This is a genomic window from Asticcacaulis sp. P2_C5 (assembly GCF_056404555.1).
In genome coordinates, this window is sequence record NZ_JBFUDU010000020.1 from 1 (window position 1) to 57671 (window position 57671).

The window sequence follows — 57671 nt, forward strand, 5'->3', positions numbered from 1 at the left end:
AAACTTATCGTGCCCGAAAATATCACCCTGATGAAATTGCCACCCTATTCGCCAGAGCTAAATCCTCAGGAAAATGTCTGGCAGTATCTACGACAGAACTATCTCGCCAATCGGGTCTATGAAAATTACGAAGCCATTGTCGAAGCTTGTTGCAACGCATGGAAGGCTCTCATGGAACAGCCAGAACGCATTCGATCAATCGGAACAAGGGAATATGCACAGGTCAGAGTTTAACGCCGTTGGTATTACTTTACTTAGTCCGTGGCAAGCAAAGGAAGCAAGAAACCCCACCACCACATCTCGCGCCGTTCATGCAAACGTACCACCTGTGCTGGCGCTCGTGCGGTCCCCCTCCCCAAATTTCTTCGAAATTCAGGAATGTATAAGATGAGTGGTCGCTCAATAATCCTTCGAATATCGCAAACTGACCGCGGTGCCCTGGTTGCCGACTTGCGACAGCACCGACAGGGCGCGCGACAGGGCGACCTCCAGTTGGGTCGCCGTAAAGCCCTTGGTGTCGGTGACGATCTCGACATAGACATTGCTGGTCAGGTACTTGCCTGCCGCCAGCGACGTGCCGCGTCCGGTCGAGGCGTCGGCGCCGACCAGGCGCAGGCGGTCGATCCCGGTCACCGACCGCAGGGCGCCGAGCGGATTGAGGAAGTCTGTTCCACCGTTCAGCCCGTTGACCGCCGAGGCCAGTTGCAGGGCTTCTGTGGCCGACAGGTTGGTGACGCTTTCACCGAACAGCATGCGCGACAGGACCTCGTCCTGGGGCAGGGCCGGCGTCGAACTGAAGGCGATGTTCGGGCGCTGGGCCGATCCGGTGACCTTGATGATCCCCTTGACGTCCTGCATGTCACCGCTGGCCTGGATGCTGATCTGCGGATCGGCCAGCGGCCCACCGTCGAAGGTGATAGTGCCCTGGTCGATGATGAAGGCCTTGCCGGCAAAGGTGTAGTTGCCGCGGACCACCTTCATGTCGCCGATGACGCGCGGGTCCAGCGTGGTGCCGATGACGTTGAGGTCCATCTCCCATTCCGATTCCAGCCCCATGCCGGAGACGAAGATCTGCCGGTCGGCGCGAGCACGTATGTCAAGCTTCCACGAAGCAGGAATTGAATCGTCAATCACAGCCGGGCGGTCGCTGTCGCCCTTCTTGCGTACGCCATCGAGCACATTGACCTGGGCGGCGCCCTGCTTGACGACCTCGTATTTCAGTTGCGGCAGGCGCAGGTCGCCCTTGATCAGCGCGCCCTGGGTGGTGTCGTTGGTGACGTCGAGCGTGCCCGAGACGGTCGAATTGATCGAGTCACTGCGCGCCAGCCGGGCATTGGCCAAATCGATATGGACGGCCATGGGGAAGTGCTGGGCGGCGGCCAGGCTGAGCCAGCCCGAACCCTTGACCGTGCCGTCGCCGGCCCGGCCTGAAAAGCTCTTGAGCTCCAGCCGATCGTTGGTGAACAGGCCATCGACGGCTAGCGACGAGATGCGCGTGCCGAAGGTTTCATTGTCATAGGTCAGGGACGTTGCCTTGATGACGCCGTTCAACTGTGGCGCCTTTAACTGGCCGGAGAAGTCGGCCGCCAAGGCGACGGCGCCGCTCAGGTTTTGCCGCGCCAGGCCGGTCAGCGAGAAGGGCACAGCGGCCGGGCCGTTGTAGCGTACGCCGCCCGACAGGCCGGCATTCATCAGGCCCGCCATCCAGTCGCTGCCGCCGGTCGGCGTCAGGTCGACCTGGACGCGGCCGATCACAGCGCCGCCTTCGCGGACAATGGCGTGGACATAGTTGCCCGACGCCGACAGGTTGGGGTTCAACTGGCCGTCAACCGTCATGTCGACCGGCGCCGAGACGACCGAAGCCGAAGCGCGTGAGAAGTCGTCGATCTTCAGATTGAGCCGCGCCGTCGGGAATCCGCCATGGTTCTGGGCGAACTCGACCGAACCATCCGCCTTGCCGGTAATGCCCAGATCCTTGCGGAACAGGTTGGCAATCGACAGGTCGAGGTCGCGCAGGTGGGCCTGGACCTTCATCTGCTCACCCAGCCGTCCGGCCAGATCGATCCGGCCCTGGTCCATCACAATGGTCGTCGGTTGCAGCACCCAGTCCTTGCCAGATGCGGTAATGCGCGCCGGATGATCGAGCGTGAAGGGGATACCGTTGGCCTTGCCCTGGGCGGCGACTGTGTAGAGTTGCGGCGCGATATCGGCATTGATGGCCACGGTAAAGGGCACGCCCTTGCTGCCATTGGCCACGGCCTGGATCGTACCGCGCTGCCCCTTGAGCTGAATCTTGGCGCGGCCAGTCGCCAGCGCGAAGTCCTGCCAGGTGACGTCGGCCATCTGGACATCGCCGGTCAGCTCGATCTGGTCACGCAGCACGGCATTGGCGGTCAGGATGGCGCGGCCGATGCGAATCTTCATATCACCGGGAACCGTCACACCGCTGCCCGTGGCATTGATGATCGCGCCCTGGCCGCCGCCGACATTGCTCAGCTGCGCCGTGCCGTTAAGGCCCGAGCCGCCGATCGCTAACGTGCCGGCAAACGGCCCGCCCTGGGTCTGGGTCAGCAGGCCCGACGTGGTGACGCCGGCAAAGGTCGCGGTATGGATATCGACGGTCAGCGGCGTGCCGGTCGTCACCACGGTATCGGCGGAAAATGGGCCGTAGTCGCTGTTGCCGTCGCCGATGATGGCATAGGCATTGTCATTGCCGGTAATGTGGGCCGTGACGTCGCGCATATGGACGCCGAAACCCGGGCTGGCGGCATGAAGAATAGCTTGGGGCTGGTCGATCGTCCCGGACGCCACGAGGTCGAGCGGGCCATAGGTGGTCGAAGTGCCGGCTGCCTTCAGGGCAATGGCGCCCTTGGTGGTGATGCTGCCCTGGGCCGAGGCCAGGGTGAACAGCGGCGCCTTGCCACTGGCCCGGATTATCGAAAAGGTGCCGTTGGGCGCATAGGCATAGGCGCCGGTCACCCTGGCATTGCCGCCCATGGCATCGCGGATAGCGGTATTGGCCCAGGTCAGGGTTTCGGCATTGGCCGTGCCGGTAACGGCAACGCCTTTGGAAGTAATGGCGACCCGTGCCGTGGTGTCGGCGTTGACCGTGCCGACTTCGGCGACCAGATATTTCCGGACGCTGGCCTTGGCGTCGATGGTGTAGGCACCGGTTGCGGTATCGCCGCGCAGCGAGCCGCTGGCTTTTGCGCGGTCGCTGGTCAGGCGGATATTGTCGGAGGCGAGCTTGCCATTGTCGATCTTCAGGTCGCCGTCCAGTCTGACATGGGTCAGCAGAGGGTCGACATGGCTGTCGATTCCCGACAGGGCCACAGCCTGCGCCTTGATCGGGATGGTCATGACCCCGTTGTCGAGGTGGCTGCGGCCATCGGCCTGCAGGCCGGCGACACGAATGGCCCCTAAGCCAAAGCGCGTGGCCTTGAGGTCGTAATCAATGCGCGGCTGGTCGAAAGCGCCGTCGACGCGCAGATCGGCATAAAGATCGTCGCCGGAATAGTCGGCGCCCAAGGCTTCGGGATGGAGCAGGCGGACATGGGCTTCGACACCGTCGAACCGGTTGCCGGCCAGGTCGACGACGCCCTTGGCGGTGGCGGCCAGGGCGTCGGAAGCGAGCTTCAGATCGGCATCATAGCGCCTGTTCTTGCCCTTAGCAGTCAGGTCGAGCATGACCGACGGGCGCAGCAGGGACGCGCTCTCTCCGGTCAGGATTGCCCCTGGATAGGTGGGGCCGTGGACCGTGAAGGTGCCGTTCTGGGCGGTGAGGGCCAGGTCGAACAACGGCTTTTCGGCCAGGGCGGCGGTTGCCTTGCCACGCCACAGTTTCCATTCGCCCTTGCCGCCGACAAAGGCGGTCACCGGACCGTCGAGATGCAGCAGGTCGTCGATGAGACCTTCAGACGGCGCACTGAGCCGGGCTTCGATATCAAGCCTGTTGGCGTCGGGGACGGCGTCGAGGAGGACATTGACCAGGTCGCCGCGGTCGCTGCGTGCATCGGCCTGGATCATGGCGCGACGGTGCAGGATGTGAGCTGCGCCGGACAGGCTTACCGTGCGGGCTTCGCCGGTAACGGGGGCGGCCAGGTTGATCGCGTCGACCTTCAGCCGGCCAAGATCGATGCGCAGGTCGGGCAGAAGGGGACCGTTGTCCTTTTCCGGATTTTCGGAAGGGTTGAGCTCCGGCCGGCGCAGGACGTCGATGCGCGGGCTGGAAAAGTCGCGGATATCGATATGTTTGTTGAGCGCGCCGAACGGTCGCCAGTTGAGATGGAGGATGGGGCTGGTGACGAAAACACCCTTGGGATCGCGGACCTTGACGTCATAGAGGGTCATATTGCCGTACAGCGAGCCTTCGATGCGGCCGATCTCGAACTTCAGGCCGGAATTGAGCTTGATGCCGGTGGCGTATTGGACCAGCAGGCGGCGGCCGGGCGGCGTGTTGAGCGCGGCCAGGGCGATACCGATCAGCACCAGGACGATGGCCAGGATGATGCCGATATTGCGCGCCACCATGGGCCACGAGACTTCGCGCCAGTCGATGCCGCGCCACGCCGTCCGAACGTGGGTGGCGGCAAGCGTGCTGTGCTGTACGGCGCCCTCGCGAAGACGATCCCAGTGCAGCTTGGGCTTCGGCTTTTCAGGATCGAGCCTTTTTTCGTTTTTTGGGGGCGCCGGTTCTTCCACTGTCAGAACGCCTGGCCGATGCCGACATACAGCGCGACGACCGGTTCGTTATCGCGGCGGCTGAGCGGGGTGGCGATGTCGATGCGGATAGGTCCGAAATTGGTGTACAGCCGCGCCCCGACGCCGACACCGACTCTCAGGTCGCTGAACGATGGCGTGGTCGTGCCATAGGCCTGGCCGATATCGATGAACGGCACGATTCCGAAATCACCGAAACGATAGCGCAGTTCGGCTGAGGCTTCGAAGACGCTGAGCCCGCCGGTCGGATCGCCATTGGTGTCCAGAGGCCCCAGACCCTGGAAAGCAAAACCGCGCACCGAGCCGCCGCCGCCGGCATAGAGGCGGCGTGACGGAGCGATATCTTCGAGCTTGGCGCCGATCTGGGTGCCGATGCGCAGGCGCGTGGCGACAACGGTCCTGGCATTGAACGAACGGTAATAGCTGGCGTCGAAGATGGTCTTGATATTGGCGGAACCGGCGCCGCCCAGGCTGAGTTCGGGCACGGTCTGCACGACCAGGCGGAAGCCCTTGGCGGGATTGAGCAGGTCGTCGGTGCGGTCGTAGCCGATGCGGATCGGCGTGTCGGCCAGGTAATAGACGGCGCGGATATTGCTGCCTGTCGTTGTCGTCAGGTCTGTCGATATTTCCTGCGTGGCCAGAATTTCGGCGCCGTAGGACCAGGTCCACACCTTCTGCCACAGCGGCGTCGAGACACGCGAGCGCGACGCCGACAGGCTGACCGTATTGGCGTCATAGGCGTCATAGACATTGTGGCCGGCACTGAGCGCCAGTTGTGTCGTGCGGTCGCGTTTCCTGGCGTTGGAACGACGAAAGGTTGTCGACAGGCTCTGCTCCTGGGTGCCCAGCGCGCCAGTGACGATCAGTGCGCCTTCGGGCGGAAAGCGGTTGCGGTCCTGCCAGCTGGCGCTGGCGGTAAAGCCTTCGCCGGTGCTGTAGCCGATATCGGCAGCCAGGGTATGGCTGGGGCCCTTGGCCTGGTGGACGACCAGATCGACATAGGTGGTGCCGTCGTCAGCTTTTTCTTCGGTGGCGATGGGCTCGACGCCGACGCTGCGGAACAGGCCTGTCGCGACCAGGGCTTCGCGCAGGTCGTCAACCCTGCGGTTGTCGTACAGGTCGCCGCGTTCAAAGCGTGTCAGGACGGCGACGTGGTCGGGTTTGAAGACAATTTCACCGTCGCTGCGGAAGCCGCCGAAGCGCGCCCGCACACCGGGATCGACCTTCAGCGTGTAGTCGCCGCTGTGCATGGCTTCGTCGAGTAGAATGTCGCGCTGACCGACCGTGGCGAAGGGATAGCCGGTCTGCTTCATGACTACGCTGACATTGGCCTCGGCGGACAGCACTGTGTCGGCGACAATCGGATCATTCTGTTGCAGCGGCAGGGCGTTGCGGATCAGATCAGGTGGCTGGGTCGGGTCGGCGGCAATGCTGATCTGCTCGAAATGATATTGCGGGCCGGGATCGACCGTCATCTGGACTGCAGCGCGATCGGGCGCATCGGGCACGGGAGCCACCGTCGTGGTCACTGTTCCGTCGAAATAGCCCTCGGACTTGAGCAGGCGCAGAACCAGGGCTTCATCGTCATTGGCCCGGGCGCGGATCATGGCGGTATTGACCGCGCGGCCCTTGTTGTTCTGGAGCGCGCTCAGGGCCTTGAACCGGTTGGACAGGCCGACCTGGCTGAGCCCATCGACGTCGGTCGTGTAGGCAATCTGCGGCAGGTCCCTGTCCGGTGTGCTGGTGGTTTGGAGGGGCTGGACATCGTAACCCGACAGGGCGGGTAGGGGGGCGTCGAGTTCCTTGTCCTCGACAGTAACGGCAGGCAGGGCGTCGGGCGCGGTCGCCGGGGTTTCGCTGACGACAACGGCGTTGTCGATTGGCGGCGGAGGTGGTTCGGGCACCGGCTCGGTTGGGGCTTCTGTCGTTAGTTTGGGCGGCGGCGCTTCGGTTGCGTCCAGTGGCGGCAAGGCCTTGGTGAAATCATCGTCGGAGATGATATCGGGTGGCGGTGTTGTTGGCGGACTCACGACGGGTGGCGAAGTTTCCTGGGCCGTGGCGGCAAAGGCGGCAAAACAACCTGCGACCAGGGTGCGGGCCAGCGCCTGTCTCTGCCTGTTCGTCACGTATACGCCCGCCTTTGTCCCGCGCAGCGCCAATTGACGCCACAGTTCTGAGAATACCGTCACAAACGCCCTGTCGCGCCGCAAAAAATCCATATGGAACTATGAGCCGATTCGATAGTTGGAGGGTTCTAAAACCCTACTGCGGCGGGCGCCTGCGGCGTCGCGGGTCCTCCTCGAAATGCTCATGTACTTAAGTACACTCCGCTTTCTCGGTATCCGCTCCTGGCACCTGCCTCACCGCAGCGGGTTTTTAGAACCCTCCAGTCGCTGAACCCCGGGAATGGAAAGGCTTGTCATCGGGCGCCAGCTTGCAGATATATCGGATTAGGGTTGAAAGTCCTGCGGCACCCGCCACGGTTCAGGGGAAGAGGGTATGAACGGCATATGACGAATTGCTATCTTGCCAGGACGGATCAGGTGGGCTCCGACGTAACTCGCCTGTATTTCGAAGATCATGGCGGGGACGGGCGGGTTCTGTCCAGAGGCGAGGTATTGGCTCTCTGGGTATCGGACGACTCGTTTTGCGCCTGTTTTTCCAAGACGCTGGCCGATAGTTCGCTAGAGGCGTTTTTCTGGGAGACTCCGTCACTTTCGCCGGAAACGGTCGACCTGCCCTTCGAATGTATCCTTATGCCGGCAGCATCGCTGGCGAGGCAGCACAGCGATCCGCGGCCGTTCTCAGCGCAATTTGAGGCCGCGCCGGATGCGCCCGGTGTTATTGCCTTTGAAAATCTGGGTGGTGACGCGAGCCTGATCGTGCCCTGCGACATGGGGGATGGTGCCAGGCATGGCCATTTGGCGGCATTCCTGCGGACCGCGGCGCCACACCAGATAAGAACGCTCTGGCATCATGTCGGGCAAACCGCAGGTGCGTGGCTGGCGCGCGGGCGAACCTGTTGGATAAGCACATCCGGGCTTGGGGTCTCCTGGCTGCATATCCGCATCGATTCCCGGCCCAAATATTACGGTCATGCGCCATATCGCTGATGGACGATCCATTGCGCTTTGGGTCGAAAAACGCCTGGCCTCTTACAATTGGAATAATAGCTGACATCCTATGACATCTATCCGGATGTACACCGTCGCCATTGTCGATGGGTAGGCGTGCCTGGCATCGATTTATCGCTTCGATGGAGTTGCCTGTGAGCGCCGCCGACGATTTCGATTTCCTGTGCCGTGCCTGGACCGTGCATCACCGCAAGCTGGGAACCCGGCTGGCCGGCGCCGATGATTGGGCCGAGTTCACAGGTACCAGCACGACGACGCCCATCCTCGGCGGCGGGGGCAATATCGAAGACAATGTCCTTCATGATCCACAAGGCACGTACCGCGCCGCCGCCCTGCGATGCTTCGATGCCATGGAAAAGATGTGGCGCATATGGTGGCTGGATCAACGCATGCCGGGCGAAATCGGGCCTCCTGTCGTCGGCCGGTTTGACGGCAATCGCGGAGAATTTGTTGCCGATGATACCTGGCACGGCGTTGCCATCAAGGTGCGCTTCGTGTGGCTCAAGGACGACGGCCAGGGGCCGCGCTGGGAACAGGCTTTCTCGAAGGACGGTGGGACGACGTGGGAAGTTAACTGGGTCATGGCGTTTCGTTCGGCGTGAACACCGCCTGGGCTGAAAAGTTCGAATTCAACAGCAAGGGGCGGAGCGCAAGGCGTCGGCAGGGCGACTATTGTGTGGATATCGTGATGCCCTACATAAGGAATGCCGTTATGCTCAATGCCCTGATGACTCGTACCCCCCAAACCTCGACCGATCCGCGCTGGGATGCCCTGGTCGCCCGTGACGCCGCCGAAGACGGCCGCTTCTGGTACTCCGTCGCGACGACCGGCGTCTATTGCCGCCCGTCCTGTGCTGCCCGCACGCCGCGCCAGGAAAATGTCGCTTTCCATACGACGTGCGACGCCGCCGAAGCCGCCGGCTTCCGGCCGTGCAAGCGCTGCAATCCGCGCGGAGAGTCGCCGAAAGCCAAGATGGCCGGGGTGATCGGCGATATCTGCCGCTGGATCGAAGCCGCCGAGACTGAGCCATCCCTGGCGCAACTGGCGCAGCGCGCCGGCCTCAGTCCCTATCATTTTCATCGCCAGTTCAAGGCCGCCACTGGCGTCACACCCAAAGCCTATGCCAGCGCCCAGCGAGCCCGCAAGGTGCGCGAAGGCCTGGACGCTGGCGAGAGCGTGACGGCGGCTCTGTATGACGCCGGTTACGGCTCGAACGGACGGTTCTACGAAGCCTCCAACGGCATATTGGGCATGACGCCGCGGCAGTTCCAGAAAGGCGGAAGCGACAGCGACATTCGCTTTGCCGTCGGACAATGCCGGCTGGGGGCCATCCTGGTGGCGAAGAGCGACAAGGGCGTGTGCGCCATTTCACTGGGTGAAGACCCCGACGCCCTGGTGCGCGAGCTTCAGGACCGTTTCCCCAAGGCGCGGCTGACTGGGGATGACCCACAGTTCGATGCGCTGGTGGCGCACGTCGTGGGCTTTGTCGAGGCGCCAGGGACAGGCTTCGACCTGCCACTCGATATTCGCGGCACGGCCTTCCAGCAGCGCGTCTGGCAGGCTTTGCGCGCCATCCCGGCAGGAAAGACCCTGAGCTACGCCGAACTTGCGGAGGCGATCGGCAGTCCCGCCGCCGTGCGCGCGGTTGCCGGAGCCTGTGCCGCCAATACCCTGGCGGTCGCCATTCCATGCCATCGCATCGTCCGGACCGATGGTGCGCTGTCGGGCTATCGCTGGGGTGTCGAGCGCAAGCAGGCCCTGTTGACCGCCGAGGGCGCGCGGTGAGTAGCAACTGGATGTCTGTGAAAACCGAACTGGACGATTACGGTTGCGCCGTCCTGCCGGGTCTGGTGTCGCCGCAGACCTGCACAGGTCTTGCGGAGCTGTACGACGGGGCAGGGCGCTTCCGCAGCCATATCCATATGGCGCGGCACGGCTTCGGCCGGGGCGAATACAAGTATTTCGCCTATCCCCTGCCGGACGTGGTGGGGCGGTTGCGCGAGCGTCTGTATTCGCCCATGGCCGCGATCGCCAATGACTGGAACGACCGCATGGGGTTGGAGGCGCGCTATCCCACGCAGCACGATGAGTATCTAGCGCAGTGCCATTCGGCGGGGCAGGTCCGGCCGACGCCGCTGATGCTGCGTTATGGCGCCGGCGACTATAATTGCCTGCATCAGGACCTGTATGGAGATCTGGTTTTTCCGCTGCAGGTGGCGGTATTGCTGTCGCGTCCCGGCGAGGATTTTACGGGTGGCGAATTCGTCCTGACCGAACAGCGGCCACGCATGCAGTCACGCGCCGAGGTGGTGCCCCTGACCCAGGGCGATGCCGTGGTGTTTGCCGTGCATCACCGCCCTGTGGCGGGCACACGCGGCAGCTACCGCGTCAATATGCGCCATGGGGTGAGCCGGCTGCGGTCAGGGCAGAGACACACATTGGGGATTATCTTTCATGACGCGGTCTGAAGCCCAGGGCGACCTGTTTGGCGTAGCCTGGTCCGAGGGCATGGACGTATTGCGCTGTTTTGCGCTGGAGGTGGCGGACGAGCTGGTAACCGCGATCGGCGTGCTTTCGGCCGAGGCGCCGTTTCGCCATATGGTTACGCCGGGTGGCCAGTCGATGTCGGCGGCCATGACCAATTGCGGCCTGGGTTGGGTGACCGATCGCGGCGGCTATCGTTACGCGACGCACGACCCGGTCAGCGGGCGGGCCTGGCCGCAGGTGCCGGTCTTGTTTCTCGACCTGGCGGAACGGGCGGCGGCCGCGGCAGGCTTTTCGGGTTTTGTGCCGGAAGGCTGCCTGATCAATCGTTATGAACCTGGCGCCAGGATGGGCCTGCATCAGGATCTGGACGAAGGCGACCTGACGGCGCCGATCGTATCGGTCTCACTGGGTTTGCCGGCGGTATTTCAGTTCGGTGGCTTGAAGCGTTCCGATCCTGTGATGAAGATCGACCTGGTGCACGGTGACGTCGTGGCGTGGGGCGGACCATCGCGCCTGGCCTTTCATGGCGTGATGCCGTTGAAGCCTGGCGTACATCCGGTCACCGGCGAGGTGCGCTATAATCTGACATTCCGCAAGGCACGGTAAAATATGTGAGGAAGACGCCCCTATACAACATGCTTATAGGCATAAAAGAGGTAGTCCTCCACCGCTTGCGGGGGAGGTGGCGCGAAGCGCCGGAGGGGGCGATGTCTCCGATCTGCGCCGACTGTTTATGACAATAGGCGCGTGTCGCCCTGCAAAAAGGCGGCCTACAAAAGTCTAGTTTTAAAACAAATCCCCCCTCCGCCGCCTTCGGCGGCACCTCCCCCGCAGGTGGCTAGGCGATTCACACATCTCAAAAAGGCAAATAAACTCAATAAGATTTTCGCGTGAGATGTCTGAGTTTGCGACGCTGAAATTTAGTGCCTGTTTACGCTGTAGCTAAGGCCCCCCACCGTCACGGCTTACGCGCCGAAGATGCGCGAGCGCCGCGCCACCTCCCCCGCTCACGGGGGAGTATAAGAAAAACAAATACTTATACCGCCCCGTGAGCGGGGCGGGGGACCGCCCGAGACATTGCGAAGCGTAGCTTTGGCGAAGGGGGGTGGTGGGGGCCTTCGGTCGTTCGGTCACTCAAACCAAGCACATATGTGCATACCCTAGCCGCAGGCGGTGGAGGACTGATCTAAGCGTTTAACTTAGCACTTGAGATCAGCGAAACGGCTGGGGTTCGGCATCCGGTGGCAGTTGCATCAGGCCGAACCAGTAGTTCTCGATCTTGCTGACGATGTCGTCATAGGTCTCGGTCGTCACCGGCTTGGTGATATAGCCGTTGGCATGGCGGTCATAGCAGCCCGTGACATCGGCGTCGGCGCTGGAACTGCTGAGGACGATAACCGGTATGCGCTTCAGCCGCGGGTCACCCTTGATCTCGCTGAGGAAATCCTGGCCGTGCATGTGGGGCAGGTTGAGATCGAGCAGGATAAGGTCGGGAACGGCTGCTCCCGCATATTCGCCTTCACGGCGCAGGATCGATAGCCCGGCCTCGCCCGTCTCGGCGACTGTAATGTCGCTGGGCATCCGAGCCCTGCGAAAGGCGCGGCGGGTCAAGACGGCGTCGCCGTGATTGTCTTCAATGAGCAGAACCTGCGCAGCCCGCGCACGCTCGGTAAGCTTAGTCATGACATGCCCGCTGGAAGTCCCGTCCTGGCCCCGTCCTGATCCGGGTCAGGGCAGAGTGACACCAATTTGCCGGCCTTCGCAAGAGCTACCTTGCGCAATCCCGGAGGTGACTGTTTATATCCAGTCCAGGGAGCGGTCCGCGCATCTGCTTTCGCGCCGGACGCGAATCTGCATCCGTGTTATGAGAACCGCCGAACCATAAAGGACCACCACCATGGCCCCTACCATGCAACATGACATGTCGGCCTTTATGCCGCACGGCACCTGCTTCCTGTGGCGGCCGGACGTTCTTTGGCTGCATGTCCTGTCCGATGCCACCATCGCCTTTGCCTATTTTGGCATCCCGATTGGGCTGTGGTACTTTGTGCACAAGCGCCGGGACCTGCCGTTCCAGTTGGTCTTCCTGTTGTTCGCCGTCTTTATTCTGCTGTGCGGAACGACCCACATCTTCAGTATCTGGGTTTTGTGGCACCCCAACTACTATTTCGAGGGCTTTATCAAGGCGTTGACGGCCATTGCCTCGGTGGCGACGCTCGGCACGACGATCTTCCTGCTGCCCGAGGCGCTCAAACTGCCCAGTCCGCAGCAACTGGCGCAGACCAACGCCCGGCTCGAAGCGGCTAACACCAAGCTGGAGGAGCTGTACCGCCAGACCGAGGAGCAGGGCCGCGTCCTGCTGGGGTCGGTGGTCGACAATGTCGGGGAGGGGATCATCACCCTGGACGAAGCCGGGCGGATCGAGAGCTTCAACACCGCCTGCGAGGTCATTTTCGGCTATGGCCCGGCTGAGGTCGAGGGGCAGCCCCTCGCTATGCTGGTTCCGGATGGCGAAGATCGTCATCGCGCCTATGTCGCGCCGGGGGCGGCATCACGCGAGGTTCAGGCGCGACGCAAGGACGGCGGGTTTTTTCCGGCCGACCTGTCGATCAGTCCGTTCGAGGTCGGCGGCAAGCGGCACCATACCGGCATTTTCCGCGACGTCACGCGCATGAAGCAGGCCGAGGAAAGCCGGCAGCGCCTGCTCTTGCGGCTGACCGAGTCGAACACCGAACTGGAGCGCTTCGCCTATGTGGCGTCGCATGACATGCAGGAACCGCTACGCATGGTGATGAATTTCAGCCAGATCATCGCCAAGGACTATGAAGACAAGCTGGACGACGAGGGGCGGGAATATCTCAAGATCATTGCCGACAGCGCGCTGCGCATGCGCGACATGGTCCAGGATCTGCTCGACTATGCCAGATTGGGGCGTGACGGGCTGCGCTTCGGCGAGGTCGACCTCGCCGCCGAACTGGGGCATGTCCAGGACAATCTGAGTGCGTTGATCAGCGAGAGCGGCGCGCGGATATCGTGTATCAGTCTACCGCACGTGCGCGGAAATGCCGTTCAATTAATGCGCCTGTTTCAGAACCTGATTGCCAATGCCATCAAATACCAGGCGCGCGGTAATGTTCCGCAGATTCATATTCATGCCTCGGACGAAGGCGACAACTGGCTGATCGCCGTCAAGGATAACGGCCTGGGGATTGAACAGGGATTTGTCGACCAGGTCTTCGAACCCTTCCGCCGCCTGCATACCTGGGACGCCATCCGCGGTACGGGCCTGGGCCTGGCCGTGTGCCGCAAGATCGTCGAGAACCACGGCGGCCGCATCTGGGCAGAATCGGAACACGGGCGCGGCAGCACCTTCCTGTTCACATTGCCAAAAATGGATAAATAAAACCTGAGCCGGGCGGGTAGCGATTGCGTGATTGTACTTTTAAGTCCGACTGTCGCTATCCATATTTCGAGAGATGCTGGGAGGCGACCCTAAAAAGGCGACCCGGGAGAGACAAATGGGCAACCTGTTGATACGCGAAGGCCGGCCGGCCGAGATCATGCTGGTCGAAGATAATCGCGGCGACGTCCTGCTGGCGTCGCGCGCCTTCAAAGAGGCGCAGTTCGAGAATCGGCTGACGGTGGCCGATACAGCAGAAAAGGCGCTCGCCATGCTGCGCGCGAGCCAGGCCGAAGGGTTACGCCTGCCCGACATCATCCTTCTGGACCTAAACCTGCCGGGTATGAGCGGGTCGGAATTGCTGGCCATTGTCAAAAACGACGATGCGCTGCGCCATATACCGGTCATCATACTGTCCAGTTCGGCGGCGGAAACCGACGTCAATGGCAGCTACGATCGTCACGCCAATGCCTATATCGTCAAGCCGGTCGACCTGGAAAAGTTCCGTGACGTCATCGCCAGCATCGAACAATTTTTCTTTATCCTGGCCGTTCTGCCGTCCGACCGTGATTGACCTCGGGCATCATTGACCTTGGGCGTCATCGGCCTCGGGCATCATGACCTTAGGGCAGCTTTTACTTCACGTCCTGTGTATTCGTGAGGCGGCTTGCGTATTTGCGGCAGATTTGTAACAGGTGCTGAAATTATCTTGACCCTTGACGCTGCGGAAATATTGCCTTTGGCGGCAATTTCTTTAGGTTCAGCCGCGATGCGGTGATTATGCGCCGCACCAAAACTACGGCTTGCGCGTCAAGGCCGACCGACGACTTGTTGCGTTGCAATAATAGCCGCCGCGACCGCCCCAAACAGTGCAGGCTGCCAGAAAACAAAAAACACAAGTCCGCAGGGTAAATCATGACAAAATTCCGTTCTCTGGCGCTGGTCGCCGGTGCCGCGCTGTTGCCGCTGGTCTTGGCGAGTGGCGCGCAGGCTCAAACCTATTCACGCCTGATCAGCTTCGGCGACAGTCTGTCCGATAACGGCAACCTGTACACCGCAACCAGTGGCACGACGCCGCCGGCGCCCTACAATCACCGTTTCACCAACGACCTGGTATGGGCGGAATATCTGTCGGGCACGATGCAGGGCTTCTTCACCGCGACCTCGTACACGACGGGCAATTACAACGCCGCCTTCGGTGGTGCGCGGACCGATACGGCGGTCGCTTCGCCCCCAGGCACGCCGGTGCAGATCGGCGCCTATCTGGGGCATGGCGGGACCTTCGGCGCCAATGACGTGGCCAGCATCTGGGCCGGCGCCAACAACATCTTCCAGGCCCTTCCGGGTGCCGCGTCAAACCCTTCGACCGCCAGCACCGTCATGGGCGGCGTGGCTACCACGGCGGCCGGCAATGTGGCGACCCAGGTCAATCAGCTGGCCACAGCGGGCGCCAAGACCATCGTCGTCATGAACCTGCCGGACCTGGGCAAGACGCCGCAGTTCTCCGCCGATCCGTCGGCCTCGGCCCTGACCAGCCTGACCACGACTATTTTTAATTCGGCCCTGAGCACCGGCCTGGGTACGGTAGCCACGGCGCATGCCGACACCAATATCGTCCAGGTCGATATCTATTCGGCCTTCAACACCATTATCGCCAATCCCTCGCGATTTGGCCTGACCGATGTCACGCGCGCCTGCATCAACGTGACCGCCTGCGTCACAGGTTCGCAGGATGTGCGTAACGCCAACCTGTTCTGGGACGGCGTCCACCCGACCGCGACGGGCCATAAGCTGGTCGCCGGCCTGACGGCCCAGTATCTCTACACGCCGACCCTGACCGAAGGCGTCGGCATGCTGGCCGACCAGTCCTATGAACTGCGTCGCAGCAATGCCAATGACCTGGCTGGTCGTATGGCCGGCGGCCATGGGTATTTCGTCGAGGTGGTCGGCGCGCAAGGCTCGCGTGACAAGGATATCGCCCTGCAGGGCCAGATCGGTACTGCGGCGACCCTGACCAGCCAAAAAGCCTATGACTTCAGCCTGGGCGGCTTCCGCGCCGGTGCGGTCGCGCCAATGGGCGGGAATACCAGCTTCGGTATCGCCGTGACGGCCCTGACCGGTGACGCCAGGGCCTTTATGGTCGAGGCAACGCCGACAGATATGAGCCTCGACGCCGGCATTACCTGGCATGGCGACATGCTGTCCGTATCCGCCATGGCGGGCTTCGGCCTGGGTTCGTACAGCGATTACAAGCGTGGCATGCTGGTCCAGGGGTTCGACGGCCATCGCAGCCATGTCGACAGCCAGTCGTGGTCAGGCGGCTTGCAAGCGGGCTGGACCAGCGAGATGGGCGGCTGGTCGATGACGCCTCTGGCGCGCGTGTCTTATAATTCAGCGACCATGTCGGGCTTCTCCGAACTGGGTGACGTGGCGATTGTCGCCTTCGAGGACCGCAAGGTATCGGCAACCTCGGGCGCGGTCGAACTGCGTACCTCGGGCACGGTTGGCGCACTGGCCATCAATGGCCTGGTTGGTTACGAAGCCGTGCTGAGCGGTGATGAGGGCGAACTGCGCGGCAAGCTGCTCAATAACACCGCCCATGCCTTCGCCACCGATATGGGCGATGTCGGCACGCCGGGCCTGCTGGTGGGTTTAGGCGTTTCCACGAATATCGGCGGTTTCAAGGTGCGGGCACAGTACAGTGGCAATTTTGGCGATGACCAGACTGGCCAGCAAGGCATGATCTCGTTCAACAAGGCCTTTTAAGAAGCGTACCCGTCAAGTGTACCAACCGCTATAAACCTGGCCGCGCCTCAGTTGCATGGGGCGCGGCTTTTATATGCCTTAATGCGAATGGATGTTGCGGCCGATAGAAGGCTTTTTAACCGCAGATTTCGCAGATTGACGCAGATTTTTCCGATTTCACTTTGAAAGGCCGGTTCGCGTCAAAACTTAAATGCGCTTCGCGCGCAACAAGCAAACAGAGGGCGTCAAAATTTCCCGAAGTGCGCTGAAAAAATCTGTGTCATGGCGGTCCAAAGGCTATACCTTTGGACTCGGCATATTGACGAAATCTGCGGTTCCAAACCTTACACCCGGATGTTCAAACTCTGACCGGGCGAGGTGGCGTCGGCGGGTGTGACACGCTGGCTTACCGAGGCCTGGTTCAGGTGGCTGAGATTGCCACCGAATTTCACGCTGGGATCGGCGTCGGCATTCACGCCGTAAGGCCCGGACTTCGGGTGGGTCGGATCGATATGTTTTTTGGCATAGTCGACATCCGTACAGTTCTTGCACGTAAAGCCGTTGACCGTGACGGGGTGAGCGTAGTCACCGCTGATGGACATGTTCGTCGCCCTGAGGAATTACCGACAACAGTAATACGCCAGGGTAAATCATTCGGTTACACGCCGCGGCAATTTAATTTCCGGAAATCAGTGCGGCGGCGATATTGACCGTCAGGCCCAGGACCGCGGCGTTGAACAGATAGGCCACCACACAGTGCAGCAAGCCCACCTTGCGCATGGCAGTACAGGCAAATGCCACGTCGGCCGTCTGGCCCGATGTGCCGATGACAAAGGCAAAATACAGGAAGTCGGAATAGACCGGCTGGGTGTCGCCGGGAAAGATCAGACGCGGCGTCTTCGTCGGTTCACCATGGATGTAATAGCCGTGGGCGTAGTGAAAGGCGAAGGCGGTATGGATAAACATCCATGAGGTCGCCAGGGTGATCACGGCGAGCAGGGTGTGGAAGGCCTTGATGGTCTGGGTCAGGTGCGGCACGGGCGCCAGCATGGCGATGATCGACACCTGGCTGAGGATGGCGGCGACGATCGACAACAGAAGCACCAGATGCTCGCCGTCGTCATAAAGATGGGCATGGTCCATAATGGCCTGGTGATCCGCCCGCAACATGCCGTGCCACCCCAGCGCCAGATAGGTGATGGTGAAGCCGTTCCACCCGATCAGAATTGCGGGCACGGGCTGCAGCCGCGTCAGATATTCCGCCACGGCCCAGGCGGCGATTCCCACGGCCACGGCGAGCAAAAGTTGCGGCTTTTGCCGGATATAGCGGATCAGATAGAGGTCGAGCAGACGCTTTGGCGATTGGGTCATGAGTCACTTGTGTGTTTTTGTTGCTATGCTAGGCTCTTTCGTCACGATATTGTCAAATTCCGCTTTGGTGAGAGGTACAGCATGACCATCGCGTTCGAGCACAGCATAGATTTGCCGCAGACGCCGCATGAGGTTTTCGCCCTGTTGGACGACTACAAGAAGGTGCCTTTGTGGCTTAATCGCTGTGAGGGCCTCGCCAAGCAGGGGACCGGACCCAACAAGGTCGGCGACAAGCTGCGTTATGCCTATTGCGAGGCGGGGAAACACGGCCTGATGGACGGGGTTATCGTCGCCCAGGAAGAGGACAGGCTGCTGTCTTACAAATACTATGACAAGATGATGCAGGTCGCGGTCGACTTCCGCATGGAGCCAAGCGACACCGGTACGCGTTTGACCCACAGGATCGAGATCAAGCCCAACTCCTTTATCGCCAAGCTGATGACGCCGATGTTCCGCATGAAGTTGCCGAAGCAAACCATGCTCGCCATGGAGTCGCTGCGCAAGCTTTTGGCAGCCGAATACGCAACAGCTTAGCTAATCGCGTGGATATTAAAAATTAGCAATAACGCCGTTCGGTGCTCGACACAGGCGTCAAAGGGGTCTTTAACAGGGCAGTTCGTAACACCTGTGACGGTTCCCCATGTCCAAATTTCCCAAGATTTCCGCTCTTTGCCTGGCTGCGTCCGTGTCGGTTCTGGCGCTGACCGGCGCCGCCCATGCCGACACGGTGCCCTTCACCTACAAAGACATGCTGATGCTGGACCGGTTGAGCGCGCTTACCGTCGACAGCACTGGGACACATGCCGCCTTCCAGGTCCGCGCCACCGATATGGACAAGAACAAGGGCGTCAATGCGATCTGGATCAAGGATCTGAGCGGCGCAGATACGGCCGAACGCAGGCTGGCGATTTCCGAAGGCGGCGCGACCAATCCGCAATGGTCGCCCGACGGCAAGACGCTCTATTTTGTCTCGTCGCGTTCGGGCAGCGACCAGGTATGGAAGACCGACGTGACCGGGGCCGCCGCCACCCAGGTGACCAGCCTGCCGCTCGATGTCCAGGCCTATCAGCCAAGCCCGGACGGTAAGGGCGTGGTCGTGGCCCTGGCCGTCTTCCCTGAATGCAAGGGCATGGAGATCGACTGCACGGTCAAGAAACAGGCTGAGGCCAAGGCGAACAAGTCCTCGGGCGTGGTCTATACCAAGCTGTTCGTCCGTCACTGGGATACATGGGCTGACGGCACACGTAACCACCTGTTTTATCAGGGCTTCGATGGTTCAGCGGCGATTGCCCTGACCGATGGCTATGACGGCGATGTGCCGTCGAAGCCGTTCGGCGACGAGGCCGAATTCACCGTGTCACCCGACAGCAAGGTCGTCTTCTTCTCCGCCCGTGAGGCTGGCACATCCGAACCGTGGAGCACCAATTTCGACCTCTATGCCGTGCCGATCAGCGGCGGCGCCGCCATCGACCTGACGCCCGACAACAAGGCGTGGGACACCAGCCCGCGTGTCTCGCCCGACGGCAAGACCCTGGCCTATAAGGCCATGAAGCGCCCGGGCTTCGAGGCCGACCGTTTCGGTATCTATCTGCGCGACCTGAAGACCGGCGTCGTGACCGCGGTGGCGACGGACTGGGACCGTAGCGTCGACGACATCAAGTGGGCCAAGGATGGCAAGAGCCTGCTGGTCACCGCTGGTGATGTCGGGCTGCAACGCCTGTTCCGCGTCGACATCAAGACCGGAAAGGTGATGGCGCAATCGCAGTCCGGCCATATCGACGCCTTTGCCGAGAGCGCGGCAGGCATGGTCTTCCTGAAAAGCGCCATGAATTCTCCGGCCCAGCTGTATCTGGCCAATTCCAAGGCGATGTATATCGACATGGGCGCCCGCAACCTGACCGGCCTCAATCCCGGCCTGAAGACCTGGGCGATGGGCCAATATGAACAGTTCAGCTTCAAGGGCTGGAACGACGAAACGGTCTATGGCTATGTCGTCAAGCCTGCCAACTATGTAGAGGGCAAGACCTATCCGGTCGCCTTCCTGATCCACGGCGGACCGCAAGGCTCGTTCGGCGATTCGTGGTCCTATCGCTGGAATCCGGAAACCTATGCCGGTGAAGGCTATGCGGTGGTGATGATCGATTTCCACGGCTCGACCGGCTACGGCCAGGCCTTTACCGATTCGATTTCCGAACATTGGGGCGACCGGCCTCTGGAAGACCTGCAAAAGGGCTGGGCGGCGGCGCTGGGCCAATACAAGTTCCTCGATGCAGATCGCGCCTGCGCCCTGGGAGCATCCTACGGTGGCTACATGATCAACTGGATCGCCGGCAACTGGAAAGAACCGTGGAAGTGCCTGGTCGAACATGACGGACTGTTCGATACGCGAACCATGGCCGAAGAAACCGAGGAACTGTGGTTCTCGGAATGGGATAATGGCGGGGTGCCCTACACCAACATGGCCAAGATGGATCAATTCAATCCGGCTTTGCACGCCAAGGATTGGTCGGTGCCGCAACTGGTCGTCCATTCGGACAAGGACTTCCGCGTTGTGCCGGGGCAGGGCATCGCCACCTTCACCGCCCTGCAGCGCCAGGGCGTCGAATCGGAATTCCTCCGCTTTCCGGATGAAAACCACTGGGTGCTGAAGCCGCAGAATTCGATGAAATGGCACGCGACAGTGTTCGACTGGCTGAAGCGTCATACGGTGGAAAAGCAATAATGTTGTCGCGGCGGAGCGTGATCGCCGGATGGGGTGCAGGCTTGGCTTTGGCGCCCCTGGCCGGTTGCAGCGGCAAGGTCGCCGCGGCGGTCGATTTTGCCGGCGGCATGATCGAGATTCAGAAGCGACACGGCGGCCGCATCGGCGTCTCCGCCGTCGATCACGCTACGGCAGCGCGTCTGTCGGTCTCGTCCGACGAACGTTTCGCCATGTGCTCGGTGTTCAAATGGGTGCTGGCCGCCGCGATCCTGGCTCACGTCGATGCCGGCAAGCTGAGCCTGGCGCAGGCGGTTCCCTATACCAAGGCCGACCTGCTGGAATGGGCGCCCGTGGCCGAAAAGCACGTGGCGGATGGTCATCTCACGATCGGCGAGTTGTGCGGGGCGGCGGTGTCGCAAAGCGACAATACAGCGGCCAATCTGCTGTTGCCGCTGGTCGGCGGACCGGCGGGCCTGACGGCCTTCGTGCGCGGCCTGGGCGACAAGGTGACGCGCTTCGACCGCGCGGAACCGGAACTCAACACCAATATCGCCGGTGATCCGCGTGATACCACCACGCCGGAAGCGATGACGCAGCTTCTGCAGACGGTCTATACCGGCACGGCGCTGAAGCCGGCCAGTTTGGAGCAGTTGAAGACCTGGATGGTGGCGACGACCACCGGCGCGAAACGCATCCGCGCCAGCGTTTTGGCCGGCTGGATCGCCGGCGACAAGACTGGGACCGGCAATGGTGAGGTCAATGACGTCGCGGTGATCTGGCCGCCCCAGGCCGACAGCAAGACGCGCGGCCCGATCTTCCTGACCATCTTCACCACAGGCGGTACACTGGACGACGAGGGCAAGAACAAGGTCATCGCCGATATCGCCAAGCTGGTTCTGGATGTGCTGACCTGACATGTCGCGTCTGGCTTCCATCGCCGGATCGGCGCTGTTTTTCGTGCTGGCGCCGTGCGTCATGGGTGGGCTGATCCCTTGGTGGATCAGCGGTTGGACGATGAACCGCGCACCCGACCAGATCCGTTATCTCGGCGCGGCCCTGATCGTGCTGGCCTTGCCGGGATTGATCGATTCGTTTCGCCGCTTCGCCGTCGAGGGGCTGGGGACGCCGGCGCCGGTCGCGCCGACCCAAAGCCTGATCGTGACCGGGCTATACCGATATACGCGCAATCCGATGTATGTCGCGGTCGCCGCGGTTATTTTCGGCCAGGCCCTGCTGCTCGCCAATCTGTGGGTCGGACTGTACGGCGCTGGCTTTGTTGCCGTTTGTCACCTGTTCGTCGTTCTGTACGAGGAACCGGCGCTGCAGCGCCAATTCGGCGTCACCTACGACGTCTATAAAAAAGCCGTTCCGCGCTGGATTCCGCGGTTGACGCCGTGGCGCGGCGCTTGACATAAGCCGGTTATGAAAGAGTCGATTTCCCTTGCCGACGTTCTGACCGAGGTCGCCGTCCTGGTGCGGCCGCATTTCGGCAAGGGCCGGACCGCGCAATATATCCCGCAACTGGCCGGCGTCGATCCGGGTAAGTTCGGCATGGCGGTATGTACGGTCAAGGGTGACGAGTACGCCGTCGGTGATGCCGACGAACCCTTCTCGGCCCAGAGCATCACCAAGCTGTTCGCCCTGGGCTTGGCGTTGAACCGGATCGGCGACGAGGTATGGACCCGTGTCGGCAAGGAGCCATCCGGGACGCCATTCAACTACCTGTCGCAGTTGGAGCAGGAAGAGGGCGTGCCGCGCAATCCGTTCATAAATGCCGGCGCCCTGGCGGTGACCGATATCCTGCTTGACGTGGTGCGCGAGCCCGACGGCCTGGTGCGCGACTTCATGGGTGTGTTGAGCGCTGCCGAACTGGCCATTGACGAAGACGTCGCGGTGTCCGAGCTGGAAACCGCGCACAAGAACCGCGCCATAGCCAGTTTGATGCGCAGTTTCGGCACCATCAGCCACGATGCGGAAACGGTGATCGAGGCCTATTGTCGCCAATGCGCAATAACGATCAACTGCCGGCAACTGGCGCGCGCCGCCCTGCCGCTGGCCGCCGGCGGGTTTTCACCGGTCGTCGAGGAGACTATTTTTCCGCAACGCCTGACGCGGCGGCTGAATGCGCTGCTGCTGACCTGCGGCATCTACGATTCGGTTGGATCCTTCGCCTATCGCGTCGGACTGCCGGCCAAGAGCGGCGTTGGCGGGGGGATCGTGGCGATCGTGCCGGGTCAGGCGGCGGTGGCGGTGTGGTCGCCGGAACTGGACCGCTTCGGCACGAGCGTGGTCGGTGGCTACGCGCTGGAGCATTTCAGCCAATTGACCAACTGTTCGGTGTTGTAGAGTTCAACCCGTCGTGCAAAAGGCGCTGTCACCACCGTTCTGACGCAGCAGATCGACATACTCTCCGGCCATCTCCGTGGCGCGGGCATCGTCCGGCGCTTCCGGGGCGCGCCGCTCCGCCGAAGCTTTCAACCAGTCCGCGGCGCAGTCCGTCGCCGCCCGATTGCCATGGGCGCAGTCGACATAGGCGCCAAAAGCCGTGCGATAACCTTCAAACTGCGCTCGCGTCATCGGCGCGCCATGACCGGGAATAACCAGGGTAAAGTCGGTCGCAGATATGGCATCCAGGCCAGCTTTCCAGCCGTCGACGCAGGCCGTATCGAGAAACGGCACGGGCAGGGTGATCAGGTCACCGGCTGCGACCACATGGCTTTGCGGATCATAGACCCAGACATCGCCGTCGGTCGCGGCATGGGGCGCCAGTCGGATATCCAATGGGCGGCCATCGATATCGCGCATCTGCGAGTCCGTGACCGGCACATCGGGTAACAGCGCTTCGGGATGCTGGCGTGTCACGATATCGCCGCGGATATCCTCGGCCAGGTCGGGTGGCGCCTGGCCGGTGTCGAGATAGGCCTGCGAACTGGCGATGCCCTTGGCGAAGTGGTCGCGGCCCCATGCAATGACCGCCGTCCCGGTATAGAGCTTAGCCTCGGGCCACAGCGCCTTCAGGTCGCGATTACCGCTGGTGTGGTCGAGATGCCAGTGGCTGTTGATCAGGGCGGTGACGGGCAGGTTCTGTGTGTGGGCGAAGTCGATGATCGCCTGACGATGCCAGGTGTGGCGGCCGGTATCCATGACGATAAGGCCGCTCTTACCCTGAAAGACGACCGTATTGCCGTCTGGCTGGCGGCCTTGTGGAAAACTGCCGGGGATCAGCCAGATACCGTCGGCGACCGGTTGCGGCAAAGGCGACGGTGGCGGGTCGGCGAGGGCAGGGGACGCAACCAGAACAGCCGCCAGGATCAGGATTTTCATGACAGTTCCTCCCGAACCGCAGCCTAAACCCCACCGTTTGCTTCGCCTAATTACAAGAAATTCAGGTTTCGGGCCTCGGCGACCAAACCTTAACGCTTGTCTGGTAAGGTTTCCGCGTCAAATCCGAAGGAACCCGACATGACCGTTGCCCAACCGCAAGCCTTGGCTGACCTCGCCGCCACCCTGACCCATCGTGCCGAAATCGGCGCCGAAGACGTTCTGGCCCTGCGCCGGCTGGTCTGGCATGACGGGGCGGTCAATCGCGACGAGGCCGACGCCCTGATGGCGTTGAACACGGCCTGCCATCTGCGCGCGCCGGAATGGGTCGACTATTTCGTCGAGGTCATGGGCGACTTTCTGGTACATCAGCAAACGCCGCAGGGCTATGTCGACGAAGCCAATGCCCAGTGGCTGATGGACTGGATCGACAAGGACGGCCGCGTCGACTCGCTGGCTGAACTGGAACTGCTGGTCAAGGTGCTGGAAATCGCCACCGCCGTGCCGCCAAGCCTGAAGGCCTATGCCCTGCGCCAGATCGAAGCCTGCGTGCTGAGCGGCGAAGGGCCGACGCGCCAGACCGGCCTGTACGTCAATGGCGGCGCCCTCGACAAAGGCACGATCAATGCCACAGAGGTCGAACTGCTGCGCCGGATCATCTTCGCCCAGGCCGGTGACGGTGGCTATGTCGTCAGCCGCGCCGAGGCCGAAATGCTGTTCCGAGTTAAGGATGCCACGCTGAATGCCGGTTACGCGACGTCGTGGCCAGACCTGTTCGTCAAGGGCGTCGGCAATCACCTGATGGCCCATGCCGACTACACGCCGCTGAGCCGCGAAGACCAGGCCGGGCTCGACGCCTATATGGCCGATACCAGCGTCAGCCTGGGCCGTTTTGCCGGCCGGGTGTTCGGCCGCCGTACCGATCCGCGCCTGTCGTCGAAGGTATTCGAAGCGCAGGATGAAGCCGCGGCGCGTGTCGATGCGCAGATCACCCCGGGCGAAAAGTCATGGCTGTATGCCTATATAGACGCCGACGGTGCCCGCGACGCCCTGGAAACGGCGCTGATCAACTTTATCCGTCGTGAACGCTCAGAACAGGCTTAGCCCATCCGCATACTGGTAAGCCATCTCTAAGGCTTGCCCACAGATTAGCACAGATTTTCAGCTTTATGGCTTGAACCTCAGGCTCTGCCAGCAATTGAATGACGCGCGAAGCACTTCGCCCAATCAACCTTCCTAATCTGTGTAAATCTGTGCCAATCTGTGGGGAAATCTAATAAAAGCATCGGCTTGGGCAAAATGTCAGGACGTTAGACCCAAGGCTTGTCGATATTTCTCTATGGCGTCGAGTTTGGCTAAAAGCTGCGTCCAGTCGTCGCCGCTGGCTATATCGGCCCAGATGGCTTCGATCTCATCAATCAGCAGGGTTTCAGGACCAGGTCCGGTAAAACGCGGATGGTCAAGCTTGGTCGCATCGTCGGTTTCGTAATCGGTCAGCACCGTTCGGAAAGCCGCAAACGCTTCGCCGCTATAGTGAGAGGTACGCGGGCCGTTCAAGGCGCGCGATTGGCTGGCTGCGCCTCCGAACCAGTCGTAGAACAAGCCCTCAAAGCCGCCGTCGAAGTTTAGATCGCGCATCAACGCAAACAGGGCGTCTATGAGGGCCTGATTGTCGGCCAGTGGTGTCAGGTTTAGCCGCACACACAAAGCCAGGCCCAGTTCGCGGTCATAATGTTCGGCATAGGCGTTGAAACTGGCCACCAATGGCTCGCTATCGGTGATCAGGGTCAGTGAGCGGCCCAGCTGGCCCAGGTTCCACAGCACAGCATCGGGCTGGCGGCCATAGGCGTAAAGGCCGGAATGGTCGAAATAGGCCGCGGTGAAGTTCGGATCGTAAAACGGCAGGAAGCGGTAGGGGCCGTAGTCGAAGCTTTCGCCCGTGATGTTCATATTGTCAGTATTGAGCACGCCATGCACAAAGCCGGCGGCCATCCACTTCGCAGCCAACCGCGCCGAACTGCGCACCGCAGCGTCGAACAGGCCTGCGGCGTCGCCGGCATCGGGATAATAGTTGGCGATGACGAAGGTCACGAGGTCACGCATGGTCTCGGCGTCGCCGTGATAGGCCGGGCGCTCGAACGTGCCAAAGCGGATATGGCTATGGCTGAGGCGGACCAGGACCGAGGAACGCGTCGGTGACGGCTCGTCGCCGCGCATCAGCGCTTCGCCGGTTTCAATCAGTGAGAACGAGCGCGAGGTCGGCACACCCAGGGCTTCCAGCATGGCGGTGGCCAGGACCTCGCGCACGCCACCCTTCAGGGTCAGACGGCCGTCACCGCCGCGCGACCATGGCGTCTGGCCCGAGCCCTTGGTGCCGAGATCGAGCAAACGGTCCTTGTCGTCGAGCAACTGGGCAAAGAGGAAGCCACGGCCGTCACCGAGATCGGGATTGTAATGGCGAAACTGATGGCCATGATAGCGCAGGGCCAGAGGGACCGGCTGATTGTCGGTCAAGGGCTCGAAACGGCCGAAATGGCGCAGCCAGTCGGCATCGGACAGGCCGTCGAGTCCGACCTCTACGGCGGCGCGATCGTTACGATAGCGCAGGACGGTTTGCGGGAAATCGGCGGCCGTGACCGCGTCATGGAGGACCAGGCCGGACGCGAGCAGGCGCGGAGCGGGGCGGTAAAGGCTCACTCGCAGGTCTCAACCTCGTTCCACGACGTCAGTTCCAGGGTCTGGTCGGGATGTTGCCAGACGACGGCCTTGACCAGGCGCTGGCGAATCCAGCTCGACTCGTGGCCGGGCGTGCGGACGCGCAGGCACAGTTCGTAATTCATGCCGGCGACGACCTGGCCCTTCATGGACTTGACCGACTTCAGCAGGTAGCCGTTGGGTGCGGCGCTCATGGCAAAGTCGGTGACATGGCTGATTGTCGCCTTGTCGGTCACCGGTGAAAAGCCGCCGGTGATGACAGGCTCCGGAGTCGGGTCGGCATGGAACCAGCCGCGTTTTACCTTTTCGGGACGGGACGGCTTTTGTCGGGGGGCAGGGGTTGCGGCCATCCGGGGCGCTTCCGGAGCAGGCTGTGGCGCCGCCTTGACGGCCGCAGGCGCTACCGGCACCGACGCAGGCGCGGCAGGCGCCGGCTGTGCCACAGGCTTGGGCGCCGGTTTGGCGGCGAGAGGCGCTGGTGGTGGCGCTGGCGGAGCCTCGGCCAGAACTGGCGCAGGCGGCGGGACATTCTCTTGGTCTTTGTCGTGTCCCTTGCCGGCGAAGTCGGGCAGGCGGCCCTCGACCATGAAATCCGGAATGTTCGGATTGGCGCAGCCCGTCAAAAGGACAAGGGAAGCAAGTGTGACGACAGCGGCAGGCATGTGGCGGGGCATGAAGGCTCTCCGGACGAATTCGCCCCTACACCTGCCGCTTTCGCTTGGCCGGTGCAAGGGCCTTGTACAAATCGCCCATGAAAGTCTTGCGGCGTTTTACGCGACTTCCTCAGGCCGTGGCCGGATTCTGGCGCCTCGGCAGGCGCAGTCCGCCATCATCGCCGCAGGGGGTGTGTCTTTTATGCGGCATAGGCTTCACAATGAGCCTGATTTCAGGCGGTTCTACGTCCTGATCAAGCGAATTTGTGGATCAAAACGTTATGAAAACGCGTGTTGTCCTTGGGGCAATGCGATAGACTTGCGCAGGCGCAGCAATTTTGCGCTATACGCAACCTTCCGCTGCGGCAGGCCGAGAATAAGTCAGGTTTTTCAATGCCAAGTGAATTTGATCGCGGACGGGCCGATCGCCGGCTTCCCGTGAAGCCAGCCGGCAACAGGTTATTGGTTGTGCGACGCAGTATAGACTTATTGATTATTTGTTTCCGTGCACGTCATGTGCTACAGGAAAAAGTAATCATAGCACCGCTTTTTATGGCGCGTGCCTGATCCTGAAGACATAACAAAAAACTTCAAGCAGAGACGAAATTTACCTAAGGGAAAGAAATGCAAAACGCCACACAATTACTCAAGATTCGCCGTCTTGCTCTCCTCATGGCCGGTGCCGCGGGAGTCGCCCTGAGTGCCGGAGCGCTGAGCGCAGGGGCCGCCCAGGCCCAGGACGCGGCCAAGCCGGCCGAAGACACCGTCACTGTCATTGTTACGGCACAAAAGCGCGCCCAGCGTCTGCAGGACGTGCCGATCGCCGTCACCACCCTGTCGGCCAAGCAGTTGCAGGACGCCGGCGTGCACGACATCAAGGACATGCAGATCCTGACGCCGGGCCTGACCGTCACCTCGACACAGAACGAGACCCTGACGACCGCCCGCATCCGCGGCGTCGGCACGGTCGGTGACAATCCCGGTCTGGAATCGTCGGTCGGTATCGTGATCGATGGCGTGTACCGTCCGCGCAACGGCGTCGGCTTCGAAGACCTTGGTGAAATGGAGCGCATTGAAGTCCTGAAAGGACCCCAGGGCACGCTGTTCGGCAAGAATACCTCGGCCGGCGTCATCAATATCATCACCAAGAAGCCGCAATTCACCTTTGGCGCCGACGGCGAAGCGACTTTCGGCAATTACGGCGCCAAGGGCTATGCCGCTTCGGTCACCGGCCCGATCACCGACGAGGTCGCCGGCCGCCTGTATATCGCGTCGCGCGAACGTGACGGCTATACCGATGTCGATACCGGCGTCGGCCCGCGCACCCTGAAGGCCGACCAGGACCAGAATTTTCAGACGGTCCGTGGCCAGCTGCTGTTCGTGCCGAACGACAATATCGATATCCGCGTCATCGGCGACTATTCCCACCGTGATGAATATTGCTGCGTCGCCGTGCAGACCCGTACCGGCCCGACCGCAGCGGCGGTCAACGCCCTGGCGGGCGGCCATGGTGTAGCCGCAACGGCCGATCCGGAAGCGCGTCTTGCCTATGCCAACCGCGACACCCATCAGGTGGTGCGCGACGGTGGCGTCAGCGTCGAAGCCAATGTCAAGCTGCCGGGCTTCTTCGACTCGACCCTGACCTTGATTACGGGCGGCCGTGACTGGAAGGCGACCAACGGCCAGGACATCGACTATACCGGCGCCGATATCCTGTACCGCAAGGACAATGGCGACTTTAACGCGCGCTTCAAGACCTTTACCCAGGAAGTTCGCCTGGCCGGCGCGACTGACAGGCTGAACTGGCTGGTCGGTGGCTTCTTCGTCAAGGAAGATCTGAGCCGCAACGACTCCTACGTCTATGGCTCGGCCTATGAACCCTATCTGGGCCTGCTGCTGTCGTCGCAGGTTCTGGGCACGCAGGATCCTACCTTTGTCGCCAAGCTGACCAGCACCAATGGCAGCGGCGTCACGGGCGCCCAGCACTACACGCCTGGCGCCCAGGCGCGCGACCACTATACGCAGAGCGACGAGAGCTACGCCTTCTTCACCAACGATTCGTGGAAGGTCACGGATCAACTGGAACTGACGGTCGGCCTGCGCTACACGCACGAAACCAAGAAGATGACCGCGCTTTACACCAATTCGGACGGTGGTGCGGCCTGTCTCGCGGCCGTGACGCGCTATCAGACAGCCGGCGCCCTGCTGACCGCCAATGGCGGCAGCGGTCCGGCCGCCGTCGGCGCCGGTGCCAACCCGTACTGGGTTGGTGCTATCCTGGCAGGCAAGGCCCCGACCCTGGTCGGCGCCATGTGTCCGTTCTGGGCCAACTTCCAGTTCTCGAGCACCGCGGTCGGTGGCAATCGCCGTGTCGCCTTCGACAACAGCGACAGCAATCTCTCGGGTACCGCGAAGCTGTCGTATCACCTGTCGGAAAACGTCATGGTCTACGGTTCGTATGCCAAGGGCTACAAGGCCGGCGGTTTCAACCTGGACCGCGCCCAGACCGGCATCACGCCGGATTCGAGCCTGTGGTTCGCGCCGGAAACGGTCGACTCCTACGAACTGGGTATCAAGAGCACGCTGTTCGGCGACAAGCTGATGGCCAACCTGACCCTGTTCGATCAGCGTTATGAGAACTTCCAGCTCAACACCTTCCTGGGGACGGCCTTTGTGGTCGAGTCGATCCCGGAAGTGAGCTCGAAGGGCTTCGACGCCGACTTTATGTGGCGCACGCCGATCACCGGTCTGACGATTCAGGGTGGGGTGTCCTATGCCGACACCAAGTACGGCCAGTTCGCGGCGGCCGATCTCGACAACCCGGCGCACTTCCCGGGCCTGTCGCTGCTGCCGGGTTCGCAGATGTCGTTCGCACCCAAGTGGACGTCGTCAACCTCGGTCAGCTGGAACCACGATTTCGGCGACCTGCGCGCCAGCGCCAGCGTCACGGCCAAGTATTCTTCAGAATACAATACCGGTTCCGACCTGATCCCGTTCAAGCTGCAGGAGGCCTATACCCTGGTCAACGGCCGCTTTGGCATCGGCGCTGCCGACCGCAAGTGGACTGTGGAAGTGTGGGGCCAGAACATGACCGACGTCAACTATCGTCAGGTCGTGCTCAATGCGCCGCTGCAAGGGACGGGCTTCCAGTCGACGGTCCAGTCGGGTGGTTCCAACCCCGGCACCTATTATGACGTCGCCAAGGACAGCAACACCTATGATGCCTTCCTCGGTACGCCGAAGACCTATGGCGTCACCCTGCGCGTTCGCTACTGATAGCTCTACTGTGAGCGGCTGCAACGGGCCGTCTTGCTGCGATACGATGCTCACGTACTTGAGTACGCTCCGCTTCGTGTCTCGCAAGCCAGCCTGTTTCGCCGGCTCACAGCGAGCTATCGGCTCCGCGCCACGAGAAATACCAAAGGAGCTGGGGCCTACGGTCTCAGCTCTTTTCTATTGGGCCTTGGGGAGCGGCGGAAACCTATTGTATTTTATCTGCCTATTCGACAGTAGTTGGCCGACTGGTAACGTCCTCGGAGACACTCATGGCGCAGCGTTTTTCACCTGTATTGGCGGTCGTGGGCTGTTTGTCCGTCCTCGGGCTTTTCGCCTGCGATGCCTCCAAACCGGCAGCGACATCGCCCGGTGATCAATCCAGCGAGTCATTGGCCACAGACCAGGTCCCGACGCCGGTTGCCTCCGCCGAGTCGACGGTGAGCGCCGTTGCCTTCACGCCGACATCCTGCGCTGATGAGCTTGGCGCAACGGCAGCGGAAGCGCGCGCCAAGATATGTCGCAATGTCTCGCCGGCGACCCATCCGCCGTGCAATGTCGCCAACAGTTGTGCGATGATCGACGATGAGATCGCCCGCAGTTGCGCCCTGTTCGATGGCCAGGGATCGCCGATGCCTGGCTGTACACCGGCACCGAAAAGCTCGGAAGCGGCCGCGGCCGTTATCCTTCGCTACTATTCCGCACTGAACGCGCATGATTACGAGACGGCCTGGCAGCAATGGGGGGAGGGCGGCGCCCCTAACCAGACACTGGCGACCTTCACGGCGGGATTTGCCCATACCAAGTCGACGCATGTGACGATCGGAAAGCTTGAACCGGCGGAAGGCGCAGCGGGCTCGATCTATCAGACCGTGCCTGTTGTGGTCGATGCGACCCTCGATAACGGGACACGCCAGCAGTTTAAGGGCGACTACACGGTTCGCCGCGTTAACGGCGTCGACGGCGCGTCGGCAGCGCAGTTGCGCTGGCACATCGGGTCGGCCCAGTTGACGGTGGCCAGACCCGGTTAGGCGGTGTTTCGGTTGCAAACGGCTGTGGATAAGGGCATGTTGTGAACTCTGGACCGGAGAGCGCGCCGGCAAGGGCAGGGGGTAATACTGATGGATCGCAGGCATTTCTCGATCGGGCTGCTGCTCGCTGGCGCCGGATGCAGCGCAAAGACCGAGGCCGAGCCTCAGTCGAAAGCTCAGTCCGGGGCCAGGGCTACCCTGGCCGGGGAAAAGGCGAAGTACAAGACGGTCGTGCATTTTCCGTCGTCCTACGGAAAGCCGATCGACACACCACCAAAAAAGATCTTCGACCTCGTGTCATATCCGTCGGCGGTCGGAGATCTTGGCGCCTATCTGACCCCCGACCCGGGGGATGGACGCAAGCATCCAGCGATCGTGTGGATAACCGGCGGCGAGAGCAATTCCATTGACGATATGTGGACACCCCGGAGCCGCGAGAACGATCAGTCGGCGGCGGCCTATCGTAAAGCCGGCATTATCATGATGTTCCCGTCCCTGCGCGGTGGCAATCATAATCCCGGCAAGGTCGAGGGCCTGTACGGCGAAGTCGACGACGTCCTGGCAGCGGCGGATTACCTGGCGAAACTGCCCTGGGTCGATCCGGCGCGGATCTATCTGGGCGGGCACAGCACCGGCGGGACCCTGGCAGTGCTGACAGCGGAGACGCGCGGATCGCGGTTCCGCGCCGTTCTGGCCTCAGGGCCGGTCGATGACGGCACACTCTATGGGAAATGGTTTATTCCCTACGATTTCACGACCCTGCCGGAGGCTGAGCACAGGTTGCGGTCGCCGGTCGAGTGGCTGCCCGATGTTGAGGGGCGGTTGTTCATTGTCGAAGGCTATGGCGATGAGGGAGCGTCGAACATCGAACCGCTCCGCGTCATGAAGGCGGCCAACGCCAATACCAATATCACCTTCGCGGAAGTACCGAACTGCAACCATTTTTCAGTGCTGGCACCGTTGAACGAAGTTATGGCGCGAAAGATTCTGGCCGATACGGGCCAGGGACCGGTTTTCGACCTGACGGCGGAGGAGATCACCCGCCAGATGTCGGCCGGTTGATGCCGGCCATCGGACAGGATGATTTAGGGCGGCTGCCCGTCGGCTTTTGGGGGAGACGATATGCGTAACGTATCTATCATGGTTTTGGGGTTGCTGGTGGTCGGACTTTTGCCAGCTGTGCCGGCGTGGACGCAGGACGGCACACCGGCGGTGGTAGCGCCGGTTTCCGATGCTGCCAGCGACGAGCAGCAATATACGGCGGCTGAGACAGCCTACAATGCCGGTGATTTCAAGGAGTCGGCGCGCCTTCTGACACCCTTGGCCGAGAAAGGGGCCGATGGCGCCCAATTCAATCTGGGCCGTCAATACGAGCTGGGGCAGGGCGTCGTTCAGGATGATGCCGCGGCCGCCGCGTGGTATCGGAAGGCTGCCGACCAGGGGCGGGCGGAAGCACAATTCCGGCTGAGCATGTTGTACGAGCATGGCCTTGGCCTGCCCGGGGACACGGCCATGGCAGCCGGTCTAGCGCGCCAGGCGGCGGACCAGGGCTACGGTCCGGCTCAGTATAATCTGGGGTCAATGTATGCGGACGGCGACGGCGTGCCGCAGGACTATGCAATGGCTGTTCAATGGTACCGGAAGGCCGCCGACCAGGGTGTGGTCGAGGCCCGGACCAATCTGGGCTATATGTACAGGCACGGCCTGGGGATCGCCCAGGATTCAGCCGCGGCTGCCGAACTGTACAGGGCAGCCGCTGAGCAGGGCGACGCGGAGGCGCAATTCAATATTGCCGGTATGTATTTTGTGGGTGAGGGGGTTCCCGAGGATTTCGTCCTGACCGTCAGTTGGGACAGGAAGGCCGCCGAACAAGGGCTGGTGCAGGCCCAGTATGCAATGGGTATGCTGTACAGCAACGGAAAAGGGGTTGCCAAGGATGAATCAGCCGCCGCGGCCTGGTATCGCAAGGCTGCCGATCAGGGAATGAGCGAAGCGCAACTGAGCCTTGGTGCCGCCTACGCTCTTGGCAAAGGCGTGCCCGGAGATTATGTCGCGGCCTACAAATGGTTTTTACTAGGGCTGGAGAGCGCTACCGACCAGGAGAGCCGGGACAGGGCGACCGAAGCGCTGGACAAGATCGGGATGTCGATGCCGGACCCCGATATCGCCAAGGCCAAAAAACTGGCCAAGGCGTGGAAGCCGATAACGAAGGCGCCGTAGGGGGAGCGCGGTTATCGCCAGGGCTTCCCATGTTACGGTTGGCCGTCCAAAATGCGCCGTGTTCAAACCCTTGTGACGTCATTTGCCCGTCCCGTTGCGCCGTGCCATTTCCCAGACCATGATTGGCATCGCGGCGCCAATTTTATCAGGGCTTCGGGGCACAGATCGTGCACCCAGCGGACTAAGTTGTGTGTTTTCGATATTTATTGACACGGCCTGACCTGAAATCCGGTGACTTTACGCTTGATCTTATGAAGCGGAGGAAATGATAATGGCTACGTTCACAGCGACCGGCGAGATGTTCGTCAACACGACAAATGCCGGTAATCAATACGGTTCCTATAGGGCTGGCAATATCGCGGCCCTGGACGATGGCGGCTATGTTGTCGTCTGGACCAGCCAGTCCAGTCCGACCAGCGCCGTCATCAACATGCAACGCTACAACAGCCACGGCGAAAAGGTCGGGATCGAGACCAAGGTCAACACCTTTGCCGGGTTCGACATACTTCCAACGGTGGCTGTTCTGAACAACGGCACCTATGTCGTCACCTGGACCAGCCAGAACGGACAGGATGGCGATGGCAACGGCATCTACATGCAGCGCTTCGCCGCCAACGGCACGCTTCTGGGCGTCGAGACGCGTGTCAATGCGACCACGGCGGCCAATCAGGACGCGTCCCTGGTCACGGCGCTCAGCGACGGCGGTTTCATAGTCGTCTGGGATTCGCAACAGGACGGTTCGGAATACGGCGTTTACGCCCAGCGCTACGATGCCGGTGGCGTCACCGTCGGGCCAGAGTTTCGCGTCAATACCACAACGACGAACTTCCAGGACAATGGTTCGACCCTGGTGCTGAGCGACGGCAGCCTGGTGATTATGTGGGAAAGCGTAGCCCAGGATTTCGGTACGGGTTACGGCGTTTACATGCAGCGCTATTCGTCAACCGGCGTCGCCCAGGGCGGCGAGACCCTGGTCAATACAACGACGGCCAACCATCAATTTACCCCCAAGGGCACTGTCCTGGCCAATGGCGACTTTATCATTGCCTGGGCCAGCAACCTGCAGGACGGCAGCAGCTATGGCATCTATACGCAGCGCTACAATTCCGCCGGTGTCGCCCAGGGTGGCGAGGTTCGCGTCAATACGACAACGGCCAATGCGCAGGGTTTTCCGGTCATGGCCGCGCTGCATGACGGCGGTTATGTCGTGGTATGGATAAGCCATGGTCAGGACGGCTCCAACCCGGCCAGTTTCGGCATCTATATGCAGCAATATGACAGCACGGGCACCAAGGTTGGCCTCGAGACGCGCGTCAGCCAGACCGCGGCCGGCGACCAGACCAACCCCGCCGTTACTGTGCTTGACAATGATGCCATCGTCATTACCTGGCAGAGCCAGGGTAATATCTGGGAGCGCATCTTCTTCAGCGATGAGGTCGTCAACGACATCGCGGGCGCCCATGCGATCACGGGGTCGGGGGAGCATGCCCAGACGATCAATGGCCTGGACGGCAACGACACGCTGAGCGGCGGGACGGGCTTCTCGCCGGATACCTTGAATGGCGGGGAAGGTGACGACCTGATCAAGGTATCGGGCGGCGATTCCGGAGTAGGCGGCAACGGCAATGACACCTTCCAACTCGTCCTGCTGAATGGCCAGAATATCTTCCTGGATGGCGGCGCCGGCTACGATATCCTCGATGCAACGGCATCCGCCTTTGCTTCTGGCTGGATCTTCACCAATACCCAACAGATCGAAGAGTTCCGCGCCACCGCTTTCGGCGACTATCTGGATGCATCTTCCGAAACCAATACTGCCATGGTGATGAAGGGCGGGCTGGGCAATGACACGTTCAAGGGCGGAAGCCTGGCCGATACGCTGCAGGGGGCAGATGGCAATGACAGTCTGAATGGTGGCACCGGCAATGACACTGTGCAAGGCGGTAGCGGCAATGACGTTGTCGACGGCGGTATCGGGGCGGACAACCTGGCTGGCGGTGCGGGCGACGACAGCTACTACGTCGACAATGCCGGTGACGCGGTCGCAGAACTGAGCGGCGAAGGTAATGATACGGTCTTTACCGGTATTACCTATACCCTGGCCGCTGAGGTCGAAAACCTGATTATGACGGGCACCGGCAACCTGACCGGAACCGGCAACGGGTTGGCCAACAGCTTGACCGGCAATAACGGACACAATGTGCTGGATGGCGGAACGGGCGTCGATACGATGGCAGGTGGGCTGGGTAATGATTTTTATGTTGTCGAAAATGTGGGTGATGTAACGACGGAGAATGCCGCTGCCGGTACGGACACGGTCCTGTCGTCGGTGAACTGGACGCTGGCTGACAATATCGAGAACCTGATCCTGTCGGGGCCTTCCAATACCAGCGGCGTCGGCAATGCGCTCAACAATGTGCTGACCGGCAGCACCAGCCGGCACTCGCTGACCGGGCTGGGCGGTGACGACACCTATATGGTCGACAGAGCTGACGACGCGGTCATCGAGGCCACTGGCGGCGGTACGGACGCGGTGTGGAGTTCGGTGAGCTATGTGCTGGCCGGCAACCAGTATATCGAAAATCTTTTGCTGACCGGCACGGGCAATAATAATGGCACGGGAAACGGACTGGCGAATAGCCTGACCGGCAATTCCGGCACCAATCTACTGGATGGCCTGGCTGGGGCGGATACCCTGGCGGGCGCATTAGGCAACGACACCTACATAGTCGATAATATCGGCGACGTGGTTACCGAGGCGATTTCGGCGGGCACGGATATCGTCCAGTCGTCCGTCCGTTTCACGTTGGGTGATAATATCGAACGCCTGTTGCTGACCGGCACGGCGAATATCAACGGCACCGGCAATGGCCTGGTCAATATCATCACCGGCAATGACGGTAACAATATCCTGGACGGCGGGTTGGGTGGCGATAGCCTGACCGGCGGTTTGGGCGACGACACCTTTATTATCGACGACATCGCCGACACGGTCCGCGAGGTGTCCGGACAGGGCACAGATACGGTCAAGGCCTCGATCTCCTTCGCGCTGGGGGCGCAATATATCGAAGCTCTGTTGCTGACAGGGGCGAGCGATATTAATGGCACGGGCAACAGCTTGGCCAACAGCCTGACCGGAAACACCGGCAATAACCTGTTGGACGGCGGTGCGGGTGCGGACACCCTGACGGGCGGTCTGGGTAACGATACTTTTGTCATCGACAATGTTGGAGATGTGGTAACCGAAAGTAACGGGCAGGGGACGGATACGGTTCAATCGTCGATCGCCTTTGTGCTGACCAATGCCATGTCGATCGAGACCCTGACCCTGATGGGCGCGTCGCACATCAATGCGACCGGCAATGCCATTGCCAATGCGCTGAACGGCAACAGCGGCAACAATACACTGAATGGTGGTTCGGGAGCCGATACCATGGCGGGTGGCGCCGGATCGGATATTTATGTCGTCGAGAATATCGGCGATGTGGTGATCGAAGCGCTGAATTCCGGCACGGACTCGGTCCAGTCGGCCGTGTCCTTCGTCTTGAGCGCCAATGTCGAAAACCTGACCCTGGCGGGTTCGGGCAATATCAACGCTACCGGCAACGGTTTGGCCAATACGATCTACGGCAATGCCGGTAACAATATGCTGGATGGCGGCGGCGGAATCGACAGGCTGTATGGCCGTGCGGGCAATGATACCTATGTGATCGATACGATTGGCACGGGTGCGTCCGAGGTGCTGAGCGGTGTCGACGCCGGCGGCCATGATGTTGTGCAGGCTTCGGTCAGCTTTAATCTGGGTCTGTATATCGAGGACCTGACCCTGACCGGTACTGGGGTAATCAATGGTGTCGGTAACGATCTGGCCAATACGATTATCGGTAATGGCAGCAACAATATCCTGAAAGGGCGGCTGGGTAACGATACGCTGACCGGTGGGCTGGGCGCGGATCAGTTCGTCTTCGAAGCGACGGCCGGACAGGACAGGGTCACGGATTTCTCAGCGGCGCAGAACGATGCCATCAATGTGCATGCCCTGGCCAACGGCGTGGTTGGCGGCGGCGGGATCACTCTTAGCCAGGTCGGTGGCGATACTCTGATCGACCTGGGCGGGGGGAATACCGTGACGGTGGTGGGCGTGTTGGTGGCGGATGTGCAGAGCCATATGGTGTGGTAGCTGGCTCCGACATGTAATGGGGTCTGGCGCCTGAGGCCCCAGCTCTTTTCCCCTTAAATGGAAATAGCCTCGCCTTGCGGCGGGGCTATTTCCATTTAAGGGGAAGGGAAGATGTAGGGTCCGAGGACCCCACGCCCCGTTACATGACAGCGCCCGACTACAAACGCAATTGCCCCGCCTTGATCTCCGCCAGCATCGCCGTCGTCATCGGCAGATACTCATCATTGGCCACCAGCACATACAACGGATCGGTCACAACCGCCGGATCGAAGCCGTCCTTGATCAGATCCATCTTCTTGTACTTGAACGTGCCGGTCGTCTCGACCTCCTGCAACAGCCGGATAAACCGCGGCCGCGCATAGACCGGCAGGTGGCTGTCGATATGCGCCTTGAACGCCTTCAGGTCGAAACCTTCGCGCGTGATCAGGGCCGCCATGCCCGCCTTGCCGTCGTGATTGGCCACCGGCACGCCATAGATGATCGCTTCTTCGACGCCCGGCGCCGCCGCACAATGCTCGGCCACTTCCGACGTCGAGACATTCTCGCCCTTCCAGCGGAAGGTGTCACCGATACGGTCGACGAAATAGAGATAGCCGTTCTTGTCCTGGCGCATCAGGTCGCCCGTGCGGAACCAGGAATCGCCCTTCTTGAAGACGTCGGTCAGGATCTTCTTTTGCGACGCCACCTTGTCGGCATAGCCCGAATAGGCGTGGCGCGCATCATGGGCAATCTGGCCGATCGCCTCGCCGACCTCACCCGGCTTGCAGTCATAGCACAGGCCGTCAGGCCGGCGCTCGGGCATCTCGGATTCGAGATCGAACTTGACCAGGCGGACATTGAAGCGGTTGCGGATGATCTTCGGCACGCGACCGATAGCGCCTGGCTGGCCGTCGAGATTGAACAACGACACATTGCCCTCGGTCGAGCCATAGAACTCGACGATGTTGGCAATCTTGAAGCGCTTCTGGAAATGCTCCCAAACTTCCGGACGCATGCCGTTGCCGAAGGCCATCTTGACCTTGTGGCGCGTCTCGTCGTCCGGGTTGGGCGAGGGCGGTGAATTGACCAGATAGCGACACAGCTCGCCGATATAGACGATGTGTGTCACCGCATTGTTGCGCACGTCGCTCCAGAACTGGCTGGCCGAAAACTTCCGCTTCAGCACCAGGGTGGCGCCATTCATCATGGCCGCTCCGACCGCGCACAGCCCCGCCGTCGCATGATACAGCGGCAGCACGCAATACAGCCGGTCTTCAGGCTTCATGTGCGTCAGGCCGGCAAAGGCCTTCATGTACATCTGGGCCCGGGCATTGGAAATCTTCGCCGCCTTAGGCAGGCCCGTCGTACCTGAGGTGTAGATATAGAGGGCGACCGAATTGGCCGTCATGCCCTGGCGCGGCGTCGCCTCAGGCCGGACGCTCGACACACCCTTCAGGGCCAGGTCGAGACTGCGGCAGTTCTCGGTCTCTTCCGAGCGGTCGAGGTCCAGTACCCAGACGGCCTGATGGCGCTCGATCTGCTTTTCGACATCGCGAAAAGCCGGCAGGGTCGAACGGTCGACGAGGGTCAGGGAGGCCATGGAGATGTTGATGCAATGCGCCAGTCCCGGTCCGGTCAGCGAATTGTTGATCAGGGCCGTGATGGCGCCGATTTTGTTCATGCCCAGCCAGGCTGCGATATATTCGAGCCGGTTGGGCATGAACAGCGCCACGGTGTCGCCGGGTTTCAGGCCGCGCGCCCGGCCCCAATGGGCATAACGGTTGGCCAGGGTGTCGAGTTGCTGATAGGTGAGGGTCTTGCCCTCGAACAGGATGGCGAGATTATTCTGGTACTTGTCGCACGCCTTCTCGAAGTCGTCGCACACCAGGTTGGGCGAGTCGGGGCTGACGCTGCTGATCGAACGCAGGATTCGGGCCAAACGCTTGACGAAGGTCATGTCCCGTTTGATCGAAGTGAAGAAACCCATGCGTACGTAGCTCCTGACGGGCCCGGCGAGTGTGGTGAGAGCCCCGATCCCTAGTTAAGACCGAATCATTACAGTTAAAGCGTGAAATCTGCGTGAATCGGTGTTTTTTTAAGGCTCTGGCTGACGCAACCGCAAGGGAAGCAGGCTCTAATGAAGCCCATCCTTTTTGCCGACTTGAACCGCGCGGCGGAAACCTGCTAAACGCCGCGGATACAATAATAAGGAGCAGCACCTTGACCACCGTCGCCGAAGCCCTCGAAGGCATCTACGAGTCGCTTGCCAACGACAATGCCGAGCTGGACGCGCACATCAAGGTGCTGAAGACCGCCCTGGCCGAAGAAGGCCTGAAGGAGGCGGTCGTCGAGCCCATGCGCCTGGCCCAGAATAACCGCCAGGGCCGCAAGCTGATGCAGTCCTATTTCAAGAAAAAAGGCGTCACGGTTGTTTTTGCGTAAGATTGGGGTTTTCGCCGCCTAAAGGCAAATCGCGGCCATCCAAACACCCGTCTTCTGCGTAAGATGATCATGGCCGGCTGAACCCGGTGGCAGGTGTGCGCCCTGAATATGTCGGGTCTTGTAACGATCAGGACAAACTGCGCCTTCATCCTGCCGTCGCCTGCGGCTAAACCTTGAAAAACCGGCGGCGTTAAGCAACAGTCCGCAGTTAATAAGCGGGGTGATTCCCGCGTGCGCAAAAGGCGAGGACTTCATGAAGACGATCTTTTCCAGAACCTGGCTCGGCCTCGGTTCCCTGTTGGCGGCCGTAACCGCGACGTCAGCTTCCGCACAAAGCGATCCGGTCGGCTCGTCGCCCATCTCTGGTGCGCTCGACTGGATCCAGGGTACGCTGATGGGCCGTGTCGCGACGTCGGTTGCCGTCATTGCCGTCGCCATGGTCGGTTTCATGATGCTGACCGGCCGGATGAACTGGCGCTACGGCGCGACCGTCATTATCGGCGTCTTCATCCTGTTCGGCGCGGCCACCATCGTCGCCGGCATCCAGCAGATGGCGCATTAGACCACCCATGAGTGAATTGATCAAATCGACGGTGTTCAAGGCGCTGACCCAGCCGCAGATGTTCGCCGGCGTGACCTATTCCTATTTCATCATCAACGCCGTCGTGACAACCGAAGCCTTCCTGATTACCCGGTCCTTCTGGGCGTTTGCTGTGGCGGCGGTCCTGCACGTCATCGGCTATCTCGCCTGCCTGCGCGAGCCGCGCGTTTTCGACCTGTGGCTGATCAAGGTGTCGAAATGCCCCCGTATTCGTAACCACCGCCACTGGCGTTGCAATTCGTACCATCCGTAAGGCGTAAAACAGACCTATGGCCGACGCGCCCAAGCCTCTCACTGGATTTGCCGGCTGGTTCAAGAAGGAGCAGCGCGTCGGAGAACGCCTGCCCTATGACCGCCTGCTGGACGACCGCACCATCGCGCTGCGCGACGGCAGCCTGATGCAGTCGATCTATCTCGAAGGCTTCGCATTCGAAACCGCCGATACCGACGAGGTCAATCACCGCCAGATCGTCCGGGCGGCGGCCTTGCGCGCGGTGGGCTCGTCGCGCTTTGTGCTGTATCACCACATCATCCGCCGCCGCGTCACGGTCTCCATGCCGGCGACCTATGACGACCCGGTGTGCAACCTGATCCAGCAGCAATGGCAGGACAAGCTGAAGTCGCGCCAGCTGTTCGTCAACGACCTGTTCATCACCATTGTTCGGCGTAATCCCAAGGGCAAGGTCGGTTTTGCCGAGCGCCTGGCCGATATGCTGGGCCAGGGTGTTGGCGGCAACGCCCAGGCTGCCGCCATGGCGCGCGACCACAAGGAACTGCAGGCGGGGTCCGAAGCCATGATGGCGGCGCTGCAGGCCTATGGACCGCGTTTGCTGGGCGGTTACGAAACCGCCAATGGTCGCTGTTCGGAGCCGCTGGAGCTGTTGTCGGCCCTGTTTAATGGCGAGATGCGGCCGGTGCTGGAGCCGTCGAGTGATCTCGGCGACTATCTGCCCTATCGCAGGGTGTCGTTCGGCCTCGATGTACTGGAACAGTCCACGGCTGGCGACGGCAAGGACTTTTCGGCCATCATGTCGCTGAAGGACTACCCCCCGCACGCCACGCCTGGCATGTGCGACGCTATTTTACGCCTGCCGTTCGAAATGACCCTGACCGAAAGCTTCGGTTTCGTCGATCGCCAGATCGGCCTCGAACGCATCAACCTGGCCCTGCGTCGTATGCGCGCCGCCGACGAAGAGGCCATGTCGCTGCGCCAGGGTCTGATGACGGCCAAGGACGACCTGGCGACCGGCAACTTTGCCCTGGGCGAACACCATCTCAGCCTGCTGGTCCGCGCCAAGTCGATCGAGGCGTTGGACCCCGCCGCCGCCCAATGCCAGGCCGCCCTGGCCGATCTCGGCGCCGTGGCGGTGCGCGAGGACGTCAATCTGGAACCGGCCTTCTGGGCGCAGTTTCCGGGCAATGAATCCTACATCGCCCGTCGCGCCCTGATCTCGACCGGCGCCTATGCGTCGTTCGCATCGTTGCACGGTTTCCCGATCGGCCAGCCCGAAGGCAATCACTGGGGGCAAGCGGTCAGCGTTTTCGAGACCTCGTCCGGCACGCCCTACTATTTCAACTTCCATAAGGCCGATCTCGGCAATTTCACCGTCATCGGGCCGTCGGGCTCGGGCAAGACAGTGGTGCTCAACTTCCTCGCCGCCCAGGCGCAGAAATATAAGCCGCGCACCGTGCTGTTCGACAAGGACCGTGGCGCCGAAATCTTCATCCGCGGCGTCGGCGGCCATTACGCTACCCTGCGTCCCGGTGAGCCGACGGGCTTTAATCCGCTGCAACTGGCCGACAATCCGGGCAATCGGGCGTTTTTGCGGGCCTTGATCGCGCAACTGGTGACGCGGCCGGACCTTCCGCTCAATTCCGAGGAAGAGGCGATCATCACCGAGGCGGTCGACGCCAATTTCGACCAGGATCCGCAGTATCGCCGCCTGCGCTATCTGCGCGAATTGCTGGGCGGCTCACGGCGCCCGACGCACGGCGACCTGGCGGCCCGGTTGAACCCGTGGGTCGGCGACGGCGAGGCGGCCTGGCTGTTCGACAACGAGGTCGACCGGCTCGACATGGACGCCCGTACCTTGGGCTTCGACATGACGCTGCTGCTCAACGAGCCCGTCCTGCGCACGCCGTGCATGATGTACCTGTTCCAGCGCGTCGAGGAACGGCTGGACGGCCAGCCGACCATCATCATCATCGACGAGGGCTGGAAGGCGCTCGACGATGAAATCTTCGCCGCCGCCATCCGCAACTGGATGAAGACCCTGCGCAAGCGCAACGCCATACTAGGCTTCGGTACCCAGTCGGCGCGCGACGCGCTCGACTCGCGCATCGCCTCGGCCATCATCGAGCAGTCGGCGACGCAGATATTCATGCCCAATCCGCGTGCCCAGGTCGAAGACTATGTCGATGGCTTCGGCCTGACCCTGCATGAGCTGGACCTGATCCGCGCCCTGCCGCCGCATGCCCGGGCCTTCCTGGTCAAGCACGGCAATCACAGCGTCGTGGCGCGGCTGGACCTGTCGTCCATGCCCGATATCCTGACCGTGTTGTCGGGACGCGAAAGCACGGTCCGCCAGCTCGACGATCTGCGCGCCATCCATGGCGACGATCCGCGCGACTGGTGGCAGCCCTTGATCGGCACCGAATATCCGGAAGCCGCCGCGCGCAAGCGGGGGAGGGCATGATGCAGGCCGGTGTTTGTCAGCCTATCACGCTTGTCGGTGAAACCTCGGTTTCCGGGTCACTCATGGCCATGGACTGCCACATCAATGCCGCGGTCGAGATCGGCTATAACCGTCTGTTCGGTCCGGGGGGCGCTTTCGGTTATGCCCTGACCAGCATGCTGATCATCTATGTGGCGCTGATTGCCTTTGGTTTTTTAACCGGGCGCACGCAACTGACCCTGACCATGATGTCGCCGCGCATCATGACCATGGTGCTGGTCCTGACCTTCGTCAGTGTTTGGCCAGCCTATCACGCTATCTTCTATGGCCTGTTCATGGACGGGCCGGACGAGGTTACCGGCGCATTGCTGGGTAATCATGGCAAGGCGATGATGAACTTCGCCCAGGGGCTGGACGGCCTGTTCGTCAAGTTCGCCGAGATCGCCCGGCATCTCGATGGCCAGTCGACGGTTTCGACCACCACTGTGGCCCAGCCCCAGGTCGTCGAGACCCTGATCCAGTCGAAATCCATGCCGGTGACTTTGTTCTGGCTGAGCGGGCTGTTCCTGCTGTGCTCGACCCTGGGCCTCCTGATCCTGACGCGGATGGTGCTGTACCTGCTGCTGATTCTGGGGCCGATCTTCATCGTCCTGGCGCTGTTTCCGCAGACGCGCGGACTGTTCAATGGCTGGATCCGCACGACGCTGATCTTTGCCCTGGCACCGATGCTGACCGTGCTGGGCGGGACGGCGGCGCTGATCCTGTTCGTGCCGCTGATCAACCATATCGCCGAAGACCCGGCCGGCGCCGTCAAGGCGGTCCAGCCGATGGTCATCCTTTTCATGGGTTCGCTGATCTACTGCGCCTTTTTATTCACCCTGATGTGGGTGGCGGCCTCGCTGGTTCGCGACTGGCAGGCGGCCTTGCGCACCACGCCCGACGCGCCCACCGGCAACGGCCAGGCCTTTAACACGCCGCCGTCCCAGACCATTCCCCTGCTGACCAACACAACGGGGCGCAGCGTCAATGACGCCTATGCCCGAACCGAACCCCTGGTCATGGCCGTCACGCGCGACGTTCAAGGTGGTGCGTCGGGGCAGGCGTCGGCGGCGACCACGCGCGCCGAAGGGCTCGGGCTATACGATCCGCAGGCGCGTTCGACCTCTGGCGACCGTTTCAGTCGCGTCCAGGGTCTGGGCCAGCGTTTTCGCGGCCGGACCTCGGCGCTGGGCGTACCGACGATTGCCAGTCAGGCCGGCCCCAATCCAGCCGGCACAGTTCCCCCTGCGAGGCAGGACAGTTGAGATGATGAAACCGTTACCGCTTATTGCAATGCTGGCCGTGATGGCTGGGGGGGCGCAGGCCCAGGACCCGGACGAGGATCAGCGCCTGAAAACCATTCCCTACGATCCGGAAGAGATCATCAAGCTGGAGGGCTGCCTCAACTTCCAGACCATGATCAGCTTCGAGCCGGGTGAATTGATTGAAAATGTGGGCTTGGGCGACGCCGCCCAGTGGCAGGTGACGCCGAACAAGAAGGCGACCCTTCTGTTCGTCAAGCCGATCATTTTGCACGCCTTTTCCAACATGTCGGTCGTGACAACCAAGCGAAGCTATAATTTCGAGCTGCGCAGCGCCCCGGATTCCGTCTGCGCGCGCGGCAATATTGTCTACGACCTGCGCTTTCTTTATCCACCGGTCGCGCCGCCTCCGGCCAAGACTCCGGCCGGCCCGGTCGATCCCAACGCCTTCCTGCCATTGCCGGAAAAACGCAACAGCGCCTATACCTATTCCGGTTCGACGTCCCTGGTGCCGATCCGCGTCTTCGACGACGGCGTCTCGACCTATCTGCGCTGGCCGGCCGGCGCCGAAACCCCGGCCGTCTATGCGCTCAATGCCGACAATAGCGAGAGCATCGTCAACTATGCGACGCGCGGCGACTATATGGTGGTCGAGCAGGTGGCGCGCGGGTTCGTCCTGCGCCAGGCCGATCAGAAGACCGTCATCTATAACGACTCATTCCGTATCGAAGGCCTGGACGCCCTGTCGCCCAAGCCGCGCGGCAAGTCGAATGCTTCGGGAGGAGGCACATAATGGCCCGCAAACCTCTCCCTGCCGGCAATGACCCGCGTCTGAAACTCGATCCGGATGATCTCGAAGCCGCCTCCCAGCGCGCCATGCCCCAGGTGGCGAAAAAGGGTGGCCTGGGCGACCAGGCTGGCCTGGCCGCCGGCATCATCGGCGCCGTCGCCCTGGGCGGCGTCGTCATGTTCACCCTGCCGAACCCGGCACCCAAGCCTGCGCCGCCTCCGCCCGCGGTCGCCACCCAGCCGCCGCCGTCGACCCTGCCGCCCATCGACCCAAGCCTCAATCCACCTATCGACTCGACCCCACCGCAGTCCTTCGTCCAGCCCATGCCGCAGCCCAATCCGGCGCCGCCGCCAACTGCTGTGCCCGACAATGGTGTGCGTGCGCCGGCCATGATCATCGACAACTCGACCGCGCCAGGCGTTCAGGCCGCGGCACCGGCTTCGGGCGCCGCAGCGGCCTCCCGGCCGATTCTCAATCCCAACGACCAGTTCGCTGCAACGATCAATGGCGATGTCACCCAAAAGGCGTGGAAGATCGGCGATCCGTCAAAGGTCGTGCCACAAGGCGCCTTCATTCCGGCCGTGTTGGAAACCGCCATCAATTCCGACCTGCCGGGCTACACGCGCGCCGTAGTGTCGCGCGATATCCGCAGCTTCGACGGCACGGCCATCCTGATCCCCAAGGGGTCGCGTCTGGTCGGCCAATACAAGAGCGGCCTGACCAGTGGTGAAACCCGTGCCTTTATCATCTGGAACCGGCTGATCCGTCCCGACGGCCTGTCGATCCAACTGGCGTCGCCGGCAACCGATGACCTGGGCCAGGCGGGCATGACCGGCCGGGTCAACAGCCACTTCGCCAAGCGTTTCGGTTCGGCCATGTTGCTGTCGGTGGTCAATGGCCTGACTGCCGCCGCCGGGGGCAGCAGCAAGTCGACCATCGTCATCGGTACCTCGTCCGAAGCGCAAGGCGTGATCAGCGAGGCCCTGTCGGCCGACGCCAAGATCCCGCCGACCATCAAGGTGCCGCAGGGCGCACCGATCCAGGTCTTCGCCGCCCGCGATCTCGACTTCAGCCTGGGTCAGTAGCCATGGCTGTTGCGGAACCTCAGGTGATCCCGCTCGACGGCGTCTATCTGCGCACCTATCTCAAGCCGTTCCTCGATTTTCTGGAGCGCGACGAGATTACCGAAATCCTGGTCAACCGGCCGGGCGAGGTGTGGATCGAGGTGTCGGGTCAACCGACGATGCAGCGCCTAGAGATGCCTGAGGTCGATGATGTGCTGCTGGCGCGGCTGGCGGCGCAGATTGCCCGTGTCGCCCACCAGGGGATCAATCGCGAAAATCCGCTGCTGGCCGCGTCTTTGCCGTCGGGCGAACGTGTGCAACTGGTCGGACCGCCGGCGGCGAAACACTGGGCCCTGGCTATCCGCCGGCATCGCATGGTCGATCTCAGTCTCGATGCCTATGATCGCGGGCCGATTCCCGATCTCGCGGGTAGGGGCAAGCGCGACGACCTGGCCTATGCGCGCAAGAACCCGATCGCCTTCCTGAAGGAGGCTGTGACGGCGCGCAAGACCATCCTGATTTCCGGCGGCACCAGTTCGGGCAAGACGACTTTTCTGAACGCGCTCCTGAAGACGATTCCGCTCCACGAACGCATTATCCTGGTCGAGGATACGCCCGAAATCGCCTGCGCCCACGCCAATTCGCTGCGCCTGGTGGCGGTCAAGGGTGAGATGGGCGAGGCACGGGTGACGATCAACGACCTGCTGCAGGCCAGCCTGCGCCTGCGGCCCGACCGGATCATCGTCGGTGAAATCCGCGGCGAGGAGGCGACGACCTTCCTGCGCGCCATCAATACCGGCCACCCCGGGTCTTTCACGACCGTCCACGCCAATACGCCCAAGGGCGCGCTGGAACAGATCGCCTTGATGGTCATGCAATCCGGGACGCAACTGACGCGGCTGGAGACCCTGGCCTATGCCAATTCCCTGATCGATGTCGTGGTGCAGCTGTCGCGCGTCGGCGGTGAGCGCATGGTCAGCGATATCGACCTGCCAACCAAGCTTTGAGCCGGATTGCGTGCTTTCGGCCGAATTTATTGCGAGCTGAACCAGCTGTGAAGTTTTTTTCCACAGATTACACAGATTACACAGATTTTCTATCGCCTATTTGGGATATATTTTGATGCTTAGTCTAATTCCCGATCGCGAAGCGATTTTTTTATAGGTTTTATCCAGACGTCAGAATTTATCTGATTATCATCTACGCTCTTAATCTGTGTAATCGGTGTAATCTGTGGATATATTCTTATATGGACCGCCACAGTATTTCGAAGTTGAAACATTTTTGACGTTGTTGAAATAAAGCGATCGGAAGATTTGCCGCAATCAGCCCGTACCGATGGATGTGTAACCATCGCATCCGGGGATTTCCATGCCAGATAACTATCACAAGGACCACCACCACAAGGACAACTATCACAAGGACGAGAGCAGCCTCGAAGACCTCATTCAGTCCGTCATGCCGCGTCGGCGGGCGCTGGGCCTGATCGGCATGACCGCCCTGTCGACCTCGGCCCTGGCGGCGTGCGGCGGTGGTGGCAGTTCATCCGGCACCACGGTCAGCGTGTCGTCGTCATCATCGTCATCATCGAGTTCCAGCAGTTCCTCGTCCAGCTCATCCAGTTCCAGTAGTTCGTCTTCGTCGTCCTCGGCCGGTACCTGTACGACCCTGCCGGAAGAGACCAACGGCCCCTATCCCGGTGACGGCTCCAACTCCGTGTCGGGCAGCGTGATCAATGTCCTGACCACATCGGGGATCGTGCGCAGCGATATCCGCACCAGCGTCGGCGCCTATTCCGGAACGGCGAGTGGTGTGCAACTGACCCTGACGATCCGCCTGGTCAATACCAATCTCGGCTGCACGCCGCTGGCCGGCTACGCCATCTATATCTGGCACTGCACGCTGGACGGCAAATATTCGCTCTATTCGTCGGGCGTCACCACCCAGAACTATCTGCGCGGCGTCCAGGTTAGCGACACGAACGGCGAGGTGACCTTCACGACGGTCATACCGGGCTGTTATTCCGGTCGCATGCCGCACATCCATGTCGAGGTCTATCCGAGCCTGAGCACCGCAACCTCCTACACCAACCGGCTCAAGACGACGCAGTTTGCCTTCGACCGGCCGTTCTCGGTCGCGTTTTATGCTGCAGCCAGCGGATATAGCGCCAGCATCGCCAATCTCAACGCCATTGCCTTCGCAACGGACAATGTCTTCAGCGACGATACGACGGCGCAACTGGCGGCATCGACCATCACCCCGTCGGGCAGTATTGCGGCCGGCTATACAGGCAGTATAGATCTCGGGATCGCGATTTAGAGATCGTGACATCGGGAGCGTCTGGCGCTAGAACCGGCCCATGACCTCCCGCATTGCACAATTAACCTACGCCATCGGCGATATCCACGGCTATGACGCGCTGTTCGAGCGTCTGCTCGACCGTATTCAAGTCGATGCCGGGCTGATCGGCGAGCGGCCGCGCGTCATCCTGCTGGGCGACTATATCGACCGCGGCCCGTCGTCGCGCCAGGTCCTTGAGCGCATCATGCGCTTCGAAAACGCGCGCTGGTGCGATCCGGTTGTCCTGATGGGCAATCACGAACATATCCTGCTGCGTTTTCTCGACGACCCGACGATCGGTGAGACCTGGCGCATCTGGGGCGGGGCGGCGACCATGGCCTCCTATGGCGTGGACATGCCTTATCTCGCCAACGATGTCGCCATATGGAGCCAGACGCGCGACAGGTTCCGGGCAGCCATGGATCGCGACCATGTCGATATGCTGCGCCGCCTGCCGGCCTCCTATTCGGACGGCGACTATCTGTTCGTCCATGCGGGGGTCGATCCCGACCGGCCGTTGAGCGAGCAGGGGCCTGAAATCTTCATGTATATGCGCGGCCGCTTCCTGAAGGCGGACAAGGCGTGCGACCAAGTCGTGGTGCACGGCCACACGCCGCAGGAGCCTGAGATCGACACACCGTGGCGCATCGGCATCGATTCCGGCGTCTACATGACCGGCGTGCTGAGCGCCGTCCGCCTGCGCGGCACGGAACGCAGCCTGCTTCAGGTGCGGTAACAATCGGCCTGTTTCAAGGGCCTTGTCCGATTGCGGTTCCGTAATCCGGATGATACGACCTGTTCAGTTCCGTATGAGCCGGTGCGGAAATTGGAGACGACGGGCGCAATGTCCTTTGACCGCTTGAAACAATTTCTGAAGCCGGGACGTCCGGCGACGGCCGAACCGGCCGCAGCAGCGGAAACGGTGATTGCGCGGGTTCACACCGCGGTCGACATTAATGATTCCGCCGAAATTTCACAGCGACTGGAGGACTTCCGACGGGCGGCAGCGAACCAGGACCTGATGGCGGTCGACATGGCGCGCGCCCTGGCGGCAAAGGGGCGCGGCGATCTGGCGGAGAGCCTGCTCAGCGACTGGCTGAACGACAATTCCGGCCTGTGGGCGGGTTGCGAACTGGCGCAGATGTTGCGGGCGCGTGGTGATATCGAGTCGGCGCTGGTGCGCTATCGCGCGATCTGTGACGCCTTTCCGGATGACGCCACACCTTTTGCCGCCGTTATCGAAATTCTGTCCGGCCAGGGACGGCTCGACGAGGCAGAGGCGATCGTTGCGGCGCAATTGCCGCGATTTCCAGCCCATATCTGGCTGTGGGACGCCGCCGCGCAACTGGCCGCGCAGAGGGGCGATAGCCGGACGGCCTTCGCGCGCTGGCGCACCTTGCGGCATTTCGCGCCGGAACACGTGCGGGCCTGGCTGGGCATGGCCGATATCCTGACCTCGCACAGAAAGCGTGACGTCACGCGGCGGCTGATGCACGGTGAGGACATAGAGCTGGATGTCCTGCCGGTCGATGATCTGGACTATCGTACGCCGGGCGACCTGCAGACGCGGCCGACCGTCTTCCGCCGCGGCCTGGTTATCGGCTCCTGCCTGGCCTCCGGACTGCCGAAGATTTTTGGCAGCGAGACGCCGGCGTGCGAGACCGATTTTGTCCTCGTCAACAATGCCGCCGGCTTGCCGGAAGCTCCGCCACAGCCAGTCGATGCCTACGATTTCCAGTTCGTTCAGATACCTCTGCGGGCGATCCTGCCGGATGGCGCGCATTTCGGCCTGGCCTATGACGATCCGGCCGCCTTCGAGCAACTGTTCGAAATGTCTTGCAGTCGCATATCGCAGATGCTGGATGCCCTGCTGGCGTGGAACCGTCAGCACGGCTTGTTGAGTTTCGTCACCAACTTTCTGGTACCGCAACAAAACGCCATGGGACGACTGATGCCGCGCTATGATCTGCGCAACTTCGTCCATTTCATCGAGCGCCTCAATGTTCACCTGGCGGCAGAGCTGGACCGCTTTCGCAACGTGCATCTGGTCGATATCGACCAGATTGCCGCGACCCTGGGCAAACGGTTTATCCAGGACGACATGGTCTGGGTGACCGGACACGCTTCGGTGCTGTCCGATGCCGATTTTTCCGGTGACCAGGCGCGGCTCGAGCCGCTGCAGCCGGTGAAAGCCTACTATCCGACCCGCGTCGAAGCCTTCGCGTCCCTGATCTGGCGGGACGTTGTGGCGCAATATCGTACCTTGCATCAGACGGACAGCATCAAGATGGTGTTGATCGATCTCGACGACACCCTGTGGCGCGGTGTCCTGGCGGAGACCGGTCACACCGACACAGAGGGCTGGCCGGTGGGCTTTGCCGAGGCCCTGGTGTTTCTGAAGCGGCGCGGCATCATTCTGGGCATAGTCTCGAAGAACAGCGAGGACCGGATACGCGGCATGTGGCCCTTCGAGCGCCTGCTGCCGCTGGAAAGCTTCGCCATTCACCGCATCAATTGGCAGCCCAAGGCCGAGAATATCGCGGAGATATTGGCCGAGGTAAACCTGCTGCCGCACAGCGTCCTGTTCATCGACGACAATCCGACCGAACGCGCCGCGGTCCAGGGCGCATTTCCGGATATGCGCGTGCTGGGGGCCAATCCGTACCTGTGGCGGCGCATCCTGCTGTGGTCGGCGGAAACCCAAGTCGCCACGGTTACGGCGGAATCAGCGCGGCGGACCGAGATGATTCAGGCCCAGGGCGAACGCGAACTCAGCCGCAGAACCTTGTCGCGCGAGGCATTCCTGGCGTCGTTGAATATCGAAATTGCCGTGACGCCGGTGACGGCGGTTGACGATCCGGCGTTTACCCGTGCTTTCGAACTGCTCAACAAGACCAACCAGTTCAACACGAACGGCCGACGCTGGACGCACGCCGAGGCCGAAGCCTTTCTGGCGCGCGGCGGTATTTTCTACACGCTGCGAGTCGCGGACATCCACACCAGCTACGGACTGGTGGGCGTGCTGTGTGTCGCGGGCGCCGAGGTTCTGCAGTTCGTCATGAGTTGTCGCGTACTCGGCCTGGACGTCGAGATAGCTTTGGTGGCAGAGGTCATGGCCCGGATGCCGACTGGTGAAATGCGAGCGAGCATTGTCGAGACCGAGGCCAATGCCCCGTCGCGCGACATCTGGACGCGCTGCGGCTTCGCGCATCGTGACGAAGGCTATGTTTATGTCGGCGACGGACTCGACATTCCGCCGCATATCACCGTGGTTGCCGGCCTATAGCTGGCTTGCCGGCGGCGCGGGCAAGGCCTTCTTGGTCGGCCGGCACACCACGGTTGTGACCGGCACATTGTGCATCTCGCATTGCCCGCGCGTCATCAGCTGGTGATAGGTCAAGGGCGCGAACCACAGATAGCTGGCGGCGATGAGGACACTGAGGCAGCACAGGACAGCAAAGCGGTAGCGGTCCAGTATGGCGAACTTGCGCGCTGTGATCTTGAACACCAGCGGCACCAGCATGAAGCTGAGGGCGAGGCCAATAAAATAGTGGTAGATATACATGACGCGCTGGGTGCCCAACCAGATGTGGAAGACCCAGAAGACGACGTACATGGTGAGCAGGGCTTCGAGCCGGTCGTAGTCGGTATTGCCGCGCTCGCTTTCAAGGCGACGGGCGCGGCGGCTGAAGACCAGGACGGCGGCGCCGACAATGCCGATGGCGCCTAGGCCCCAGTCGACCGGATTGCCGACCATCTGGGTATAGGCCGTCCGTTTGCCGTCGAAATCCCAGCGGTAGTTGATGATCTTGTTCATGAACGGCCACAGGATCGGCTGCGAGCCATTGGATTCGGTTTTGATCTCACCGGTGAAGTCGTGCTTCATGTAGTCGTAATAACCCGCCGTGGCGTCCCAGACGACGGCCGGCGACAGGGGCCGCTTCTTATGCAGGTAGTCCTGATAGACCTGGCCCATATAACGCAGGTCCTTTTCGCCGGACTTCGTCTTTGGATCGGGTGCGTTCGGATTGAGGACGACGTGCAGGGTGAAGACCAGCACGACCATCGATGCGAAGGCCACGGCGCTCGCCGTCCCCCGCGCTATACTTTGCAGTACGACCAGGCGTGAGCGGTCGACCCATATAGCGCGCAGCAGGCTGAGGCCGGCCAGGAACAGCATGACCAGGGAATTGACCTTGGTCATGAAGCTGAGACCGCACAGCAGGCCGAACAAGGCATAGGTGAGAAGGGGCCGTTTCGGCTCGCGCCCGAAGGTATTCAGCCAGACCAGGATCGAGGCCAGGGTGAAGGTCATCTGGTAGGAATCGAGATGGGCGGCTCGAAAATGGACGATATAGGCGTTTTCGAAGACGAACAGCAGGGAGAAGACGAAAGCCTCGAACGCCTCGTTGGTCAGGCGCAGGACGATCAGGTAGAAGAGCAGCGCACCTATAACGGCGAACAGGGCCGATGGCATGCGAATGCCGGTGAAGTCGTAGCCCTTGGGAACGACGCGCGTGTCGAGTTTCTTGACCTCCGCCATGAAATGGGTGTCGAGATGTTTGTTGGCGCCGTTGATCGTCGTGCCCAGATCCATGAACATGAAGGCAAGCGGCGGGTGCGACGCATATTGTGCCGTGTGGTCGGAATAGCGCTCGGCGGCCGTCAGATAGTAGGATTCATCCCAGAAGGCGTGCGGAGGGTTGTTGATGTCGCGCACGAAATTGAAACAGGCCAGGACGACGATCAAAAGCCCGAGAACCCAGCGCAGGGTCTGGTCGTCGGCGTTCCACAGCTTATCGAGAAAGGTTTTGGTGCGGGAAAAAACCGGCGTCAGGAAAGGGGGCATGTCTTGCTCTTGGCTGATGGGCTGGCCGGTTATGCCCGAATCCCGCCCGCCTGCCTAGAGCACAATCCGACAAAGTGGACACGGCTTATGAGGAGAGAAGATCGCGGGCAGGGCACCATCCCCTCCGTCGCGGCCCCGCGCGAAGAGCGCGGGCGTCGCGCCACCTCCCCACGAGTGGGGAGGACTACGCTGACTTTTGCAATGGATAGGCGCCCTCGATCATGACACTCGACAATAGGCCGTAAGCCTCGGTCCAGGCCTGGCGGGTGTCAGCATCGAACATGTCACCCAGGGCCTGCCCCAGGGTCGTGATCAGGGCCGTTCCCACTGTTTCATAATGTTCGGGTGTCACGCCGTAGGCGACATGACGCACCCCCAGGGCCTGGACGACCGGGATCAGGCGTTGCGGGTCGCTGAGATTGGCGACGACAAAGGCGATGGCTTGCAGCAGCATCTTGCCCTGAGCGGTCATGTCGCCGCGGAACATCGGACGCAGGGCCGGGTCGAGCTCGAACAGGTTGCCATAGAATATGTCGGCGGCGGCGAGGCCGTGGACGACGACCAGGTTATGGCTGGACTGGACGAGATGGATTTGCTGCGGTGTCATGACGAAGGCTCCGGTGTGGATTAGCCCTTATCCTGGCAGCCTTGTGTTGCAGTCTGATGCCGCGCGTCCGCTGCAAATGTTTCAATTGTGTCCGGCGAAGCCCAACGCACACAGATTGGCCATGCAGTACCAACGCCGTATTGACTAATTTGATTGTGCGGAGAGGGTAGACGGGCGCCTTGGGGGGCAAGGCGCCCGTCAAGTTGCTGCGTTCGAGGGGGGAAGTGACCGCAGCAACATGATCAACATAGCTGTGATTATTTGAAGATTCAAGCTCAACAATCGCCTGCAGTGCAACATAATTGCCCAAATCTGGGGACTAAGGTATTGAGTTAAAGGGTAAATTGCCCGTTTACCATGCAAAGATTGGGCCCACGCAACTATAGGGCCGCTTCCCACGGATTGAGCGCGCTATAGGGGCGTTCAAGCGCGAAACAGAAATGCGCGCCGCCCAGGTCCGACAGCGGCCGCAGGGTCAGAACGCTGCCGTGGCCCTGCAGGATCTGCCGTGCCAGGCTCAGGCCGACGCCGGTACCGGTCGGCTTGGTGGTGTAGAAGGGCAGGAAAATGGTTTCGGCCAGGCTCGCTTCCACGCCCTTTCCAGTGTCTTCGACAGATATCTCAATGGCGCTTTCGATCACGTCGAAGGTCAGGCGCACCTTGGGCCCGACCTGAGATTTGGACGGGTCCTGGGATTGGGAGTCGCGTTGAAACTCGGAATTGGCCAGCGCGGCCTCGGCGGCGTTGTTCAGAAGGTTGGTGAGGCACAGCCGTATCTGGTCGGCATCCATCATGGCGCTGACGGCGTGGGCGGGCGGGGTCAGGTCAAGGGCTACGCCCCGTTGCGTCCACTGGGCGCGAAAGCCTTCGGCCAGTTCTTCCGCGAACGGTACAACGGCGACATGCCGGATTTCGGGTGGCGGAAGACGGGTCAGGATGCGGTAGGAATCGACAAAGCCCACCAGGCCTTCGGTTCGCGCTACGACGCGCTCCAGCGCACAACGCGCATCATCGAGACTTTCGGGCGTATTGTCGGAAATCAGGTCCAGGGCGCTGCGGCTCATCGACGCCACCGGGGTCAGGGCGTTCATCAGTTCGTGGTTCAGCACCTTCAACAGGTCGCGCAGGGCCGAGGCCTCGGCTGCGCGCACTTCGGAGGTGATGTCGATCAGAATGGCCAGGAGGGTGTAGTCGATCCTGGCCTTGTGGATTGCATAGCGGCCGCCGGCCCAGTCGATCTGGCCGTGCAGAGTGTCCAGTCGATCGCCTGGGCCCAACAGGGCGCGCCGTGTCGCCACCGGCAGGACCGATGAGGCATCGAACATCTGGCGGGCTGCGCGATTGACAGCGATCAGGCGGCCGTCCTCTTCCTGCAGCAGAAGCGGTGAGGGGGCTTCGTCGACCAGGGCGCGCAGGCGGCGGGCGCTCTGTTCGGAGGTATAGGTGGCGTCGGGACCGCGATTGGCCGCCGGCACGGCACGGCGCCGGCCGCGCAACAACAGGCTGACCAGAACCAGGGTCACGATGGCGCAAACCGTGGCCGTCGCCACGTGGCCGTGCGTCGCTGCACGCCAGAACAGGGCGCCGCAGATGAAGACACCGAAATGGGCCGCTATCGCCGCAATCAGCCCCTTAGAGTCCATGTTTTTCCATACGCCGGTAGAGTGCCGCGCGCGTCAGGCCCAGTTCCTTGGCGGCATGGGAAATATTATACTCATGGCGGCTCAGCGCCTCGCGGATCAGTTCGCGTTCGGAGCGTTCCAGATTGAGGTCTTGCGGCGGCGGGGGCGGCGCCTGGACACGCGGCTGTTCGATGGCGGCATTGACGGTCGCCAGCAGGCGTTCATTGTGCCAGGGCTTGACGACGAAATCATCGGCCCCCAGGCGCATGGCGCGTACGGCGATGCTGAGGCCGCTATGGCCGGTCACGACGACCACGGGCGTCGTCAGGCCGGCTTTCATCTGCTCCTCGAGAAAACTGAGGCCGGCCTCACCGGAGGTGTCGCCGCGGCGGAAATTGAGATCGAGCAGGATAATGTCGAACTTGCGGGCGGCCAGTTGCACCCGGGCGTCCTCGGGCGTCTGGACGCAAATCATGTCATAGCCGTGGCGACGCAGGGCCAGTTCGGCGGCGGCGAGGATATCGGCGTCGTCATCGAGAAACAGGGCGGCGCGGCGAGTCTGGGACATGTTCGGAATCGGACACTTATAAGGTGGAAGGTGACCGGAAAATGGCCGCAATATTGCAAAAAGTCAAATAATATCTGCTGTTTATGTCTTTGATGAAATTGTGGTAATGTAACCGTGGATCTGGACGATCCGGCCTGCAAAGCTTTGCAAGTCATTGTCCGGATGCCTAGCGGGGGGCGCCGGGAGGGGACTGATCGCGGCGGAGGTACGGCCTTATCGGCCATGCCACCGCCGTGACATGTCATCTGCACGCACCCTCAAGCCGCGCCGCCCAATCGACGGTAATGAAACGGGCGGACACCCAGCGCAGGCCGTGATATTTCCGTAGCACCGTCCGGGATTCGGCCCGTCGGAAAATGCGGATTTTGGGGTAGGGCCTGGCATGATCGATCTGCAGAATATATCGCGACTGTACCATTCGGCCGACGTGGCGACGGCGGCCCTGCGCAATGTCGATCTGAGCATCGGGCGCGGCGAGTTCCTGGCGGTCATGGGGCCGTCGGGCTGCGGAAAATCAACTTTATTGAACATTCTCGGGGCTATTGATCAGCCGACCTCCGGTCATTACTTCTTCGATGGCGAGGACCTGACGCGGCTGAACGAAGCCAGGCTGGCGGAATTTCGCGCCCGGCACTTGGGCTTCGTCTTTCAGAGCTTCAATCTGGTCGACGACCTGAATGTCTTTGAAAATATCGAGCTGGGTGTGCTGTATCGCCGTCTGGCGGGCCGTGAACGGCGCGCCAAGGTCGAGGCGGCCATGGACCGGGTGGGTATGTCACATCGCGCACGGCATTTTCCGCATCAGCTGTCCGGTGGTCAGCAGCAACGCGTGGCCATAGCGCGGGCTGTGGTGGGTTCACCCGAGCTGATCCTGGCGGATGA

General features: G+C 61.6%; 45 protein-coding genes (1 of these 45 running past the window's edge). 32 read left to right on the forward strand and 13 right to left on the reverse strand.

The window, feature by feature from the left end:
* Positions 1-234: transposase (locus AC1DXO_RS24605; RefSeq protein WP_476977627.1), on the forward strand; the 234-nt coding region annotated here is incomplete at its 5' end.
* A gap of 165 nt (positions 235-399) precedes the next feature.
* Here AC1DXO_RS24605 and AC1DXO_RS24610 read toward each other — a convergent pair.
* Positions 400-4701 carry a translocation/assembly module TamB domain-containing protein gene (locus AC1DXO_RS24610; protein WP_476980858.1) on the reverse strand — a complete coding sequence of 1434 codons (4302 nt, stop codon included), beginning with the start codon at positions 4699-4701 and terminating at the stop codon, positions 400-402.
* Positions 4702-4703: 2 nt separating this feature from the next.
* The gene (locus AC1DXO_RS24615; RefSeq protein ID WP_476980859.1) at positions 4704-6845 is read right to left on the reverse strand and encodes an autotransporter assembly complex protein TamA; all 2142 of its coding nucleotides are present in this window, start codon (positions 6843-6845) and stop codon (positions 4704-4706) included.
* A 384-nt stretch (positions 6846-7229) separates the two neighbouring features.
* Between AC1DXO_RS24615 and AC1DXO_RS24620 the strand changes: the two genes are divergently transcribed.
* The 5 genes from AC1DXO_RS24620 (at position 7230) to alkB (ending at position 10947) form a co-directional block, all read left to right on the forward strand.
* Positions 7230-7832 (forward strand): DUF6940 family protein, encoded by a 603-nt coding sequence (locus AC1DXO_RS24620; protein ID WP_476980860.1) that lies wholly within the window; start codon positions 7230-7232, stop codon positions 7830-7832.
* A gap of 155 nt (positions 7833-7987) precedes the next feature.
* Positions 7988-8455: a DUF1579 domain-containing protein gene (locus AC1DXO_RS24625; RefSeq protein ID WP_476980861.1), complete on the forward strand. Its 468-nt coding sequence runs from the start codon at positions 7988-7990 to the stop codon at positions 8453-8455.
* Between the two features lie 86 nt (positions 8456-8541).
* Entirely contained in the window at positions 8542-9639 is a 1098-nt protein-coding gene (gene ada, locus AC1DXO_RS24630) for a bifunctional DNA-binding transcriptional regulator/O6-methylguanine-DNA methyltransferase Ada (protein ID WP_476980862.1), read from the forward strand.
* A gap of 11 nt (positions 9640-9650) precedes the next feature.
* Positions 9651-10322, forward strand: coding sequence for a 2OG-Fe(II) oxygenase (locus AC1DXO_RS24635; RefSeq protein ID WP_476980863.1), 672 nt, complete (start codon positions 9651-9653; stop codon positions 10320-10322).
* The gene (alkB, locus tag AC1DXO_RS24640) at positions 10309-10947 is read left to right on the forward strand and encodes a DNA oxidative demethylase AlkB (protein WP_476980864.1); all 639 of its coding nucleotides are present in this window, start codon (positions 10309-10311) and stop codon (positions 10945-10947) included. Before AC1DXO_RS24635 ends, alkB begins: the two co-directional genes overlap by 14 nt.
* A gap of 606 nt (positions 10948-11553) precedes the next feature.
* Here alkB and AC1DXO_RS24645 read toward each other — a convergent pair.
* Positions 11554-12024 (reverse strand): response regulator, encoded by a 471-nt coding sequence (locus tag AC1DXO_RS24645; protein WP_476980865.1) that lies wholly within the window; start codon positions 12022-12024, stop codon positions 11554-11556.
* 214 nt (positions 12025-12238) lie between these two features.
* On the opposite strand from AC1DXO_RS24645, the gene AC1DXO_RS24650 reads away from it, so the two are divergent.
* From AC1DXO_RS24650 to AC1DXO_RS24660, 3 genes are all read left to right on the forward strand, one after another.
* Positions 12239-13744: a sensor histidine kinase gene (locus AC1DXO_RS24650; RefSeq protein WP_476980866.1), complete on the forward strand. Its 1506-nt coding sequence runs from the start codon at positions 12239-12241 to the stop codon at positions 13742-13744.
* Between the two features lie 115 nt (positions 13745-13859).
* Positions 13860-14315 (forward strand): response regulator, encoded by a 456-nt coding sequence (locus AC1DXO_RS24655; protein ID WP_476980867.1) that lies wholly within the window; start codon positions 13860-13862, stop codon positions 14313-14315.
* Positions 14316-14656: 341 nt separating this feature from the next.
* A complete protein-coding gene (locus tag AC1DXO_RS24660; RefSeq protein ID WP_476980868.1) occupies positions 14657-16507 on the forward strand; it encodes an autotransporter domain-containing protein in 1851 nt (616 codons plus the stop codon).
* A 323-nt stretch (positions 16508-16830) separates the two neighbouring features.
* Here the strand turns inward: AC1DXO_RS24660 and AC1DXO_RS24665 are convergent, their stop codons facing one another.
* Together AC1DXO_RS24665 and AC1DXO_RS24670 are read right to left on the reverse strand one after the other, a co-directional pair.
* Entirely contained in the window at positions 16831-17088 is a 258-nt protein-coding gene (locus tag AC1DXO_RS24665; RefSeq protein WP_476980869.1) for a hypothetical protein, read from the reverse strand.
* 73 nt (positions 17089-17161) lie between these two features.
* Complete coding sequence (locus AC1DXO_RS24670) at positions 17162-17857, reverse strand: DUF1345 domain-containing protein (protein ID WP_476980870.1); 696 nt, start codon at positions 17855-17857, stop codon at positions 17162-17164.
* 81 nt (positions 17858-17938) lie between these two features.
* On the opposite strand from AC1DXO_RS24670, the gene AC1DXO_RS24675 reads away from it, so the two are divergent.
* The 5 genes from AC1DXO_RS24675 to AC1DXO_RS24695 all read left to right on the forward strand — a co-directional run bounded on the left by AC1DXO_RS24675 (position 17939) and on the right by AC1DXO_RS24695 (position 22904).
* The gene (locus AC1DXO_RS24675) at positions 17939-18391 is read left to right on the forward strand and encodes an SRPBCC family protein (protein ID WP_476980871.1); all 453 of its coding nucleotides are present in this window, start codon (positions 17939-17941) and stop codon (positions 18389-18391) included.
* Between the two features lie 106 nt (positions 18392-18497).
* Positions 18498-20579, forward strand: a complete 2082-nt coding sequence (locus AC1DXO_RS24680) for a dipeptidyl-peptidase 5 (RefSeq protein WP_476980872.1) — start codon at positions 18498-18500, stop codon at positions 20577-20579.
* On the forward strand, positions 20579-21472 hold the full coding sequence (bla, locus tag AC1DXO_RS24685; protein WP_476980873.1) for a class A beta-lactamase: 894 nt from the start codon (positions 20579-20581) through the stop codon (positions 21470-21472). Before AC1DXO_RS24680 ends, bla begins: the two co-directional genes overlap by 1 nt.
* A gap of 1 nt (position 21473) precedes the next feature.
* Positions 21474-21968, forward strand: coding sequence for a methyltransferase family protein (locus AC1DXO_RS24690; protein WP_476980874.1), 495 nt, complete (start codon positions 21474-21476; stop codon positions 21966-21968).
* Between the two features lie 12 nt (positions 21969-21980).
* Positions 21981-22904, forward strand: a complete 924-nt coding sequence (locus AC1DXO_RS24695; protein ID WP_476980875.1) for a glutaminase — start codon at positions 21981-21983, stop codon at positions 22902-22904.
* 3 nt (positions 22905-22907) lie between these two features.
* On the opposite strand, the gene AC1DXO_RS24700 is transcribed toward AC1DXO_RS24695, so the two are convergent.
* Positions 22908-23882 carry an MBL fold metallo-hydrolase gene (locus AC1DXO_RS24700; protein ID WP_476980876.1) on the reverse strand — a complete coding sequence of 325 codons (975 nt, stop codon included), beginning with the start codon at positions 23880-23882 and terminating at the stop codon, positions 22908-22910.
* Positions 23883-24020: 138 nt separating this feature from the next.
* On the opposite strand from AC1DXO_RS24700, the gene AC1DXO_RS24705 reads away from it, so the two are divergent.
* Positions 24021-24983, forward strand: a complete 963-nt coding sequence (locus AC1DXO_RS24705; protein WP_476980877.1) for a hypothetical protein — start codon at positions 24021-24023, stop codon at positions 24981-24983.
* A 198-nt stretch (positions 24984-25181) separates the two neighbouring features.
* On the opposite strand, the gene AC1DXO_RS24710 is transcribed toward AC1DXO_RS24705, so the two are convergent.
* Entirely contained in the window at positions 25182-26576 is a 1395-nt protein-coding gene (locus AC1DXO_RS24710) for a protein adenylyltransferase SelO family protein (protein WP_476980878.1), read from the reverse strand.
* The gene (locus tag AC1DXO_RS24715; protein ID WP_476980879.1) at positions 26573-27268 is read right to left on the reverse strand and encodes a cystatin family protein; all 696 of its coding nucleotides are present in this window, start codon (positions 27266-27268) and stop codon (positions 26573-26575) included. The genes AC1DXO_RS24710 and AC1DXO_RS24715 overlap by 4 nt, the downstream gene beginning before the upstream one ends.
* 603 nt (positions 27269-27871) lie before the next feature.
* Between AC1DXO_RS24715 and AC1DXO_RS24720 the strand changes: the two genes are divergently transcribed.
* The 5 genes from AC1DXO_RS24720 to AC1DXO_RS24740 all read left to right on the forward strand — a co-directional run bounded on the left by AC1DXO_RS24720 (position 27872) and on the right by AC1DXO_RS24740 (position 37951).
* Positions 27872-30523 (forward strand): TonB-dependent receptor, encoded by a 2652-nt coding sequence (locus tag AC1DXO_RS24720; protein WP_476980880.1) that lies wholly within the window; start codon positions 27872-27874, stop codon positions 30521-30523.
* 269 nt (positions 30524-30792) lie between these two features.
* Positions 30793-31551, forward strand: a complete 759-nt coding sequence (locus tag AC1DXO_RS24725; RefSeq protein WP_476980881.1) for a hypothetical protein — start codon at positions 30793-30795, stop codon at positions 31549-31551.
* Positions 31552-31641: 90 nt separating this feature from the next.
* Entirely contained in the window at positions 31642-32613 is a 972-nt protein-coding gene (locus AC1DXO_RS24730) for an alpha/beta hydrolase family protein (RefSeq protein ID WP_476980882.1), read from the forward strand.
* A gap of 60 nt (positions 32614-32673) precedes the next feature.
* Entirely contained in the window at positions 32674-33771 is a 1098-nt protein-coding gene (locus AC1DXO_RS24735; protein ID WP_476980883.1) for a tetratricopeptide repeat protein, read from the forward strand.
* Positions 33772-34042: 271 nt separating this feature from the next.
* Positions 34043-37951, forward strand: coding sequence for a beta strand repeat-containing protein (locus tag AC1DXO_RS24740; RefSeq protein ID WP_476980884.1), 3909 nt, complete (start codon positions 34043-34045; stop codon positions 37949-37951).
* Between the two features lie 157 nt (positions 37952-38108).
* Here AC1DXO_RS24740 and AC1DXO_RS24745 read toward each other — a convergent pair whose 3' ends face one another.
* Entirely contained in the window at positions 38109-39917 is a 1809-nt protein-coding gene (locus AC1DXO_RS24745) for a long-chain-acyl-CoA synthetase (protein WP_476980885.1), read from the reverse strand.
* A 233-nt stretch (positions 39918-40150) separates the two neighbouring features.
* Here AC1DXO_RS24745 and AC1DXO_RS24750 point away from each other — a divergent pair, with 233 nt between their 5' ends.
* The 11 genes from AC1DXO_RS24750 to AC1DXO_RS24800 all read left to right on the forward strand — a co-directional run bounded on the left by AC1DXO_RS24750 (position 40151) and on the right by AC1DXO_RS24800 (position 52429).
* Positions 40151-40372, forward strand: coding sequence for a hypothetical protein (locus AC1DXO_RS24750; protein WP_476980886.1), 222 nt, complete (start codon positions 40151-40153; stop codon positions 40370-40372).
* A 253-nt stretch (positions 40373-40625) separates the two neighbouring features.
* A complete protein-coding gene (locus AC1DXO_RS24755; RefSeq protein WP_476980887.1) occupies positions 40626-40934 on the forward strand; it encodes a TrbC/VirB2 family type IV secretion system protein in 309 nt (102 codons plus the stop codon).
* A gap of 7 nt (positions 40935-40941) precedes the next feature.
* Positions 40942-41226, forward strand: a complete 285-nt coding sequence (locus tag AC1DXO_RS24760) for a VirB3 family type IV secretion system protein (protein ID WP_476980888.1) — start codon at positions 40942-40944, stop codon at positions 41224-41226.
* Between the two features lie 16 nt (positions 41227-41242).
* Positions 41243-43669, forward strand: coding sequence for a VirB4 family type IV secretion/conjugal transfer ATPase (locus AC1DXO_RS24765; protein ID WP_476980889.1), 2427 nt, complete (start codon positions 41243-41245; stop codon positions 43667-43669).
* A complete protein-coding gene (locus tag AC1DXO_RS24770; RefSeq protein ID WP_476980890.1) occupies positions 43666-44952 on the forward strand; it encodes a TrbL/VirB6 family protein in 1287 nt (428 codons plus the stop codon). Before AC1DXO_RS24765 ends, AC1DXO_RS24770 begins: the two co-directional genes overlap by 4 nt.
* A 1-nt stretch (position 44953) precedes the next feature.
* On the forward strand, positions 44954-45742 hold the full coding sequence (locus AC1DXO_RS24775) for a TrbG/VirB9 family P-type conjugative transfer protein (RefSeq protein WP_476980891.1): 789 nt from the start codon (positions 44954-44956) through the stop codon (positions 45740-45742).
* Positions 45742-46824 carry a type IV secretion system protein VirB10 gene (virB10, locus tag AC1DXO_RS24780; protein WP_476980892.1) on the forward strand — a complete coding sequence of 361 codons (1083 nt, stop codon included), beginning with the start codon at positions 45742-45744 and terminating at the stop codon, positions 46822-46824. Before AC1DXO_RS24775 ends, virB10 begins: the two co-directional genes overlap by 1 nt.
* 2 nt (positions 46825-46826) lie before the next feature.
* Positions 46827-47810 carry a P-type DNA transfer ATPase VirB11 gene (gene virB11 / locus AC1DXO_RS24785; protein WP_476980893.1) on the forward strand — a complete coding sequence of 328 codons (984 nt, stop codon included), beginning with the start codon at positions 46827-46829 and terminating at the stop codon, positions 47808-47810.
* 364 nt (positions 47811-48174) lie between these two features.
* Positions 48175-49122: a dioxygenase family protein gene (locus AC1DXO_RS24790; RefSeq protein WP_476980894.1), complete on the forward strand. Its 948-nt coding sequence runs from the start codon at positions 48175-48177 to the stop codon at positions 49120-49122.
* Positions 49123-49162: 40 nt separating this feature from the next.
* Entirely contained in the window at positions 49163-49879 is a 717-nt protein-coding gene (locus tag AC1DXO_RS24795) for a metallophosphoesterase (RefSeq protein ID WP_476980895.1), read from the forward strand.
* Between the two features lie 108 nt (positions 49880-49987).
* Positions 49988-52429, forward strand: a complete 2442-nt coding sequence (locus AC1DXO_RS24800) for an HAD-IIIC family phosphatase (protein ID WP_476980896.1) — start codon at positions 49988-49990, stop codon at positions 52427-52429.
* On the opposite strand, the gene AC1DXO_RS24805 is transcribed toward AC1DXO_RS24800, so the two are convergent.
* The 4 genes from AC1DXO_RS24805 to AC1DXO_RS24820 all read right to left on the reverse strand — a co-directional run bounded on the left by AC1DXO_RS24805 (position 52424) and on the right by AC1DXO_RS24820 (position 56789).
* The gene (locus AC1DXO_RS24805; protein WP_476980897.1) at positions 52424-53992 is read right to left on the reverse strand and encodes a phospholipid carrier-dependent glycosyltransferase; all 1569 of its coding nucleotides are present in this window, start codon (positions 53990-53992) and stop codon (positions 52424-52426) included. The two genes, AC1DXO_RS24800 and AC1DXO_RS24805, sit on opposite strands and share 6 nt — an antisense overlap.
* Before the next feature lie 184 nt (positions 53993-54176).
* Positions 54177-54599: a globin family protein gene (locus AC1DXO_RS24810; RefSeq protein WP_476980898.1), complete on the reverse strand. Its 423-nt coding sequence runs from the start codon at positions 54597-54599 to the stop codon at positions 54177-54179.
* Positions 54600-54979: 380 nt separating this feature from the next.
* Positions 54980-56242 (reverse strand): sensor histidine kinase, encoded by a 1263-nt coding sequence (locus AC1DXO_RS24815; RefSeq protein WP_476980899.1) that lies wholly within the window; start codon positions 56240-56242, stop codon positions 54980-54982.
* Positions 56232-56789 (reverse strand): response regulator transcription factor, encoded by a 558-nt coding sequence (locus AC1DXO_RS24820; RefSeq protein ID WP_476980900.1) that lies wholly within the window; start codon positions 56787-56789, stop codon positions 56232-56234. Before AC1DXO_RS24820 ends, AC1DXO_RS24815 begins: the two co-directional genes overlap by 11 nt.
* A gap of 382 nt (positions 56790-57171) precedes the next feature.
* On the opposite strand from AC1DXO_RS24820, the gene AC1DXO_RS24825 reads away from it, so the two are divergent.
* Positions 57172-57671: the 5' portion of an ABC transporter ATP-binding protein gene (locus AC1DXO_RS24825; protein WP_476980901.1), read on the forward strand. It continues 181 nt past the right edge of the window; only the first 500 of its 681 coding nucleotides appear in the window; it begins with the start codon at positions 57172-57174; the stop codon falls past the right edge of the window.

Coding starts and splice junctions, on each gene's coding strand:
- AC1DXO_RS24820 (WP_476980900.1), bottom strand. CDS start 56,789: ATGTCCCAGACTCGCCGCGCCGCCCTGTTTCTCGATGACGACGCCGAT.
- AC1DXO_RS24770 (WP_476980890.1), top strand. CDS start 43,666: ATGATGCAGGCCGGTGTTTGTCAGCCTATCACGCTTGTCGGTGAAACC.
- AC1DXO_RS24655 (WP_476980867.1), top strand. CDS start 13,860: ATGGGCAACCTGTTGATACGCGAAGGCCGGCCGGCCGAGATCATGCTG.
- AC1DXO_RS24690 (WP_476980874.1), top strand. CDS start 21,474: ATGTCGCGTCTGGCTTCCATCGCCGGATCGGCGCTGTTTTTCGTGCTG.
- AC1DXO_RS24760 (WP_476980888.1), top strand. CDS start 40,942: ATGAGTGAATTGATCAAATCGACGGTGTTCAAGGCGCTGACCCAGCCG.
- AC1DXO_RS24680 (WP_476980872.1), top strand. CDS start 18,498: ATGTCCAAATTTCCCAAGATTTCCGCTCTTTGCCTGGCTGCGTCCGTG.
- ada (WP_476980862.1), top strand. CDS start 8,542: ATGCCCTACATAAGGAATGCCGTTATGCTCAATGCCCTGATGACTCGT.
- alkB (WP_476980864.1), top strand. CDS start 10,309: ATGACGCGGTCTGAAGCCCAGGGCGACCTGTTTGGCGTAGCCTGGTCC.
- virB11 (WP_476980893.1), top strand. CDS start 46,827: ATGGCTGTTGCGGAACCTCAGGTGATCCCGCTCGACGGCGTCTATCTG.
- AC1DXO_RS24670 (WP_476980870.1), bottom strand. CDS start 17,857: ATGACCCAATCGCCAAAGCGTCTGCTCGACCTCTATCTGATCCGCTAT.
- AC1DXO_RS24740 (WP_476980884.1), top strand. CDS start 34,043: ATGGCTACGTTCACAGCGACCGGCGAGATGTTCGTCAACACGACAAAT.
- AC1DXO_RS24805 (WP_476980897.1), bottom strand. CDS start 53,992: ATGCCCCCTTTCCTGACGCCGGTTTTTTCCCGCACCAAAACCTTTCTC.
- AC1DXO_RS24775 (WP_476980891.1), top strand. CDS start 44,954: ATGATGAAACCGTTACCGCTTATTGCAATGCTGGCCGTGATGGCTGGG.
- AC1DXO_RS24790 (WP_476980894.1), top strand. CDS start 48,175: ATGCCAGATAACTATCACAAGGACCACCACCACAAGGACAACTATCAC.
- AC1DXO_RS24730 (WP_476980882.1), top strand. CDS start 31,642: ATGGATCGCAGGCATTTCTCGATCGGGCTGCTGCTCGCTGGCGCCGGA.
- AC1DXO_RS24715 (WP_476980879.1), bottom strand. CDS start 27,268: ATGCCCCGCCACATGCCTGCCGCTGTCGTCACACTTGCTTCCCTTGTC.
- virB10 (WP_476980892.1), top strand. CDS start 45,742: ATGGCCCGCAAACCTCTCCCTGCCGGCAATGACCCGCGTCTGAAACTC.
- AC1DXO_RS24665 (WP_476980869.1), bottom strand. CDS start 17,088: ATGTCCATCAGCGGTGACTACGCTCACCCCGTCACGGTCAACGGCTTT.
- AC1DXO_RS24765 (WP_476980889.1), top strand. CDS start 41,243: ATGGCCGACGCGCCCAAGCCTCTCACTGGATTTGCCGGCTGGTTCAAG.
- AC1DXO_RS24815 (WP_476980899.1), bottom strand. CDS start 56,242: ATGGACTCTAAGGGGCTGATTGCGGCGATAGCGGCCCATTTCGGTGTC.
- AC1DXO_RS24725 (WP_476980881.1), top strand. CDS start 30,793: ATGGCGCAGCGTTTTTCACCTGTATTGGCGGTCGTGGGCTGTTTGTCC.
- AC1DXO_RS24810 (WP_476980898.1), bottom strand. CDS start 54,599: ATGACACCGCAGCAAATCCATCTCGTCCAGTCCAGCCATAACCTGGTC.
- AC1DXO_RS24675 (WP_476980871.1), top strand. CDS start 17,939: ATGACCATCGCGTTCGAGCACAGCATAGATTTGCCGCAGACGCCGCAT.
- AC1DXO_RS24650 (WP_476980866.1), top strand. CDS start 12,239: ATGGCCCCTACCATGCAACATGACATGTCGGCCTTTATGCCGCACGGC.
- AC1DXO_RS24800 (WP_476980896.1), top strand. CDS start 49,988: ATGTCCTTTGACCGCTTGAAACAATTTCTGAAGCCGGGACGTCCGGCG.
- AC1DXO_RS24660 (WP_476980868.1), top strand. CDS start 14,657: ATGACAAAATTCCGTTCTCTGGCGCTGGTCGCCGGTGCCGCGCTGTTG.
- AC1DXO_RS24620 (WP_476980860.1), top strand. CDS start 7,230: ATGACGAATTGCTATCTTGCCAGGACGGATCAGGTGGGCTCCGACGTA.
- AC1DXO_RS24705 (WP_476980877.1), top strand. CDS start 24,021: ATGACCGTTGCCCAACCGCAAGCCTTGGCTGACCTCGCCGCCACCCTG.
- AC1DXO_RS24695 (WP_476980875.1), top strand. CDS start 21,981: ATGAAAGAGTCGATTTCCCTTGCCGACGTTCTGACCGAGGTCGCCGTC.
- AC1DXO_RS24795 (WP_476980895.1), top strand. CDS start 49,163: ATGACCTCCCGCATTGCACAATTAACCTACGCCATCGGCGATATCCAC.
- AC1DXO_RS24735 (WP_476980883.1), top strand. CDS start 32,674: ATGCGTAACGTATCTATCATGGTTTTGGGGTTGCTGGTGGTCGGACTT.
- AC1DXO_RS24635 (WP_476980863.1), top strand. CDS start 9,651: ATGTCTGTGAAAACCGAACTGGACGATTACGGTTGCGCCGTCCTGCCG.
- AC1DXO_RS24720 (WP_476980880.1), top strand. CDS start 27,872: ATGCAAAACGCCACACAATTACTCAAGATTCGCCGTCTTGCTCTCCTC.
- AC1DXO_RS24700 (WP_476980876.1), bottom strand. CDS start 23,882: ATGAAAATCCTGATCCTGGCGGCTGTTCTGGTTGCGTCCCCTGCCCTC.
- AC1DXO_RS24745 (WP_476980885.1), bottom strand. CDS start 39,917: ATGGGTTTCTTCACTTCGATCAAACGGGACATGACCTTCGTCAAGCGT.
- AC1DXO_RS24645 (WP_476980865.1), bottom strand. CDS start 12,024: ATGACTAAGCTTACCGAGCGTGCGCGGGCTGCGCAGGTTCTGCTCATT.
- AC1DXO_RS24755 (WP_476980887.1), top strand. CDS start 40,626: ATGAAGACGATCTTTTCCAGAACCTGGCTCGGCCTCGGTTCCCTGTTG.
- bla (WP_476980873.1), top strand. CDS start 20,579: ATGTTGTCGCGGCGGAGCGTGATCGCCGGATGGGGTGCAGGCTTGGCT.